Annotated in this window: 51 protein-coding genes, 1 tRNA gene and 2 pseudogenes (2 of these 54 cut by a window edge); 45 read left to right on the top strand and 9 right to left on the bottom strand. The window is 52.8% G+C overall.

Annotated elements, in window-relative coordinates:
* A protein-coding gene (gene alaC, locus ACT9TW_RS21720) for an alanine transaminase (protein WP_182061918.1) crosses the window boundary here: on the top strand, window positions 1–291 show its 3' end. Its footprint begins 933 nt before the window's first position; only the last 291 of its 1,224 coding nucleotides appear in the window; its start codon lies off the left edge, out of view; the stop codon is at window positions 289–291.
* Between the two features lie 68 nt (window positions 292–359).
* Here alaC and ypdK read toward each other — a convergent pair whose 3' ends face one another.
* From ypdK to ACT9TW_RS21705, 3 genes are all read right to left on the bottom strand, one after another.
* Window positions 360–431, bottom strand: coding sequence for a membrane protein YpdK (ypdK, locus tag ACT9TW_RS21715; protein WP_099458937.1), 72 nt, complete (start codon window positions 429–431; stop codon window positions 360–362).
* A 340-nt stretch (window positions 432–771) separates the two neighbouring features.
* Complete coding sequence (gene lpxP / locus ACT9TW_RS21710) at window positions 772–1,692, bottom strand: kdo(2)-lipid IV(A) palmitoleoyltransferase (RefSeq protein WP_182063443.1); 921 nt, start codon at window positions 1,690–1,692, stop codon at window positions 772–774.
* 308 nt (window positions 1,693–2,000) lie between these two features.
* Window positions 2,001–2,477, bottom strand: coding sequence for a WbuC family cupin fold metalloprotein (locus ACT9TW_RS21705; RefSeq protein WP_446493669.1), 477 nt, complete (start codon window positions 2,475–2,477; stop codon window positions 2,001–2,003).
* 165 nt (window positions 2,478–2,642) lie between these two features.
* On the opposite strand from ACT9TW_RS21705, the pseudogene ACT9TW_RS21700 reads away from it, so the two are divergent.
* The 28 genes and pseudogenes from ACT9TW_RS21700 to ACT9TW_RS21565 all read left to right on the top strand — a co-directional run bounded on the left by ACT9TW_RS21700 (window position 2,643) and on the right by ACT9TW_RS21565 (window position 35,459).
* Window positions 2,643–3,408, top strand: a pseudogene (locus ACT9TW_RS21700) (diguanylate cyclase).
* A 768-nt stretch (window positions 3,409–4,176) separates the two neighbouring features.
* The gene (tssB, locus tag ACT9TW_RS21695; RefSeq protein WP_446493668.1) at window positions 4,177–4,674 is read left to right on the top strand and encodes a type VI secretion system contractile sheath small subunit; all 498 of its coding nucleotides are present in this window, start codon (window positions 4,177–4,179) and stop codon (window positions 4,672–4,674) included.
* Window positions 4,675–4,708: 34 nt separating this feature from the next.
* Window positions 4,709–6,256 carry a type VI secretion system contractile sheath large subunit gene (gene tssC, locus ACT9TW_RS21690; protein WP_446493667.1) on the top strand — a complete coding sequence of 516 codons (1,548 nt, stop codon included), beginning with the start codon at window positions 4,709–4,711 and terminating at the stop codon, window positions 6,254–6,256.
* Between the two features lie 18 nt (window positions 6,257–6,274).
* A complete protein-coding gene (gene tssK / locus ACT9TW_RS21685) occupies window positions 6,275–7,612 on the top strand; it encodes a type VI secretion system baseplate subunit TssK (protein WP_446493666.1) in 1,338 nt (445 codons plus the stop codon).
* Window positions 7,609–8,262: a type VI secretion system protein TssL, short form gene (gene tssL, locus ACT9TW_RS21680; protein ID WP_446493665.1), complete on the top strand. Its 654-nt coding sequence runs from the start codon at window positions 7,609–7,611 to the stop codon at window positions 8,260–8,262. Before tssK ends, tssL begins: the two co-directional genes overlap by 4 nt.
* A 3-nt stretch (window positions 8,263–8,265) precedes the next feature.
* The gene (locus ACT9TW_RS21675; RefSeq protein ID WP_446493664.1) at window positions 8,266–9,990 is read left to right on the top strand and encodes an OmpA family protein; all 1,725 of its coding nucleotides are present in this window, start codon (window positions 8,266–8,268) and stop codon (window positions 9,988–9,990) included.
* A 4-nt stretch (window positions 9,991–9,994) separates the two neighbouring features.
* A complete protein-coding gene (gene hcp, locus ACT9TW_RS21670) occupies window positions 9,995–10,486 on the top strand; it encodes a type VI secretion system effector Hcp (protein WP_001007319.1) in 492 nt (163 codons plus the stop codon).
* 175 nt (window positions 10,487–10,661) lie between these two features.
* Entirely contained in the window at window positions 10,662–13,310 is a 2,649-nt protein-coding gene (gene tssH, locus ACT9TW_RS21665) for a type VI secretion system ATPase TssH (RefSeq protein ID WP_446493663.1), read from the top strand.
* Between the two features lie 14 nt (window positions 13,311–13,324).
* Window positions 13,325–13,894: a type IV secretion protein Rhs gene (locus ACT9TW_RS21660; protein WP_446493662.1), complete on the top strand. Its 570-nt coding sequence runs from the start codon at window positions 13,325–13,327 to the stop codon at window positions 13,892–13,894.
* On the top strand, window positions 13,888–14,352 hold the full coding sequence (locus ACT9TW_RS21655; RefSeq protein WP_315686330.1) for a putative T6SS immunity periplasmic lipoprotein: 465 nt from the start codon (window positions 13,888–13,890) through the stop codon (window positions 14,350–14,352). Before ACT9TW_RS21660 ends, ACT9TW_RS21655 begins: the two co-directional genes overlap by 7 nt.
* Before the next feature lie 17 nt (window positions 14,353–14,369).
* Window positions 14,370–14,579 (top strand): hypothetical protein, encoded by a 210-nt coding sequence (locus ACT9TW_RS21650; RefSeq protein WP_315686328.1) that lies wholly within the window; start codon window positions 14,370–14,372, stop codon window positions 14,577–14,579.
* Window positions 14,580–14,657: 78 nt separating this feature from the next.
* A pseudogene (locus ACT9TW_RS21645) lies at window positions 14,658–17,221 on the top strand (type VI secretion system Vgr family protein).
* A 12-nt stretch (window positions 17,222–17,233) separates the two neighbouring features.
* Window positions 17,234–19,480, top strand: coding sequence for an ATPase (locus ACT9TW_RS21640; protein WP_446493661.1), 2,247 nt, complete (start codon window positions 17,234–17,236; stop codon window positions 19,478–19,480).
* A 42-nt stretch (window positions 19,481–19,522) separates the two neighbouring features.
* The gene (locus tag ACT9TW_RS21635; protein ID WP_446493660.1) at window positions 19,523–20,419 is read left to right on the top strand and encodes a tetratricopeptide repeat protein; all 897 of its coding nucleotides are present in this window, start codon (window positions 19,523–19,525) and stop codon (window positions 20,417–20,419) included.
* Between the two features lie 3 nt (window positions 20,420–20,422).
* Complete coding sequence (locus ACT9TW_RS21630) at window positions 20,423–20,779, top strand: hypothetical protein (RefSeq protein ID WP_446493659.1); 357 nt, start codon at window positions 20,423–20,425, stop codon at window positions 20,777–20,779.
* Window positions 20,780–20,791: 12 nt separating this feature from the next.
* Window positions 20,792–21,748 carry a formylglycine-generating enzyme family protein gene (locus ACT9TW_RS21625; protein WP_446493658.1) on the top strand — a complete coding sequence of 319 codons (957 nt, stop codon included), beginning with the start codon at window positions 20,792–20,794 and terminating at the stop codon, window positions 21,746–21,748.
* A gap of 9 nt (window positions 21,749–21,757) precedes the next feature.
* A complete protein-coding gene (locus ACT9TW_RS21620; RefSeq protein ID WP_446493657.1) occupies window positions 21,758–21,943 on the top strand; it encodes a hypothetical protein in 186 nt (61 codons plus the stop codon).
* Between the two features lie 12 nt (window positions 21,944–21,955).
* The gene (locus ACT9TW_RS21615) at window positions 21,956–22,921 is read left to right on the top strand and encodes a formylglycine-generating enzyme family protein (protein WP_446493656.1); all 966 of its coding nucleotides are present in this window, start codon (window positions 21,956–21,958) and stop codon (window positions 22,919–22,921) included.
* Window positions 22,922–23,022: 101 nt separating this feature from the next.
* Window positions 23,023–23,328, top strand: a complete 306-nt coding sequence (locus ACT9TW_RS21610) for a hypothetical protein (RefSeq protein ID WP_446493655.1) — start codon at window positions 23,023–23,025, stop codon at window positions 23,326–23,328.
* A 233-nt stretch (window positions 23,329–23,561) separates the two neighbouring features.
* Complete coding sequence (locus ACT9TW_RS21605; protein WP_446493654.1) at window positions 23,562–23,819, top strand: PAAR domain-containing protein; 258 nt, start codon at window positions 23,562–23,564, stop codon at window positions 23,817–23,819.
* Window positions 23,820–23,821: 2 nt separating this feature from the next.
* Entirely contained in the window at window positions 23,822–25,003 is a 1,182-nt protein-coding gene (locus ACT9TW_RS21600; protein ID WP_446493653.1) for a hypothetical protein, read from the top strand.
* A gap of 20 nt (window positions 25,004–25,023) precedes the next feature.
* Entirely contained in the window at window positions 25,024–28,446 is a 3,423-nt protein-coding gene (locus ACT9TW_RS21595) for an ImcF-related family protein (protein ID WP_446493652.1), read from the top strand.
* The gene (tssA, locus tag ACT9TW_RS21590) at window positions 28,446–30,041 is read left to right on the top strand and encodes a type VI secretion system protein TssA (protein ID WP_446493651.1); all 1,596 of its coding nucleotides are present in this window, start codon (window positions 28,446–28,448) and stop codon (window positions 30,039–30,041) included. The genes ACT9TW_RS21595 and tssA overlap by 1 nt, the downstream gene beginning before the upstream one ends.
* A 20-nt stretch (window positions 30,042–30,061) precedes the next feature.
* On the top strand, window positions 30,062–31,825 hold the full coding sequence (gene tssF / locus ACT9TW_RS21585) for a type VI secretion system baseplate subunit TssF (RefSeq protein WP_446493650.1): 1,764 nt from the start codon (window positions 30,062–30,064) through the stop codon (window positions 31,823–31,825).
* Window positions 31,780–32,883, top strand: a complete 1,104-nt coding sequence (tssG, locus tag ACT9TW_RS21580) for a type VI secretion system baseplate subunit TssG (protein WP_446493649.1) — start codon at window positions 31,780–31,782, stop codon at window positions 32,881–32,883. Before tssF ends, tssG begins: the two co-directional genes overlap by 46 nt.
* A complete protein-coding gene (gene tssJ, locus ACT9TW_RS21575) occupies window positions 32,864–33,400 on the top strand; it encodes a type VI secretion system lipoprotein TssJ (RefSeq protein WP_446493648.1) in 537 nt (178 codons plus the stop codon). Before tssG ends, tssJ begins: the two co-directional genes overlap by 20 nt.
* A complete protein-coding gene (tssE, locus tag ACT9TW_RS21570; protein ID WP_446493647.1) occupies window positions 33,393–33,845 on the top strand; it encodes a type VI secretion system baseplate subunit TssE in 453 nt (150 codons plus the stop codon). Before tssJ ends, tssE begins: the two co-directional genes overlap by 8 nt.
* 240 nt (window positions 33,846–34,085) lie before the next feature.
* A complete protein-coding gene (locus ACT9TW_RS21565; protein ID WP_446493646.1) occupies window positions 34,086–35,459 on the top strand; it encodes a VasL domain-containing protein in 1,374 nt (457 codons plus the stop codon).
* 71 nt (window positions 35,460–35,530) lie between these two features.
* On the opposite strand, the gene ACT9TW_RS21560 is transcribed toward ACT9TW_RS21565, so the two are convergent.
* Window positions 35,531–35,605 (bottom strand) — tRNA-Arg (locus ACT9TW_RS21560).
* Between the two features lie 75 nt (window positions 35,606–35,680).
* On the bottom strand, window positions 35,681–36,610 hold the full coding sequence (locus tag ACT9TW_RS21555; protein ID WP_446493645.1) for a formate/nitrite transporter family protein: 930 nt from the start codon (window positions 36,608–36,610) through the stop codon (window positions 35,681–35,683).
* 314 nt (window positions 36,611–36,924) lie between these two features.
* Here ACT9TW_RS21555 and mlaA point away from each other — a divergent pair, with 314 nt between their 5' ends.
* Window positions 36,925–37,677, top strand: a complete 753-nt coding sequence (gene mlaA, locus ACT9TW_RS21550) for a phospholipid-binding lipoprotein MlaA (protein ID WP_182061913.1) — start codon at window positions 36,925–36,927, stop codon at window positions 37,675–37,677.
* A 44-nt stretch (window positions 37,678–37,721) separates the two neighbouring features.
* Here mlaA and fadL read toward each other — a convergent pair whose 3' ends face one another.
* Window positions 37,722–39,068 (bottom strand): long-chain fatty acid transporter FadL, encoded by a 1,347-nt coding sequence (gene fadL, locus ACT9TW_RS21545; RefSeq protein WP_182061912.1) that lies wholly within the window; start codon window positions 39,066–39,068, stop codon window positions 37,722–37,724.
* A gap of 371 nt (window positions 39,069–39,439) precedes the next feature.
* On the opposite strand from fadL, the gene ACT9TW_RS21540 reads away from it, so the two are divergent.
* The 4 genes from ACT9TW_RS21540 (at window position 39,440) to sixA (ending at window position 44,082) form a co-directional block, all read left to right on the top strand.
* On the top strand, window positions 39,440–39,724 hold the full coding sequence (locus ACT9TW_RS21540) for a YfcZ/YiiS family protein (protein WP_182061911.1): 285 nt from the start codon (window positions 39,440–39,442) through the stop codon (window positions 39,722–39,724).
* Window positions 39,725–39,929: 205 nt separating this feature from the next.
* Window positions 39,930–41,240 carry an acetyl-CoA C-acyltransferase FadI gene (gene fadI / locus ACT9TW_RS21535; RefSeq protein WP_446493644.1) on the top strand — a complete coding sequence of 437 codons (1,311 nt, stop codon included), beginning with the start codon at window positions 39,930–39,932 and terminating at the stop codon, window positions 41,238–41,240.
* On the top strand, window positions 41,240–43,387 hold the full coding sequence (gene fadJ / locus ACT9TW_RS21530) for a fatty acid oxidation complex subunit alpha FadJ (protein ID WP_446493643.1): 2,148 nt from the start codon (window positions 41,240–41,242) through the stop codon (window positions 43,385–43,387). Before fadI ends, fadJ begins: the two co-directional genes overlap by 1 nt.
* 209 nt (window positions 43,388–43,596) lie before the next feature.
* A complete protein-coding gene (gene sixA, locus ACT9TW_RS21525; protein ID WP_182061908.1) occupies window positions 43,597–44,082 on the top strand; it encodes a phosphohistidine phosphatase SixA in 486 nt (161 codons plus the stop codon).
* Window positions 44,083–44,119: 37 nt separating this feature from the next.
* Here the strand turns inward: sixA and smrB are convergent, their stop codons facing one another.
* Entirely contained in the window at window positions 44,120–44,671 is a 552-nt protein-coding gene (gene smrB, locus ACT9TW_RS21520; protein WP_182061907.1) for an endonuclease SmrB, read from the bottom strand.
* 145 nt (window positions 44,672–44,816) lie between these two features.
* Here smrB and prmB point away from each other — a divergent pair, with 145 nt between their 5' ends.
* From prmB to ACT9TW_RS21490, 6 genes are read left to right on the top strand one after another with little or no spacing between them, the layout of a single operon-like run.
* A complete protein-coding gene (prmB, locus tag ACT9TW_RS21515) occupies window positions 44,817–45,749 on the top strand; it encodes a 50S ribosomal protein L3 N(5)-glutamine methyltransferase (RefSeq protein ID WP_182061906.1) in 933 nt (310 codons plus the stop codon).
* Window positions 45,750–45,809: 60 nt separating this feature from the next.
* On the top strand, window positions 45,810–46,895 hold the full coding sequence (gene aroC / locus ACT9TW_RS21510) for a chorismate synthase (RefSeq protein WP_182061905.1): 1,086 nt from the start codon (window positions 45,810–45,812) through the stop codon (window positions 46,893–46,895).
* A gap of 2 nt (window positions 46,896–46,897) precedes the next feature.
* Window positions 46,898–47,722 (top strand): penicillin-insensitive murein endopeptidase, encoded by an 825-nt coding sequence (mepA, locus tag ACT9TW_RS21505; protein ID WP_182061904.1) that lies wholly within the window; start codon window positions 46,898–46,900, stop codon window positions 47,720–47,722.
* Window positions 47,722–48,531, top strand: coding sequence for a sulfite exporter TauE/SafE family protein (locus tag ACT9TW_RS21500; RefSeq protein ID WP_446493642.1), 810 nt, complete (start codon window positions 47,722–47,724; stop codon window positions 48,529–48,531). Before mepA ends, ACT9TW_RS21500 begins: the two co-directional genes overlap by 1 nt.
* The gene (locus ACT9TW_RS21495) at window positions 48,531–49,076 is read left to right on the top strand and encodes an elongation factor P hydroxylase (protein WP_182061902.1); all 546 of its coding nucleotides are present in this window, start codon (window positions 48,531–48,533) and stop codon (window positions 49,074–49,076) included. Before ACT9TW_RS21500 ends, ACT9TW_RS21495 begins: the two co-directional genes overlap by 1 nt.
* A 13-nt stretch (window positions 49,077–49,089) precedes the next feature.
* A complete protein-coding gene (locus tag ACT9TW_RS21490; protein WP_014071149.1) occupies window positions 49,090–49,365 on the top strand; it encodes a YfcL family protein in 276 nt (91 codons plus the stop codon).
* A gap of 45 nt (window positions 49,366–49,410) precedes the next feature.
* Here ACT9TW_RS21490 and mnmC read toward each other — a convergent pair whose 3' ends face one another.
* A complete protein-coding gene (mnmC, locus tag ACT9TW_RS21485) occupies window positions 49,411–51,411 on the bottom strand; it encodes a bifunctional tRNA (5-methylaminomethyl-2-thiouridine)(34)-methyltransferase MnmD/FAD-dependent 5-carboxymethylaminomethyl-2-thiouridine(34) oxidoreductase MnmC (RefSeq protein ID WP_446493641.1) in 2,001 nt (666 codons plus the stop codon).
* A gap of 158 nt (window positions 51,412–51,569) precedes the next feature.
* On the opposite strand from mnmC, the gene fabB reads away from it, so the two are divergent.
* Together fabB and ACT9TW_RS21475 are read left to right on the top strand one after the other, a co-directional pair.
* Complete coding sequence (gene fabB, locus ACT9TW_RS21480) at window positions 51,570–52,787, top strand: beta-ketoacyl-ACP synthase I (RefSeq protein ID WP_446493640.1); 1,218 nt, start codon at window positions 51,570–51,572, stop codon at window positions 52,785–52,787.
* Window positions 52,788–52,855: 68 nt separating this feature from the next.
* Window positions 52,856–54,034 carry an arabinose transporter gene (locus ACT9TW_RS21475; RefSeq protein WP_446493639.1) on the top strand — a complete coding sequence of 393 codons (1,179 nt, stop codon included), beginning with the start codon at window positions 52,856–52,858 and terminating at the stop codon, window positions 54,032–54,034.
* Between the two features lie 90 nt (window positions 54,035–54,124).
* On the opposite strand, the gene flk is transcribed toward ACT9TW_RS21475, so the two are convergent.
* Window positions 54,125–55,129, bottom strand: a complete 1,005-nt coding sequence (flk, locus tag ACT9TW_RS21470) for a flagella biosynthesis regulator Flk (protein WP_182061898.1) — start codon at window positions 55,127–55,129, stop codon at window positions 54,125–54,127.
* Between the two features lie 113 nt (window positions 55,130–55,242).
* Here flk and pdxB point away from each other — a divergent pair, with 113 nt between their 5' ends.
* The 3 genes from pdxB to truA form a co-directional block, all read left to right on the top strand.
* Entirely contained in the window at window positions 55,243–56,379 is a 1,137-nt protein-coding gene (gene pdxB, locus ACT9TW_RS21465; protein ID WP_182061897.1) for a 4-phosphoerythronate dehydrogenase PdxB, read from the top strand.
* Window positions 56,380–56,446: 67 nt separating this feature from the next.
* Window positions 56,447–57,460, top strand: a complete 1,014-nt coding sequence (locus ACT9TW_RS21460; protein ID WP_446493638.1) for an aspartate-semialdehyde dehydrogenase — start codon at window positions 56,447–56,449, stop codon at window positions 57,458–57,460.
* Window positions 57,460–57,671 carry the beginning of a tRNA pseudouridine(38-40) synthase TruA gene (gene truA / locus ACT9TW_RS21455; RefSeq protein ID WP_315686294.1) on the top strand. 601 nt of this gene lie beyond the right edge of the window, so the window shows 212 of its 813 coding nt (coding positions 1–212); it begins with the start codon at window positions 57,460–57,462; its stop codon lies off the right edge, out of view. Before ACT9TW_RS21460 ends, truA begins: the two co-directional genes overlap by 1 nt.

Here is a 57,671-nt window from a genome sequence, read left to right as displayed (position 1 = left end):
AAAGGCCTGCATGAGGCGGGGTGGATGGTAGAAATGCCGAAGGCATCAATGTATGTCTGGGCGAAGATCCCTGAGCCGTATGCGGCGATGGGATCGCTGGAGTTTGCTAAAAAGATGCTACACGACGCGAAAGTCTGTGTTTCCCCGGGCGTCGGCTTTGGTGATTATGGTGATACCCACGTGCGTTTTGCACTGATCGAAAACAGCGATCGTATTCGCCAGGCGGTGAGAGGGATTAAGAGCATGTTCCGTGCTGATGGGCTGCTGACATCGAAGGGCGGCAGCGAGTAAGCCGCGTTGTCATGACATAAAAAAACAGGAGCCAATGGCTCCTGTTTTTTTTGACTGCATTAACTTTGCTAGATCATGAGAGCAAAGGTTCCGGCCCAGACTAAAACAATCACCGAAATGCCCATAAAGAAATATTTCACGTTTCATCGCTCCGCGTATCTTATGGTACGCATTGAAAAACAGAGTCCACCTGATGTTAGAGAACTGAAATTGGGCTGCTCACAAAGCCGCTAACTTCAGCTCAGAATTCTGCGCCTTCCTGTTGCCAGACGGCGCTAATGTACGCCTAAATATGGGGGGTGACAAGAGGGGTTTTTTTAAATAATTTCCGACACTTACGAGTGTCGTGGAACGGCGACAGTTTGATTTCAACACGCAATAAATTCCCGTTGAGCGACGTAAGAAAAAAACAGTTACTCAGGGTAATTACAGGTGATTGAAAAGGTTAGTTTCTTAGCGAAACTAACCTTCAAAAAGGGCTTAGATATAGAGCGAAGATTCGCCAAGCGGGCGGGTTTTGAAGCGGCGGTGCATCCAGAGATATTGCTCAGGCGCACGCATGATCTCTTTTTCGATCACTTTGTTGATAAACACAGCGGCTTCGCATTCGTTTTCCGGGTAGTTAGCCATTTCCGGGGAAATGTGCAGACGATAGCCCGACTTATCCGCTTTTCTCACCATCGTCACGGTCAACATGGCGGAGCCTGACAAACGTGAAATCACGAACGTACCGTTGGTAGTCGCTACGTTTTTAACCGCAAAGAATGGTGCAAAGCTGCTGCCTTTGCGCCCGTAATCCTGATCGGGAGCAAACCAGACGGCTTCGCCTTTTTTCAGTGCGCCAACCATACCACGCAGGTTATTACGGCTGATCATCGCTTTGTTGGAACGCATACGTCCGCGAGTTTGTACCCACTCCATCAGCGGGTTGTTGTGCGGACGGTAGGTTGCCATCATCGGCTGGCAAAGACCCATTACGCGGCCACCCAACTCCAGTGACATAAAGTGCACACCAACCACCATTACGCCACGGTTCTGCGCCTGCGCGCGCTTCAGGTTTTCCAGACCTTCAACGTCAAACCATTTGCGGACACGCTCGTCGGGCCAGAACCAGGCCATACCCGTTTCGAGCAACGCCATACCAATGGATTTGAAGTTTTCGGAAATCAGTTTTTCGCGTTCGTGCGCATTGTACTGAGGGAAACACAGCTCAATATTTTTGCGGGCGATGGATTCACGGCGCTTAAGGAAGTGACGTGATGCGCTGCCCAGTTTCGAACCCAGTAAACGAAGTACCGGATAAGGAAGTTGAACCAACAGCCAGAGGACGCCAAGACCAAACCATGTAAACCAGTAACGCGGGTGTAAAAACGCGCGTTCGAATTTGGATTGAGACAAAATAGTGAAACCTATGTGAAGCCAGTAAAGGTAGCGCAGACATCGCGATACGTCGTGCCTATAAGACCATATATTGAGGTGATGGTTGCAGGCTTTACCGATCTTTACGGCGTCACCTGTCCACTGCCGATGTTGGCTGGCGGCGTAATGTAGCACCCTTATACGATATGTGCTATTGATCGTTTTTGATTAAAAAAGCGGCAAATCTGGACGTGCTTGATTTGACTGGGCAAGGGGCGCATTTTTTGTTCATAAAATAGCCCGCAGTAACATAACTTTCAGATTCATGCGGGCTATTTCTTGTTGCGGGATTATTGGTTAAACGCGTTCGCACCGGGCTGTACGTGCTTATACCATTCCATCAGTTCCGCCGTTCCGGCTTCGCCTTCTGCGGGGCCCCAGGCGGCGAAATCCTCAGCGGCAACCGGCTGATAGCCACCGTGTTTGACTTCAAAGATCACTCCGCCATTATCCAGCGACAGCACTGCGTGCCAGGTACCGGCTTCCATCTCCAGTGCCATGCACTCTTCGCCTAAAACCACGCGGCGCGTGACGTTTCCGTTGTCGTCAAAATTCAGCACCAGAAACCGCCCGCTGAGTGGAATCAGCAGCTCAAAGGTATGCGGGTGACGATGAGGACGCACGTAAGTGCCTGGCTCCATCGCAATGGCCAGACGCTGTACGGGGTCGCTCAGCTCCGGATGAAAATTGCGGTGGGCACGTAAGCGGATGGAGTTTGCAGCCGCTTCACTTTGTTGCTTCAAATCGCTGACGGTGATTTGTTTCATTTAAGTCGCCTGAGGTGAGTTCAGTAACAGAGTCTGGAAAGTGCTGAAGAGTGTAAGTGAAGGAGATATTGGTGGGGAAGGTATTCCTGTCTAATTATCAAAACATACCTGAGTGCTACTGCGATAGCGGATTTCGGTCACGACTTACCCTGAGAGGCCAGGAATATGGAAACTTATCTGCAAATAGTGAGGTATGAGTGGATCCAGCTTATTAATGACACTGACCCTCGGCTACATCAGCTTGCAACGGACATAGCCAGTGAACACGCGTTAATATTTAGCAGGGAGTTCTATAGCATTGTTCTGGCAGATCCTAACGTCGCTGAGTTTTTAATCACAGATCAAGTTGAAAAACAGCTGCGTGAAGCACTTAGCCTCTGGCTTATTGATGTCGGGCGGTCTGACTTCGGGCTATGGTTTAGCCACAAAGGACGCCATTACTTCAGAGGAATTGCTGAGGCGGGCCATATCTCCCGCCTGATCCAGAAGTTTGACCAGACATTTTATGAAATTCGCCAGCCGCGCCGGTACACTCCTGTCAACGCTGCTTATCGATGTTGATAAGTTCAAGCAAATCAATGGTACCTGGGGGCACAACACGGGGGATGAGATACAGCGCAAAGTGGTGGGTGCGTTTTACGTTAACGTCCGCACCTGCGATTACGTTTTTCGCTATGGCCGCGACGAATTCCTCATTGTGCTGACCGAGATAACCGAGGCCGATACGCTTTGTCGAGCGGATCCGCCGGCGCGTGGAGAAAATTAAGGTAAACGCACCACGGGCGAGACTATCCCGCTTTCTCTTTTCATTGGCGCGGCGATGTTCAACGGGCACCCTGATTACGAATGTCTGATTCAGGCGGCGGATGAAGCGCTGTATGGCGCGAAACGACGCGGGCGAAATTGTGTGGAGTCGTGGAAAGCGCCGTGATGGGTGGAAAGATGTTTGGATGATGAATCTATGGATCATGGACAGGCCAGGATTTATGCAATTGAGCAGCTTAAATCGCAGGGCTCGAGTAATGTTATGGCAAACTAGACAGATGCGCTGCGGATAAGAAAGTTATAGGTTATCGGATGCGGGAAAACGGATTGCATCGCGTGAAATATTGACTATTGGCAATTGCCTAACCTCGGACACTTCCAGCTTGAGCCTATTAGCTCTCCAGTATTTTAACGAGACATAACCCGACGATATTTCTTACGCTTTCTCCATCACTATTATTATGTCGCTTATATAAAGCAAGGTCATGGCTAACAGGCTTCCTGGACCGATACCCGTACATCTTCCTGTGGAATACGGTGTGAGGAAATTATCGTTGGCTTAACGATCATGAATTCAGTTTCCCGGACATTTCTTTTTATCTCATGCCGCTCTTAATCTATATCTTTGAAAATCCATTTGGCGTACCTAATTAATTTATATTGATTTAAATCAAATTAATGCGACTTCGTAATAAATTGCTCGGATTTTTTAACTTCACCGACATAAATAATTGCTAATGGCATTTCTGGTGGTTGCTTTTGCTAGCTTGTCAGCAATATTCACCATTCGTCACTAGCAGAAAATTCTTAAGTAATTTCTTATTTCGGACTAATGATCGGTTAATTTGATATTAATTCGATCATTATCCCGTTATCGAGTATAAAGAGCTGTAAAGTTCAACGTGTGAACAGCTATAAACCGAGGGATGATGAGATGGCTGACAGTTTCCAGAATGAAGTGCCAAAGGCACGTATTAACCTAAAACTTGATCTGCACACTGGCGGAGCAAGCAAGAAAGCCGAACTTCCTCTGAAATTACTTGTTGCGGGCGATTTCAGTAATAGTCAGGAGTCCGCTCCAATATCAGAGCGTAAAAAAGTTAATCTGAATAAAAATAACTTTGATGCTGTGCTTTCCGAATATTCCCCAAATGTAAATCTTACCGTTAAGAACACTCTTGCTGGCGACGGCAGCGAAGAAAGCGTCAATCTGATATTCCAGAGCATGAAGGATTTCTCCCCAGAACATGTCTCCCGGCAAATACCACAGTTAAAGGCCATGCTTTCCATGCGCAATTTGCTGCGTGATTTAAAAGCGAATCTGCTGGACAACCAGGCTTTCCGAAAAGAGCTGGAAAAAATTCTGCTGGATCCGGCATTAAGCGCAGAACTCAGGGCCGAACTGACAGCCCTCTCCCCGAAACAGCCATAACGGTCACGATGTTTTAACGGATTAATAAAGGAATATGCTGATGTCTGTAAAAAATGAGAATGCCGCTGGTGGCGAGAGTGTGGTGCTTGAACACCCTGTCTCGGGTGGTGTTTACGCGTCCCTGTTTGAAAAAATCAATCTGAAGCCGGTCTCTGAGCTGAGTGCGCTGGACATCTGGCAGGATGTGCAGGCGATGTCGGATGCGACTGCGGATGAACGTTTAACGGCCGGTATGCAGGTATTTCTTGAGTGCCTGACAAAATCGGGCTCAAAAGTTGAAAAACTCGATAAAAACCTGATTGACCATCATATCGCTGAGCTGGACTACCAGATTAGTCGCCAGCTTGATGCAGTCATGCACCATGAAGAGTTTCAGGCTGTAGAGAGTCTGTGGCGTGGTGTGAAGTCGCTGGTAGATAAAACTGATTTTCGTCAGAACGTGAAAATCGAATTACTTGATATGTCCAAAGAGGATTTGCGTCAGGATTTCGAAGACAGTCCGGAAATTGTCCAAAGTGGGCTGTATAAACAGACTTATATTGATGAGTACGATACCCCGGGCGGAGAACCTCTTGCTGCGCTGATTTCTGCATATGAGTTTGATGCATCAGCACAGGATGTCGCCCTACTGCGCAATATCTCTAAAGTTTCTGCTGCTGCGCATATGCCATTTATCGGTTCAGCGGGTCCAAAATTCTTCCACAAAGACTCAATGGAAGATGTTGCTGCCATCAAAGATATCGGAAACTACTTTGATCGCGCTGAATATATTAAGTGGAAATCTTTCCGCGAAACAGATGACTCGCGCTACATAGGCCTGGTGATGCCGCGCGTATTGGGTCGTCTGCCATATGGCCCGGACACTGTACCGGTACGCAGCTTCAATTATGTCGAAGAAGTGAAAGGACCCGATCACGATAAATACCTGTGGACTAACGCCTCGTTTGCGTTCGCTTCTAACATGGTTCGCAGCTTCATCAACAACGGCTGGTGTGTGCAAATCCGTGGCCCACAGGCTGGAGGTGCCGTCCAGGATCTGCCTATCCATCTTTATGACCTCGGTACTGGCAATCAGGTGAAGATCCCATCTGAAGTGATGATCCCTGAAACCCGCGAGTTTGAATTCGCCAACCTCGGTTTCATTCCGCTGTCCTACTACAAAAATCGCGATTACAGCTGCTTCTTCAGCGCTAACTCCACTCAGAAGCCGGCTATGTATGACACCGCCGATGCGACGGCAAACAGCCGCATCAACGCGCGTCTGCCTTACATCTTTCTGCTGTCGCGCATCGCGCATTACCTGAAGCTGATTCAGCGTGAAAACATCGGTACCACCAAGGACCGTCGTCTTTTGGAGTTGGAGCTGAACACCTGGGTTCGCAGTCTGGTGACTGAAATGACCGATCCGGGCGATGAGTTGCAGGCCTCTCACCCGCTTCGCGACGCGAAAGTGGTGGTGGAAGATATTGAGGACAACCCGGGCTTCTTCCGTGTGAAGCTGTACGCCGTGCCGCACTTCCAGGTGGAAGGGATGGATGTCAATCTGTCGTTGGTTTCCCAGATGCCGAAAGCCAAATCCTAAGGCGAGGGGAAATCAGGGATGAAAATTTACCGCCCACTTTGGGAGGATGGGGCCGCTCTGGCCCCGCAACAATTCCAGCAGCAGGCCCGCTGGAGTGAATACGTTGCCGAGATGGTCGCCCGGATGGGGGTTTCTCATCCCTGGGGCGTGGTTGCGGCAGAATTTGATGATGCTGCACTGGCGCTCGCGCGCCTGAATGCCATCCGTCTGGTCGTACGTTTCCAGGATGGCACGATTGTTGATACGGATCTGGCGGATAATATTCCGCCGGTCTGTGATTTGTCTGCCGCAAACGGCTCTGAGGCTGTTGAGGTGGTTGCCGCATTGCCGCTGCTGAGCGCCAGTGGTGGCAACCTCGATAACGGACAGGACAGTGAGCGCCCGCGTCGCTGGAAAGCTGAGCGTATGGTGGTGCAGGAACTGGCCGGCCATGAAAGCGGGGAACTCGCGATCCTGCGTCATGCGCTGACCCTGCGTCTGTCCAGCCAGGAAAACACGGCATACCTGACCTGTCCGGTAGCCCGTCTGGTGCGTAATGCGCAGGGGCAGTGGAGTCGGGACCCATCCTTTATCCCGCCAATGCTGTCCGTTGCTGCCAGTCCGTGGCTTGCCACCGAACTGGGTGACCTGCTGGTCCGTCTGCAGGCCAGTCGCCGTCGCCTGATGGCCATGCGCCGTGAAAGTAATGAGCGTATGGCCGACTTTGCGGTTGCGGATGTCTCCCTGTTCTGGTTGCTCAATGCCCTGAACAGCGCCGAGCCGGTGCTAACTGAACTGCTTCAGACGCCTGAGCGTCACCCGGATCTGCTGTACCGCGAACTGACCCGTCTGGCCGGCAGCCTGCTGACTTTCTCACTTGAGCACGACGCCGGCGATATTCCTGCATACCAGCACGATGCACCGGAACGGGTATTCCCGCCGCTGCTGGCACTGCTCGATAAGCTGCTGGAAGCGAGCCTGCCGTCACGGGTGGTGAGTATACACCTGGAGCACCAGGACCAGATCTGGAAAGGTGCCCTGCACGATGCGCGCCTGCGCGAAGGGGCAGACTTCTACCTTTCCGTACGCTCCTCCATGCCGAATCATGAGCTACAGAAGAAATTCCCGCAGTTGTGTAAAGCGGGCAGCTTTGAAGATGTGTCTGATGTGGTGAATGTGGCCCTGAGCGGGATGGTTATCAAGCCGCTGACCCATGTGCCGGCCGCTATCCCGTTACGTCTTGAGAACCAGTATTTCTCGCTGGATCTGAGTAGTGAGGCGGCGCGGGCGATGCTGGAAGCGGGAAGCTGCACCTTCTATACCCCGCGCTCACTGGGGGATGTGAGTCTTGAACTCTTTGCGGTGCTACGCACATGAATACATCAGAAATGAGTCAAATTGAGCGTATTTTCTACCCCGGCTGGCTGATGGTCAGCCAACTGCGGGGCGGACAGGAGGTCCGTGACGGGGAAGGGCTCTATCGTCGGGCCTGCCGTCTGGTGCAGGAGGCAAAAGGGGCGCTCACGGAGGCCGGTTACAGCGACATCAGCCGGGATCATATGGTGTATGCCCTGTGCGCACTGCTTGATGAGAGTGTGATGAACCGGGGAACCACCGATGATGGCTATCTGACCTGGCGGCGTGACCCGCTGCAGGCACACTTCTTTGGTACTCTCAATGCCGGTGAGGAGTTGTGGGAAAGGATCCGAGACCTGCTGAAAGAAACCGCCCCTGACGCCGCCGTCCTGACCTGTATGTATCGGACCCTGCAACTGGGGTTCGTGGGTCGGTATCGCGCCCAGGATGACGAGCGTCGGGAAGATATTGTTCACGCGCTTGCGGAACGGGTGCCTGCCTTTACGCTGGCACAGGACACTCCCATTGTTTCCCGGGCATCACGCTTGCACAGCGGCCGTCGCTGGTACTGGCTAAGCTGGGTTGTGGCCTCCGCCGCCCTGGTGGTGCTCTGGTTCTTCCTTTCGTGTTCGCTTACTGAACTGGTAAGCCAGACCGTCAGGCAGGGGTAAGCAATGCGGGATGCGTACCGAAGTCTGTTGACAGCCCTGGGTGCCGTACTGGCGCTGTGGCTCATTCTGGGATTCTGGCCATTGTCCACGGGCAGCCGTGTGGCACTCAGTCTGTTGGTTGTTCTGGTGTCCGGGGTGATGTTCTGGCGTCAGCGCCAGGCTTCTCAGGCACGGGCGACCGCTGTCCGGGAAATTGTGGATGAGAACCTGCCACCGGAAGATTTTCAGGGGGCGGTGATCCTCGTCTGTGGCGACAACACCCCGCTGTTTGTGTCCGGTTCCTGTCATCGGGAAACCCGGCAAGGCTGGTATCTGTGGGTGAAGGATGCGGAACAGCTGCAACTCCTGGCACAGCACCTGAGCCTGGTGCGCCCGGCTCTGGTGTCGCAAATCTCCGTCATGCTGGCGGTGGTACCTGAACAGCACACCTCCGGCGATGATTTTACCCAGAATCTTCGGGGTTGGCAGCGTGCTGTCGTCCAGTGCCGTGCGGCATTTGGCACTCTCCCCCCGCAGTGGACCGTGACCTGGGTATCTCCCCCCGTGGCCTGTGCTGAGGCAGAGCCGGTCTGGTTTACCACGGTCAGCCAGCGAAGCGGTATTCAGGTGTATCAGCCAGGTCAGGGTAATGTGTCACTGACGGAGTGGACCCGGGAGACCTGCTCAGACGGGCGTCTTTCGCGTCTGAGTCAGGGCCTGTGGCTGGACAGCCTGCTTGCCTGGCAGAGCAGTGCGGTGAATGACCTTCTGTCGGTACGACAGGGCGAACTGCCGGTGATGAAACCCTGCGTGCAGGGTATGTGTATGGTGCCGGTGAGCGGTATTGCGGGAAATCTCTGGCAACAGCACATCACTTCCGTGACTGCGCTGCCACCGGACGTCGTCGTGAGCACTGAGCCATTGCCGCTGCCTGAACTGTTGTTGCCGGCGTTACCGCGCAGACGCGGTGTCAGCAGCAGAATGGTGTTCTGGCGTTATGCCGGATTACTGGGCGGGATTTTCCTGGCCCTGGCTATGCTGGCGTCCTGGATGAACAACCAGCGTCTCATTCGCAATGTTGGCGATCACCTTGCGTTATATCACCAGCTGACGGGTAAGCCTGTTGCCCCGAAACTGCGTGCACAGCAGCGCCTCAGAGCCGATGGTGCATTGCTGGACGACTGGGCGCGTCGCGGGGAGCCACTGCGTTATCGCCTGGGTCTGTATCAGGGGCTGCGTCTGGTTCCACCTGTTGAGGCTGCCATCAGCGACTGGGCACCTCCGCCGCCCCCTCCACCGGTCATTAAGAAAATCATTCAGGGTCCGAAAACCATTCGCCTCGACAGCATGTCGCTGTTCGATTCGGGCAAATCGGCGCTGAAAGCCGGGTCCACCAAAATGCTGGTGAACTCACTGGTTGGCGTTAAGGCGAAGCCGGGCTGGCTGATTGTGGTCGCTGGTCACACCGATAACACCGGCAATGCGCAACTGAACCAGACGCTCTCTCAGAAACGTGCCGAAGCGGTGCGCGACTGGATGCGTGACACCGGTGACGTGCCGGAAAGCTGTTTTGCGGTGCAGGGTTATGGCGCAAGTCGCCCGATCGCAACTAACGACACCCCGGAGGGCCGTGCGCTCAACCGCCGTGTCGAAATCAGTCTGGTACCGCAGGCCAGTGCCTGCCAGATACCGGGCCACACCCAGGCGTCATCGCAGGATGATGGCGCATCACAACACAATGGAGAGTAATTCCATGGCAATTCCTGTTTATCTTTGGCTGAAAGACGACGGCGGCGCGGACATTAAAGGTTCTGTGGACGTTCAGGATCGTGAAGGCAGCATCGAAGTGGTGGCGCAGGAGCATAACCTGTACATCCCGACCGACAATAACACCGGCAAGCTGACCGGTACCCGTATCCACACCCCGTTCCTGTTCACCAAGGAAATCGACTCGTCCAGCCCGTACCTGTACAAGGCTGTGACCACCGGTCAGACCCTCAAGTCTGCGGAATTCAAGTGGTACAAGATCAACGACGCGGGCCAGGAGGTTGAATACTTCAACACCAAGCTCGAAAACGTAAAAGTGGTGAAGGTGAATCCAGTGATGCATGACATCAAGGATCCTTCTTTCGAGAAACATAACCATCTCGAGCAGATCGAGCTGCGTTACGAAAAAATTACCTGGACCTACAAAGACGGCAACATCATTCATTCCGATTCCTGGAACGAACGCGCCACCGCCTAAGTCACGAGCGGGCAGAGTTTCTCTGCCCGCTTTTTTGTCTTTGCTGAACGTCTGCCCGCGCGGGCTTTCAGCAAAGAACCCACAATCTGCCAGCCGACCGTATGCGCTTTGGTCTCCTTCACGGGAAACAGTGAGGGGCGGTAGCGTGTCCAGGAACCGACAAAGAGAGAACCTCATGGAAAATCCAGCCATCCTGCTGCGACGTCTGAACCCTTACTGTGCCCGTGCGATGGAAGGGGCGGCCTCGCTCTGTCAGACCCGCGCCCATGCGGAAATTCTGCCGGAGCACTGGCTGCTGAAACTGCTGGAGCAGGGCGAAGGTGACCTGACGGTGCTCGCTCGTCGCTACGAATGGGACATGGATGCTATCTGGCAGGATTTGCTGGGCTGGCTGGATAAACAGCCGCGCTCGGTACGCAGTCGCCCACAGTTATCCGCCGATATCCAGAAACTGATGCAGGAATCCTGGATGTTGGCCTCGCTGGCAGGAGAAGAGCACATTCGAAGTGTTCACCTACTGATGGCGCTGACGGAAAACCCACGACTTGCTCACTGCGACGGTCTGTGGCCACTGCTGACGCTCGGGATGAGTCAGCTTTCCCGACTACGCCCGCTGCTGGACGCACAGTCGGACGAACGCCCGGACATGCAGCAGGAAGCAGAACTGGCGCAGAGCCGCGGCGATGAGGTGGCGTTTGTGGGCCGTCCGGTTGGCGCAGAGTTGAAGGACGGTGAACTCAACCCAGCCCTGCAGAACGCGCTGGATAAATTCACCCTCGACGTCACCGCCAAAGCGAAAGAGGGCAAAATCGACCCGGTATTTGGTCGTGATACCGAAATTCGTCAGATGGTGGATATCCTCTCGCGTCGTCGCAAGAACAACCCGATTCTGGTGGGCGAACCCGGTGTCGGCAAAACGGCACTGGTCGAAGGCCTGGCACTGCGTATTGCCGAAGGCAACGTACCCGAATCTCTTAAGCCAGTGGTATTGCGTACCCTCGACCTGGGCCTGTTGCAGGCGGGCGCAGGCGTGAAAGGGGAATTCGAACAGCGTCTGAAAAATGTGATTGATGCGGTGCAGCAGTCGCCGGTGCCGATTTTGCTGTTTATCGACGAAGCGCACACCATCATCGGCGCGGGTAACCAGGCGGGCGGGGCCGATGCGGCCAACCTGCTGAAACCGGCGCTGGCGCGCGGCGAACTGCGCACCATCGCCGCCACCACCTGGTCCGAATACAAACAATATTTTGAACGCGATGCCGCGCTGGAGCGCCGCTTCCAGATGGTGAAAGTCGACGAGCCGGACGACGACACCGCCTGCCTGATACTGCGTGGCCTCAAATCCCGCTACGCCGAACACCATAACGTGCATATCACCGATGACGCGGTTCGCGCTGCCGTCACGCTGTCCCGTCGCTACCTGACGGACCGTCAGCTGCCGGACAAGGCCGTTGACCTGCTCGACACCGCCGCGGCCCGCGTGCGCATGAGCCTCGACACGGTGCCTGAGCAAATTGTGCGCCTGAAAGCACAGCTGACCGCGCTGGAGCTGGAAGAGCAGGCGCTGCTGGAAGATATCGCCGCCGGCAGTAACCGCCATGGTGACCGCCTGGCTGCCATTGAGCAACAGCGGACTGAACTGGAAGCACGTATTGAGGAGCAGGAAGCGCGTTTCAGCCACGAAAAGGCACTGGCACAGCAGCTGATGGCCAGCCGCCAGGATATCAGTCAGCAGGCTGAAATTTCCGACCTGCAACAGCAGCTCGAACAGGCGCAGCAGGGCGACGTGCTGGTTCAGGTGGATGTCGATACCCGGACCGTCGCCAACGTGATTGCCGACTGGACCGGCGTGCCGCTCTCTTCCCTGATGAAAGACGAGCAGACCGAACTGCTGACCCTGGAAAACGAAATCGGCAAACGCGTGGTCGGTCAGGATATTTCCCTTGAGGCTATCGCTCAGCGCCTGCGCGCGGCGAAGACCGGACTGACGTCAGAGAACGGTCCACAGGGTGTGTTCCTGCTGGTAGGTCCGAGCGGCGTCGGTAAGACCGAAACCGCGCTGGCGCTGGCCGATGTGATGTATGGCGGTGAAAAATCGCTGATTACCATTAACCTGTCCGAATACCAGGAGCCGCACACCGTTTCCCAACTGAAAGGTTCACCTCCGGGTTACGTCGGTTATGGCCAGGGCGGTATCCTCACCGAAGCGGTGCGCAAGCGTCCGTACAGCGTGGTGCTGCTCGATGAAGTGGAAAAGGCGCACCGCGACGTGATGAACCTGTTCTACCAGGTGTTCGACCGTGGCTTTATGCGCGACGGAGAGGGGCGTGAAATCGACTTCCGTAACACCGTTATTCTGATGACCTCGAACCTCGGTAGTGACCACCTGATGCAACTGCTCGATGAACAGCCGGAGGCCACCGAAGGCGACCTGCACGAGCTGCTGCGCCCGATATTGCGCGACCACTTCCAGCCGGCGCTGCTGGCCCGCTTCCAGACCGTGATTTACCGCCCGCTGGCAGAAGCAGCCATGCGTACCATCGCGGAAATGAAGCTGTCACAGGTCAGCAAGCGTCTGAACCGTCACTACGGTTTGACCACGCAGATTGATGAGAGCCTGTATGACGCTATCACTTCTGCCTGCCTGCTGCCGGATACCGGTGCGCGTAACGTTGACAGTCTGCTCAATCAGCAGATTCTACCGGTGCTGAGTCAGCAGCTTTTAACGTACATGGTGGCGAAACAGAAACCGACTTTACTGACGCTGGGGTGGAGTGATGAAGAAGGGATTGGGCTTGAATTTTCAGGCGCGACTGAACGCTAATCCGGAGGCAGGGAATGACCATTCATGATGCCAGCAAGAAGAAAAAGAAGGACGACAAGAAGCAGGACGATGATTCCGTCAGAAAACTGACCACCGGGGAAGTAGCCTTAGCCAGAACGGTATTTGGCAACCGGATCGATTACGAGAAGGTTAAAATTCATCATGGCAGTTATCTGCCATTTGGATTGCAGAACGAGAATGTGGCAATGACACCTAATGGTGAACTGTATTTTCGTACCACGTTATACAGAGCGGATTTTTCTCAGACGCTGGATGACCTTCAGCACCTCTTCATTCATGAGATGAGCCATGTCTGGCAACGTGCCAGGGGAATGAACGTCATCGGTAGAGGTCTGGTGAGTTGGTGGGTCAGCTACCGCTACACCCTTGATGGTCGTCTGTTAAGCGATTATCCAATGGAACAGCAGGCGCAGATAATTGCCGATAATTTCACCTTGCAGGCGCATGGTTATAAAGCATGGATTACATTACGAAGATCAAATGACGTCACTCTGGATGGTGATATTTCAGAAAGTGCTATCCGGCAACATTATAAAGAGGCGTTAAGAGGGTTTCCATGGTGATTAAAAGATATAGCTCTCTTTCTTTTAGGGGATTAACCTTGTCCTTCATTTTTCTGCTGACGGGGTGCCCTGGTCAGGGGGATCGGCTTCAGCTTGATGAAACGACGCAGGTTAATTTAATTGGGGCTAATGTTTGCTTCCATATTGCGAATGCACAGGATTATCAACCCGCAATCATTTCGATTAATCCAAGAGGTACGCCGCCTAAGAATCAAGCATTTGTTGATAATCCGCCACTTTTAATAAAATCAGGCCAACTATGTATACCCCCATCACTTTATAAATTCGAAAACAATAAGAAATACATCGTTGACTTTGTCCTGGTGTCTGTCGGAAAAGTCGATGAACCAAGGAAATTTGTTGTTGGTGTCGGGTTGAGTCAAGGCCAGGTATATAATTTTCCACTGACAGATCTAGAAATATTAAGGCCTTATGGCTCAATTGAAGTTTCTGAATAGTGTCCCGGTATAAAGTCATGAACGTTTTTATCTTTTTAACTTTAGTGGTGGCGGGAGTGCTGTTTCTTCCGGATACGTGTTTTTACACATTCGTAAAGCGCTTTATCTCCATTAGTGGCGACGGCGAATACGGCATGAACAATTTTGAAATGACAGTGTTGCTGGTTAAAACCCTTGCCTGCGCTCTTGGGGCTGGCGCTGCAATCACTCTTTTTCGTACTCGCTGAGTACCCCTGATTGAACCTGTTACTTGCCCGTCGGCAAGAAAGTCATGGACTGCAGGTTATCCCATGGAGTCAATAATCATGAGTCTGACAGATACGCTTAAGAACACCCTGTCTGCGCTAACTGAAGGCGGACTTAACCGCTACCGTCTGGATATTCCGTCCTGCACAGCTTCACTGGACGTGGAAGAGTTTAACGGTAAGGAGTTCATGAGTGAGCTCTACTACTACGAAGTTATCTTTACCAGCAGCGATCAGAATATCAGTTCGGCGCAACTGTTGACCAAACCTGCCACGCTGACCATGGAAACCGGGCCATTGATGGGGCTAACCGGGCAGAAAGTGGTACATGGTGTGGTGACGCATTTTAAGCTTATCAGTGGCTCACGTGACCAGGCGACGTACCAGATTATTATTGAGCCGTTCCTGTCTTTGCTGCGCAAGCAATTCCGCACCCACCGGTTTTTTGTCAATAAATCGGTACCGGAAATCGTCGCCGAAGTACTTCAGGAGCATGGACTGAAAGGCTGGGAGTATGAGTTCACTCTCAAAGCCGACTATCCAAAGCGCGAACAGATCAACCAGTACAAGGAAAGTGACCTCGCGTTCATTGAGCGTCTGCTGGCCGAAGTGGGGATTTTCTACTTCTTCACTCTGCAACCTGACACCCAGACCGAAGTGGTACATTTCGCAGACAAGCAGAGCGCATGGACGTTCGGTAAGTCTCTGCCGCTCAGCAGCCCATCGGGAATGAGTGATAATGCAGCGGATTCGGTCTGGGGGGTTAACGTCCGCCAGAACGTGGTTGAGCGTAATGTTACCGCCAGTGATTACAATCACCGTGAAGCCCAGAATGTCCTGGCCTCTGTACCGGCGGATATGACCCGCGGCGACGGTGACGGTATTACCTACGGTGAGGTTTATCACTACCTGCCGCGTCATCTTGAACGTGGCGATAAAATCACACCTTCAGCGGAAACCGGCAACTTCTGGGCACACCTTCAGCGGAAACCGGCAACTTCTGGGCACGCCTTGAGCATGAGCGTTTTCTGTCAGGACAAACGACTATAAGCGGCTGCGCTAATGATGCGCTGCTTTCTCCGGCCCAGGTGCTGACCATCAGTGAGCATGTGGTACCACCGACACTGCCATCAGAAACGGACAACGGTATTATCATTACCCGCACGGGCTATATAGCGAGTCGCAAAGATGCCTTGATCGTAATGTGGGAGGGGATGCCGTACTACGAGAACCGCTGCTGGCGTCCTTCCGCCAAAAAGCGCCCGGTGGTCAGCGGTACTATGACGGCCCGAGTGACCAGCGCCAAAGATAACGATATCTATGCCTGGCAGGATGCATCCGGCATGTACCGGGTGAAGTTTGATGCCGACCGTGATGACAAAAAGCAGGGCATGGAAAGCATGCCAGTGCGTTTTGCTAAGCCTTACGGTGGTGACAAGTACGGCTTCCACTTCCCGCTGATCCAGGGCACTGAAGTTGCCATTGCCTTCCATGAGGGCGATCCGGATCGTCCGTATATCGCCCATGCCATGCACGACTCCCGCCACGTGGACCACGTCACTGAGGCCAACAGCACGCGTAACGTGGTCAGGACCGCGGGCCTGAACAAGCTGCGGATGGAGGACAAGCGCGGCGAAGAGCACGTCAAGCTCAGTACGGAGTATGGCGGCAAGACCCAACTCAATTTAGGACACAACGTCAATGTTTCCAGGGCCCTTCGTGGCGAGGGAGCGGAGCTGCGCACCGACCGACATGTCGCCATTCGTGGCGGTGCGGGGGTACTTATCAGCGCGGATAATCAACCAAAAGCTCAAGGCGAAATGCTTGATGTGAGTGCGGCAGTCGCCCAGTTACAAAGCGCATTGCAGTTGGTTACTGCGCTTGCCCAAAGCGCCGGCACATCTGGGGCCCTGGACGCCGATATGGAGTCACAGCAGCAACTGGCTCAGACGCTGAATCAACTCAAAGAGGCCGGTTTGCTGATGACTGCTCCTGCTGGCATTGCGGCCACGACCCCGCAGAATATTCAGTTGTCGGCAGGTCATTCACTTACCGCCACCGCCGGTGAAAATGTCGATATGACAATTTTCAAACGGTTGACGGTTGCCGCTGGCGAAGCGATAAGTCTGTTTGCGCAAAAGATGGGAATGAAAATATTTGCCGCAAGAGGCATGGTCGATATTCAGGCTCAGACCGATGAGATGCGTTTGCAGTCCAGTAAAGCGATGACCATAAACAGTGTGGATGGGGAGATTGTACTGAATGCGGCCAATGGGATCACCTTGACAAGCAAAGGTGGGGCTTACCTTAAAATTAAAGACGGTATGGTAGAAATTGGAGCTCCTGGCAAAATAGACCTGAAAAGCACAAATATTCTGTGGGGAGGAAGTGCTTCACTGGAGCAGGCACTTTCTCCGCCATCAGTGAGCGATCAGGAATATCATAACTCTATGAACGGTTGTTTCAGGGTGCTGGATAAGTCCACGAAACAGCCTAAGCCTTATGTGCCTTATCGCATCGAAACTGCTGATGGAAAAATTATCAGGGGTGTAACGAACGAAAATGGCATAACGCAATCGCATTATGGACTCGATCCAGACTCATTTAATCTGTTTTTTGAGTAAAGGGACTGAAAATTGAACGGACAAAATATACCTGTCGCGAAAAATACGCTGAGTAAGCAAGATGGCAATTCAGTGGATGCATACCACGCCTCTGCCACTGTTTATTTCCGACCGGACACTGAAGAGCTGATAATCCTTGCTGAAGAAGCTTGTGATGATTTTGATCGCCACTGGGGGGAGTTACTGACAGCAGTGAATGATGTGCATGAGGCTGGTAAAAACTACTCTTCAGCTGTTGAAAATTACGGTAATGCATTCAGTACCCCTTCCGAAAATGCTGCAGAATTTGAGCTTGAGAACAGTGCAACAACGCAGCAAAAAATTCTGGATGAGAAAAAAGCGGCTCTGCGGGAGAAACTGGGAGACTTCACTCCTGCAGGCTATGAATCTGTTGTCGAATTGATACCTGTTATCACAAAGAATAAACACGGGCGGCGCTCAGGTTCTGGCAGTAAGTATGTGTACGTAAAAAAGGGATACTACGATCAGTTGGGGGCCGGACAGAAACATACCGTATCACTCAAGGCAAAAGACAAAGCTTCTGCTGCCGAAAGCTTTTTTGTTTATGATAAAAATGGTAACCGAAAAGGTATTGATACCAAAAAACTTAAAGAACAACTCACGAAAGCCGAACTCCCCAAACCTGATACCAGCGTTGAGTTATTCAGTCTGGATAAAGAAGATATCGGAGAAATCGATAAAACGCTGACGGACTGGGCGGATTGCTGGAATAACAGCCTGATTGTTGACGGGAAAGAAATTGGTAACCACATTGACGTTTCTGCCGGTGCACAATTCATGCGCTTTTCTGCCAATGCTGGTGCCAGCGGAGAATGGGATGCCAAAGATGGAAAGTTATCGATAAAAGGAGAGGCTTCCGCTGTTCTTGTTATTGCACAAGGTTCCGCCAGTGCAACCTATTACCTTCCTGACCGCGTGGGCTGGCCGCTGGCGTACACACCTGAAGGTGCTGATATTCTGAATATGGGAATGCTTCGCCTTTATTTAGAATCCGAACTTATTGGTTTTGTCGGTGCTTCAGCGCAGATAGAAAGTCAGTTACAGGTCACCACCATCGGTGCAAAGCAAATTCTGATGGGAAAACGAGATCCAGATAATACACTTCCCCGTTTTAATGAGCGTCGTGTTTCCGGGAGGACATTCCACCAGAAGATGGAGGAAGGCGATGAAGGTATAACCAGTAGCGCTGAACTGTTTGGGGGGGCGAAAGCAGAAGCTGGTCTGAAGGGCGGTGTTCAGTGGTTACAGCCTGTTGCCGCGACAGCGTACCAGGGAAAACTGGGAGAGGAGGCAAAAGCTGCCGCTGAATACGTTGATTTTTGTTCCATAGGCTCCAGCATTACCGGTATGGCAGGCCTGGGGGGAGGGGCAACCTTCTATTGTACATTCCTGAACGGTAAGTTTTGCTTTAAAATCGCCGCCAGCCTGTGTTGTGGTCTCGGGGCCAGAGGGGCGTTTTTGTGCGAGGTGGGTTACGAAAAGCTGGCCGATTTCGGTGCCTGGCTGGCCTATCAGCTATATGGGCTGGATTATCATTTCTTTGAAATGATTGATGAATATGCATTTAACGCGTATAACAAAATATGTGTCATGCTTCTCTCAGATATGAAAGAAAAGGTTATTCAAGCGCTTGATAAAGCTGGTACAGCGGTCACCACTATTAGCGGTATATTTGATACATTCCAGAAAGACACGACGGATGGAATCAATGCATCTTCAAAGCGAAACCAACTTGCAAAAGAATTAAACACCAGACCTGAAAAACTATTGAATTTCACACCCGAAGCGAAGGGGAACCTATTGTATTTGCTTACCCGCCACGATTTCTGGGATCACATGGATCTTGACAATCGCGGTGATGGTATCATTCCAGATATTTATCACGACCGCAAGAAAGCCATTATCAATATATTATCCAGTGTCCAGACAAGACGTGAATGGATAAAAGTGATGACCCACAGTTCGAAGGATGGAATGGATCTGGCGTTGTCGCATCCGATGAGCGAGGACGCACTGGTAGTCTGGCAGGAATCTGAGCTTCGGACATTTTTACAGGAAGGCATGAACCGTGATGATGATCTGGACATCATTAAGTCCCGTGTTCGTGATCAGGTCGCGTGGGGCTATGCTCTGGCAATGAACAATACCTACAATTATAAACTGGCGCAGGGCACTAACCCGTTATATCCCCGGATGGGAGAGTTTGGTCCATTATCTAATAATCAATCACTTACCTGATTAATTATATATAAAAGATAATTATATCTCTTGGAGTAAAAAATGAAAATCAATGCAAAAAAAACATTAACTATTGTGTTAGCCTTATTCATGCTTGTGTTTTTTTTCGGCTGGAAACAGTCCAATAAAGAAAATGGTTATATCCAGCGCATCACCACTCAAGCCGAGAAAGGAAATGCTAAATCACAACTATTATTGGGTAAAATATATTTATCAGGTGAAATTGTTAGTCCGGATTACAAGAAGGCTGAGTATTGGCTGATAAAATCTGCTGACCTAGGAAATAATGAAGCAATTAATCAATTGGGAATTCTTGCTTACGTAATGGCAAATAGAGCCTCTCACTCACCTAATGATATTGCATCCTTAAATGAAAAGATAGAAAGTTATAGAAAACCGTTATCAGTTATGGATTCATTACAAGAGAGATTAAAAGGAGGTGACATGAACACTCTTTATTTCATAGGGTCAATGTATTATTCCGGGCAAGGAGCGAAAAGGAATTACACTCTCGCCAGAGAATATTTTGAACGGTCATCTTCTGCTCAAGTGAATTCTTCGCTTATGGCCGAAATTGATTTGGGAGATATTTATCGGGATGGTCATGGTGTTGCTGTTGATAAAGTAATTGCTGCAAAGTGGTATCAAAAAGCGTGTGGCAATAATGCAGGTACTCCATCTACACCTTGCCTTCGTTTAGGCGAATTGATATTTGAAGGAGAGGGAGGGGTAAATAAAAATTATCAGATGGCGGAAAAATTACTTAATGTTCCCCTTCAAAAATTGAAAATGGTTGATGGAGATGCAATAAAACATCAAAAAATGCTACTAACTATATATAAAAATGGTGGGTATGGCATTGATAAAGATGAAATGAAAGCTAAAGCCGTCATAAAAAACATTTGTTTTCTGAAGAGAGAAAATAATTGTATGAATTAATGCATGCTCAAAACATTTCAACACGTATATATCCTGTCCAGCATTCAGACAAAAAGTGAATGGATCAAAGTGATGACGCACTGCTCTAGTGATGGAGAAGACTTGATATTGTCACCCCCTATGAGTGAAGAAGCCATATTAACATGCAAGGAATCTGAGCTTCAGACATTTTTACAGGAAGGCCTGAACCGTGATGATGATCTGGACATCATTAAGTTCCGCATTCTTGATCAGGTCGCGTGGGGCTATGCTCTGGCAATGAACAATACCTACGATTATAAACTGGCGCAGGGCATTAACCCGTTATATCCCCTGATGGGTGAATTTGGTCCACTCTCTGATAATCAGGCTCTTGTCTGAGGAATGATATCTATGAATAAGTTACTTATCATAATAATTTCTGTGTTGTTGTTAACTGCTTGTGATAAACCGGAATCATCGAAAGATGATAAAAGTGTTAGCCAGTCAGAATTAAATGATTTTATTAAAAATATAGAATCAAACCTGGTTTATGTAGACGGCGGTGATTTTAAAATGGGGGACTTTGGTGAGCAAATAGATCCTGATTCTGATAGCAAGCCTTTGCACTCAATTGAATTGAGTAGATTTTTAATAAGTAAGTTTAAAATCACAAATAAAGAGTATGATTTTTATCTAACCAGTAATAACTTAAAGAGACGGGCGGTCAAAAAAAGTTTACAAAAATGGTACGATGACTTAAATGTAACACCAAATACGCCCGCACATATAGATTGGTATGAAGCGGAAAGTTATTGCAATTGGTTAGGTGAAATTACCAAAAAACCATTTTCCTTACCTACCGAAGCTCAATGGGAATATGCTGCAAGAAGCCGTGGGAAATTTATTAGTGTAGCGACAAATACAGGAAAAGCGGAGATTGAACATGGTATCGGAGGAAAGGATAAAGGTATAAATATAGCTACTGGTTTTGACAGGGAATCGTACTCAAAGAAAGTAAAAACTATTCTTCGCTCCGCGTCAAATTTGCCAGGTGATAATTTCCCTCCGAACCCGCTAGGAGTATATGATATGTCTGCGAATGGTTATGAATGGGTCAAAGACTGGTACGATCCAGATTATTACAAAAATTCCCCATCAAAGAATCCCCAAGGGCCTACTCATCCGACCTATAAATATAAAGACGATGGGTACCAAAAAGTTGTTCGCTCCTCTGATCGCTATAACGGAATTGTCGGTTCTGTTGTGGACAGATCTTTCAGACATCCAAGAATTACAGAAGATGATTACTTTCTGGGGGATATGACTGCAAGGTGTGTTGTTAATGCTCCGATTATCGTCAATAACTAAGGTCTTTTTTTGGAAGGACTCAACCGTGATGATGATCTGGACATCATTAAGTCCCGCATTCGTGATCAGGTCGCGTTGGGCTATGCTCTTGCAATGAACAATACCTACGATTATAAACTGGCGCAGGGCACTAACCCGTTATATCCCCGGATGGGAGAATTTGGTCTACTGTCTGATAATCAGGCTCTGGCCTGAGGAATGATATCTATGAATAAGTTACTTATCATAATAATGACTGTGTTGTTGTTAACTGCTTGTGATAAACCGGAATCATCTAACAATGATAAAAAGATTAGTCAGTCTGAATTAAATGATTTTATTAAAAATATAAAAGCAAACCTGGTTTATATCGAAGGCGGTGATTTTGAAATGGGGGACTTTGGCGAGAAGTTATATGGTGCTCAGATTGATCCTTATCCGGACAGCAAACCCCTGCATATGGTGGAACTGACCAGTTACTCAATGAGCAAGTTCAAAATCAGCAACCGGGATTATCATCTGTTTCTGGATTACCATCACCGGCCTGTAAGAGATGTTCGCGATTCACTAAAGGATAAATGGGCAGAATATAACAGCACCCCCGATACGCCCGCCAGAATTGACTGGTATGAGGCGGCGGATTATTGTGCCTGGCTTGGGAAAATGACGGGCCTTCCATTCTCCTTGCCAACCGAAGCGCAGTGGGAGTACGCCGCCAGAAGTCGCGGACAATTTATAGTTTTACCTACCAATACAGGTAAAGCTGAAATTGAATTTCACGGCGGAGGAAAAGAACGTGGTATTAACATAAGTACCAGTTATGATCGAAAATTGTTTGCGAGAAAAAATGGTACGCATCTAGAAGAATTATCAAGTGTGCCAGGAGATATTTATCCCCCTAACTCTATAGGGATCTATGACATGGCCGGAAACGGTTTCGAATGGGTCAACGACTGGTATGATCCTGATTATTATAATAACTCACCTTACAAAGACCCTCAGGGACCTGAAAAACCTGAATTCAAACATGATGGAAAGGGGTATCAGAAAGTAATGAGATCTTTAAACAGCTATAACGGAATAACGGGTTCTACAGTAGGACGAACCTTTCGTTCTCCTCGTGTACCGAAAGACAGTATCCCATCCAGTCAAACGGCACGTTGTGTGGTAAATTCTGCGGAGATAAATAAATAATTTTCGTTTTATTTTTTAACACATTTGATGGTGGTTGTTTTTTATTAATATGTTATCAATAATTGTTTTGGATATTTAAATTAGTTATGACAGGATGTCATATGAATTGTGAACGACCGATTCCTCTCTCGCAATTAAAATCTCGGCTTATGGAATTGAATCAGGATAGCGACATTCCGTTTTCTGTAATTGAGCAAGGAGATAAACTAATTGCTTCATGGAAGATTGTGGATGCGAAATGGATCGAGTTATTCGGAGTTGGTGGCCTGAAGAAGCAATACGAACTGACACTGCTCTTTAATGAAGCAAAGAATCGAGTGAGTTACAGAGAAAAATCAATCGATATTGAAACTGAGCTAAGCACAGAGAGAGTGGGTTTTAAAAAAAGTTCAATGGGGTGGTCGTAAAGAATTTAATTTTGGAAAATCCTGGAGGATAAAAACGGATGGCACTATTGGAGAGCAGTATTATTATAAGTTTAGTACGTCAGATATAAAGAACCCTGTATTTGGTATTATCAATAACTCAGGTTGGGAGCTTGAAAATATGGTGGATAAATATGGTTCCCCTTTTCTTTTACTTATCTTTATAGCGATGGTGTTACTTGTGGCTATGTGTTATCTGGATTAAAGGAATGATTATGCAGGGTGTAATTCGCATTAATGATAAAACGACCCACGGCGGCACTGTAATTGAAGGAAGCTCCGGTGTGATATTTATGGGGTTAGAGGTCGCTTGTCTGATGGATAAAGTAACCTGCCCTGAGCATGGTCAAACATTTATTGCAGAGGGTGATGAAGGTTCAAAAATTAATGGCAAACCAATTGCACTGCATGGCCACCACTGTGGTTGCGGCTGCACATTGATTTCTTCATTACCTCATGCCGGAAAACGCTAATCATGCCAGTTGATCTCAAACAGATCCCTAAGGCAGAGCCATTACCTGTTCCACCTGACAGATCTCGTTGGTTTCTCGTGATTGCTCTGATTGTGATTGTGGGAGCAGTGCTGGTACTTTCGCTTTGGCCAAAGGGATTGACCACACATTCCACTTGGTTCTGGTTCTGTACGCTTCTCATACCGTTCTCTGCGGGGCTGGCTGCCTATATTGCCAGGTTACGGCACTATGAGAACGAACGCGATCGCGTAATGTGGTGGAACCATTTACATCAAACGCAGCATGACGAACAGGTTTCACTGGGTCGACAAGCCCTTGGCGTACTCGGGATAAGTTACACCACACCCGTTGCCAGCAACAAACTCGCTGCTGCGCTTTTACAGGGAGCGAATGCGCTTCAGTCGCACTATTCTCAAGCCCTTCAGTCTGTAGTGACTTCGGCTTCGCTCTCTCCGGTATTAATAAGCTCTAATGAAGTAGAACATCAGTCACGGCTCGAAGCTGTTTTAGGTAGTGTCATCAGGCAGTTACACACCGAACTTACACAATTTACCGGGAAGCTCGTCGTTCGCCTTAATCATGATGGTGTGCTGAATGATGAGCAGATTATCACTGCCTGGCGAAGCATTATTCCTGATTCATATGCTGTTAGTGAGATTAACGTCAGTACTGAAAGTGATGGATTAATGTGGATTGATGAATGGCTCGACAGGCAGGATGACACGCTGTTCCTTTCCATTGAGGTTAATTTATTTCTGCTGGCCCGCGACCGACAGGCTGAATCTGTATCCGCCCTGTTATTGGCTTCTCCCGCTTGGCTGGAACGACAACATATCAAGCCGAAAATGTGGATACATCGTCCGGTTGTTGTAAAGGATGCTAGTGATGCAGTTGCGGATGTGGCGAATTGGGGAGAAGTAACCACAGAATTACCCTGGTATTTGTGGCGTGCGCAGGTGAAAAGCGATGCGCTGGCTGCCGTTCTTCAGGTGATGGATAAGTCAGGGTATTTACCTGCAAAAAAAGGAGAGCAGATTCTGGATGATGCTTTTGGCAGGCCAGCGACTGCAGTGGGCAATATCACTCTGATTTGTGCTTGTGAAAGTGCCGTTAGTTCGGGATTGACTCAGTGGCTGCTCGTTGGTGCTCGAACAACTCAGATGACAGTTGTTCGTCCTGCATAATGCTTTCAAAGGATAGTGATGTGAAAAAGAAAAAACGTCTCAGTGCCTGGTTACTCGTCCTGCTGATTGCGGTTGTAGCTGGCGGGCTTATCTGGACTGAGAATCCCCTTGTTCATCTGCGTACTTCCGAGAAAAAGCTGGCGGTTTCGTTGGCAGTTGCCGGTCTATGTTTATTCATTTTGCTCTGTGATGATTTATTTGTCCGCTTGTGGCAATGGTTTATATCTCTGAGCTTTATTCAGCAGTTGCGAGAATTAGCGGGGAAAAATCATCGACAGGAAAATACATCGCGTGCTGACCTGGACAAATGTAGCGAAACGGTCAAAATCATCCGCCTCGCCATGCGTAACCTCTACGGCCGTTGCTGGGGACGTAAAACACGCATCCTGCTGATAACCGGTACCGCCGCTGAAGTGGAGCAACTGACTCCAGGTCTTACGGTTCAGCTCTGGCAGGAAGACCGCGGCACACTGTTGCTGTGGGGCGGTGACCTCAATACGCCGGCAGACAGTGCCTGGCTGACCGCGCTGCGCAAACTGCGCCGCCGTCCGTTGGATGGCCTGGTGTGGGTGACCTCGGCCTTTGACCAACTCTCAGCGCCAGGGCTGGAGCAGCCGCTGCCGGTACCGTCAGAAAGCACCATGGACTCCCTGTCTCATGCCATTAGCGCGCGTATGGAAACGCTTGGCTGGCAGCTTCCGCTGTATGTCTGGTCCTTGCATCCACGCGCCGGTAAGCCGGAAGGGCGCATTACGCAAGCTACCGGCTGTCTATTGCCTGCCGGTTGTCGTACCGAAGGGCTGGCAGAGCAACTCTCCGTCCTGACGCCAGATTTGACTTCACAGGGTTTGCAGCAGACCTGCGGTGAAGTGAAACATAACTTCCTGCTGACGTTGGCCGACCAGCTCATTCGTGAGCCGGAAAGCGTGACCGCGCCGCTGGCGGTGATGCTTAATCCGTACCGCCCGCTACCGCTGGCTGGTGTGGTGTTCAGTCAGCCCTCTGCCGGTGCCGAACGTGCCGTAACGCACCACTGGGGCATGGATAAACGCTGGGATGTTTTGCCTGAGTCTGTCCGCACGCTTCCTGCCGGACTGCGTCCGCGCAAACCGGGCATTCCATGGCGCAAACTGTTTGCGTCGGTTGTGGCCCTGGCGATGGTGGGCTGGGCTGCATGGATGAGCATCGCGTATGTCACCAACCGCAGCCAGATTGATGGGGCTAATGCCCAGGCCGCACTTGCCGCCCGACAGAATCAGCCGCTGGAACAGCGCCTGCACGCGCTGTCTGAACTCCAGAAAACCCTTGCCCGTCTGAAGTACCGCGCTGATCACGGTGTGCCCTGGTATGAGCAGGCCGGGCTGAGCCAGAACAATGCGTTGCTGGCGGCACTCTGGCCGCGCTATCAGGACAGCGCCCAGCCTCTGCTGCGCGATGCGGCAGCGGACCATCTGCAGACTCAGCTCAGTGCCTTCAATGCGTTGCCGCCGGGCAGCCCGCTGCGTGAGCAGATGGCAAAAACTACTTATGACCAGCTCAAACTCTGGCTGATGCTGGCCCGTCCGGAACATATGGACGTGGCCTGGTTCAGCCCGGCGCTGCTGCACAACTGGCCAAAACGTGACGACGTGAAAGACGCCGTCTGGCAGGGCGTGGCGCCGTCACTGCTGACGTTCTATGGCGCGCAGCTGGTCACACATCCTGAGTGGAAACTGCGAGCCGATGAAAACATGGTCAGTCAGGCGCGCTCCCTGCTGGTCCGCCTGATGGGCGTGCGTAACAGTGAATCGACGCAGTACCAGAAGATGCTCTCGCAGGTGGCGCACCTGTATGTCGATATGCGTCTTGAAGATATGACCGGGGAAACCGATGCATCCCGCCTGTTTAGCACCACCGAAATTGTGCCAGGTATGTTTACCCGTCAGGCCTGGGAGCAGGCCGTGCAGCCCGCTATCGATAAGGTGGTGAAAGCACGCCGGGACGAGCTCGACTGGGTGCTGACCGACAGCAAGCGTCAGGTAAATAAACAGGACGAGACCTCGCCGGAGGCGCTGAAAAAGCGCCTTACGGAGCGTTACTTTGCTGACTTTGGCGGCGCCTGGCTGACATTTCTCAACAGCATGCGCTGGAACCAGGCCGCCACACTGTCGGATTCCATTGACCAGTTGACCCTGATGGCCGATGTGCGTCAGTCACCTCTGGTGGCGCTAATGAACACCCTGAACGTGCAGGGGCGAACCGGGCAGACTGGCGAGGCGATTTCAGACTCCCTGGTGAAATCAGCCAAAAAACTGCTCGGTGATGACAACAAGGATGCCATTGACCAGAGTGCCGGCGTTCACGGTCCGCTGGATGCAACCTTTGGTCCGGTTCTGGCACTGATGGACAAGAATCGTACCGGTGCGCAGGAGCAAAGTCTGCAGTCATACCTTACCCGTGTAACGCAGGTGCGCCTGCGTCTGCAGCAGGTGACTAATGCTGCCGACCCGCAGGCGATGACCCAGACCATTGCCCAGACGGTGTTCCAGGGCAAAGCGGTTGACCTGACGGAAACCCGCGACTACGGCAGCCTGATTGCCGCCGGTCTGGGGCAGGAGTGGAGCGGCTTTGGCCGTACGGTCTTTGTGAACCCGATGGAACAGGCCTGGCAGCAGGTACTGACCCCGGCGGCCGACAGCCTCAATGCTCAGTGGCAGCAGGCGGTGGTTGCCGAGTGGAACAGTGCCTTTGGTGGCCGTTATCCGTTCAATAATTCCAGCAGTGATGTTTCCCTGCCGCTGCTGGCCAAATATCTTAACGCAGATTCCGGGCGTATCGCGCAGTTCCTGCAAACCCGCCTCAAAGGCGTACTGCATAAAGAGGGCAATCACTGGGTGCCAGACAGCATCAACTCGCAGGGCCTCGCGTTTAACCCGGCGTTTCTCAATGCCATCAACACTTTGAGTCATATCTCGGATGTGGCCTTCACCGAAGGCAATGCTGGCATGAACTTCGAGCTGCGTCCGGGCACTGCTGATGGCGTGATGCAGACAGACATGATTATCGATAGCCAAAAACTGACCTATGTGAACCAACTCCCTGCGTGGAAACGCTTTAGCTGGCCTGCGGATACTGAAGCTCCGGGTGCAAATCTGAGCTGGATTAGCACGCAGGCGGGTACGCGCCAGTACGCCGATATTCCCGGTGCCTGGGGCTGGATCCGGCTGCTCGATAAGGCCGCCGTCAGTGCCTACCCAGGCGTGGGAAGCAGCTACAGCCTGAGCTGGAAGGCGCAGGACGGCCGCACACTTAATTACACCCTGCGTACCGAATCTGGCGAGGGTCCTCTGGCGCTGCTGAAACTGCGTAATTTACGTCTGCCGGAAACCATCTTCAGCACCACCGGTATCTCACCGTCGGACCAGGTCGCCAGTGCGAACAGTGATGCAGAGGAGGTCTACTGATGAGCACGCTCAATGCCTTACTCAGTGCCTGCCAGACAGAACAGGAACCATTACTTGTAGCAACCCGTGAGCGTGTGGCGCAGTGGGACAGCTGGCTCCAGCCGCTGTCCGGGCAATCGCCCGCTGGCGAAGACCCAGGCTATGACGATGACTTCCAGCAGATGCGCGAGGAAGTCAACAAACTTTCCGGCGCGGATACTGAACTCATCTGCCGGCTGGCAGAGAAGCTGCTGACCACGACCGCCAAAGATATCCGTGCGGCGACCTACTACTGCTGGGCGAAGCTGCACGGCGAAGGTGAGCAGGGGCTGGCCGAAGGACTCGAGTTGCTGGCCGGTCTGCTGGAGCGCTTTGGCACACAGCTGCATCCACAGCGTGACCGCAGCCGTAAGGCTGCACTGGAATGGCTGGCAGGAGCGCGTATGACTGACTCGCTTTCTCTGTACCCGGAAGTGGTCAGGATCGATGCGATGCGAACCACTGGTGCGCTGCTGCTGATATCACAGCTTATTGAGAATGAGCCGGATGAAACCCGTCCCGAACTCAATGCGCTGTACAGTGCGCTGGAAAGTCGTCTGCAGAAAGCGGGAGGTGTGGATGCGGTGGTACCGCAGAACGCCAGTTCAGGTGAAACACCTCTTCCGGCGAGTCACAGCGATGCGCCGTTAATCGGGCGAATTACTTCGGGTCAGGATTTGCTGGCTCAGGCCCGCACCCTCACCGAATACCTGCGCGAGCAGCCAGATGGTTGGCTGTCAGCACACCATCTGATGAAGAGCCTGCGTCACGACACCCTGCGGGCCATCCCGGCCCCGGATGCTCAGGGGCGTACACGCATCGAGCCGCCAAGGGCGGATCAACGCGCGTTACTCAAACGTCTCTACCTGCAGCAGAACTGGGCTGAAATGCTGGAGACGGCGGATAGCACCTTTTCCCGTGGTGCCAATCATCTGTGGCTGGATTTGCAATGGTATATCCATCAGGCGCTGACAAAGTCCGGACAGATCACGTTAGCCGATATTATTGCCGCTGACCTGAAAGGACTACTAATCCGTCTTTCTGGGCTCGAGACGCTGGCGTTCAGCGACGGTACGCCGTTTGCGGATGAAGTGACGCTGAACTGGATCCAGCAGAGCGTGCTGGATAGTACAGGCGAGTGGGGCAATGACACGTCTTCTGCACAGTTGTCCGATGGCAACAATGACATTTTGGCGCTGGAGCCTGAAGCCGTGGCACTGGCCGACAGTGAGGGTCCAGATGCGGCGCTGGGCTGGTTACAGACCCGGCCGGGTATGACCACCGATCGTCAGAAGTGGCTGTTGCGTCTGTTGATGGGGCGCATTGCTGAGCAGTACGGTAAAAATGAACTGGCCGTGCACCTGTTTGCTGAACTGGGTGAGCGTGCCGATACGGTGACGCTTACAGACTGGGAGCCGGAACTCTTGTTTGAAGTCCATGCTCGCCACCTCAAACTCCTCAGATTGAAAGCCGGTCGTAGTGAGGCCGATAAAGCCCGCCTGACGCCAGTAATGGACCAGTTACTGGCTGGATTGATTGCCGTTGACCCCGCCCGTGCCGCCGTACTCTGCGGTTAGAGCCACAGGAAAATGAATAAATGGAAGATTTGACCCTGCGTTATTACGACGCGGAAATGCGCTACCTCCGTGAAGCCGCCAAAGAATTCGCCCAGACCCACCCGGATCGGGCTGCGATGCTGGATCTGGATAAGGCCGGTACACCCGATCCCTATGTCGAACGCCTGTTTGAAGGCTTTGCTTTCTCTATGGGGCGGCTACGCGAAAAGATAGACGACGACCTGCCTGAGTTCACCGAAGGGCTGGTCAGCATGCTCTGGCCCCATTATCTGCGTACCATTCCGTCACTCTCGGTGGTAGCGTTCACGCCTGCGCTTCAGGCCGTTAAAATGGCTGAAGTGATGCCTGTGGGTCTGGAAGTGTACTCCCGCCCGGTGGGGCCGAAAAACACGGTCTGCCGTTACCGCACAACCCGCGATGTGATGCTCAACCCGCTGAATATTTCAGGGGTAACCATGACCACGGAGCCTGACGGGCGCTCGCTGCTGCGGATGCGTTTTGCCTGCAGCACCCAGACGGACTGGTCCCATGCTGACCTCAGTCACCTGAGTCTCTATCTCGGCGCGGATGCGCCCGTCAGCAGCCAACTGCATCTGATGCTGACCAGGCGGCAGTCGGCACTGTATATGCGACTGCCCGGGCAGACTGACCGTATTCGCCTCGACGGGTACTTCTCGCCGGGTGGATTTGCGGAAGAAGACGGGCTGTGGCCGAAGGGCGATACCGCCTTCAGTGGTTACCAGTTGCTGCTGGAGTACTTCACCTTCCGCGACAAGTTTATGTTTGTCCACCTCAACGGCCTGGACGGCATTACGCCGCCTGCCGGGGCAGAGTACTTCGACATTGAAGTGGTGTTCAGTACACCGTGGCCATCAGACCTGCCGGTCACCGATGATGCCGTTCGCCTCCATTGCGTACCGGTGATTAACCTGTTCACCCTGGAAGCTGACCCGCTCACCATTACGGGGCTTGAAAGCGAGTACCTGCTGCACCCTAAGCGACTGCAGGACGGGCACACCGAAATTTACGCCGTTGATTCTGTCACCGGCTCAAACCGGACTAATGACGCAGAATATGTACCTTTTAGCAGTTTTCGCCATAAAGGCGGGATGATGCGCCGCCATGCGCCACCCCGTTACTACCACACTCGCGTTAAGCGTGGTGTTACCGGGTTGTATGACACCTGGCTTATCCTGGGCGGCCACCAGTGGGAAGATGACCGGCTCTTCGACCGTGAAGCTGTGTCGCTGCAAATTACGGGTACCAACGGCCAACTGCCGCGCAGGGCACTGCAAAGTACCTTGCTCGACCGCTGTGAGCAGGTGGTAGATACGCAACTCTCGGTGCGCAACCTCTGTAAACCCACGCTACCAGTCTATCCACCTGCGGAAGACCGTTTCCACTGGCGGGTGCTAAGCCATTTGGGGTCAGGGTTTCTGAACATGATGAGCACCGCCGAAGTGCTGCGTGGGACGCTTGCGCTATATAACTGGCAAGAGGATGAATTGAATGCTCGCCGCCTGGAGGCGATTCAGCATGTGAAACACCATCGCTTGCAGCGGTTCGAGCAGGGCTTCCTGCTGCGCGGTCTCGATATTGAAGTGACCCTGGACAGCAACGGGTTTACGGGGGAAGGCGATATTCACTTGTTCGGCGAAATGCTCAATCGCTTCTTCGCGCTCTATGCCGACATGAACCAGTTCAACCAACTTACCCTCATCATTCAGCCAGAAGGAAAATGCATCAGGTGGAAAGAGAACCACAGTCCGCGCCTGCCCGGCTGATAGCGCAGCTGGGCAATCAGCTGCCATACATTAACTTTTATCGCTTCTGCCAGTTACTGGAGCAGAGCCAGCCGGATAAACCGGCAACGGGCAGCACCTGGCAGGTTCGAGAGGAGCCGGTGCGTTTCCGGCCACATCCAGGGATGGGTTTCCCGGTATCCGAAATCAAAGGGGTGGAGCTTGCGGAGCATTCACACCTACCGCCAACGGTTCGGATCACCTTTATGGGGCTTTACGGCGTGGAGTCGCCACTGCCAACGCACTATATCGATGACATTACACAGCGCCGCGAAGGGTGCGAAGCCACCACCGATTTTCTCGATATCTTCAACCATAGGCTGATTGCCCAGTACTATCGTATCTGGCGTAAATACTCATATCCGGCGACTTTTGAAGACGGAGGTAAGGATAAAACCTCGCAGTATCTGCTGGGGCTGGCAGGACTCGGAATAGATGGTTGTACGGACACTATCGCAGCACCGGCTTCACGCTTTCTGGCGCTGCTGCCGGTGATGTTGCTGCCAGGACGCACTGCCGAAGGCATGACATCCCTGGTCCGCCTGCTTGCACCTAATACGCAGGCAAAAATCTGGAACCATGACAAACGCCGTGTTCCGCTGAAGAAGCCCCTGACCATGAGTGTCAGCCATCCTGTCACCCTGACAAATCGCCCGGTGATGGGGAACTATGCCACTGATGTGAACAGTCAGGTGCTGATGCGTCTTACCACCTCAAATCTGTCTGAAGTACAGGGCTGGCTCCCAGGCGGGGTGCTGCATACGGATTTAATGGCACTCTTGCACGTGTATCTTGGCTCGCGCCTTGATGTTCGCCTGCAGCTGTGTGTCGACCGCAGCCTGCTTCCCGACGCGACGATGAATGCTAAGCCCAAAGCAGGTGCGGTGCAGTTGGGGCGAACCGCTGTGATGCGACCGCTGAGTGTGGCAAACACCACCTCATACACCAAAACAATAACCATCAATCTTGGCCGCTATGAGCGTGTACAGGAAAATATTCACCGTAGGGAGACCGATGAAGATGGCGATTACCGCTGGTAAATTTCCCCATGTTGCACTGGCCGCAGGTATTGCACTGATACTGGCAGGCTGTGGGCTGACCCAGAGCGTCACAGACGGCACCGTCGCCGTCACCAAATCGATATTTTATAAGCAAGTGAAAACCCTGCATCTCGACATTCGTGCCCGTGAAGCAGTGAACCACAATGCCAGTGGGGTAGCGCTGTCCACCGTTGTGCGTATTTACCAGTTCAAGGACCGCAAAACCTTCGACAGTACAGACTATCCATCATTGTTTAAGGCAGACAGCCAGGCTATTCAGGCTGATCTGGTGGCGGAAAAAGACATCCGCCTGCAGCCCGGCGGGGCGGTGATGGTCGATATGCCGATGGAGGAGAACGTGCAGTATGTTGCTGTGGCCGGCATGTTTATATCGCCGGATCAGGTGAATAACACCTGGCGGATAGTGCTGAGCCGTGACGACCTCGATCCGGATAAAGCCCGCGTCATCGAAGCGAAAAACAACCAGCTGACCCTGAGGGTGCTGAAAAATGAATGAATCATCCCGTCCGTCGTTGTATGAGACTCTCTTCGGCAACTTTACCGGTGGGTTGGATTTGCATCAGGTCAGTGAAGAAAATCAAGTCATCCTCTCTGTACTCGACAACATGCAGCGCATTCTTAACTGTCGCGCCGGCACACTGGCGCACCTGCCGGACTACGGTCTGCCTGATATGACTAAAATACTCCAGGGGATGCCGGGTACAGCGCATGAGCTGATGGGGACATTATCCGCCGTACTACTCAGATATGAGCCACGCCTGAAAAAGATAACCGTTGTCCTGCTGGAACAGAAAGTTCCTGGCGAGTTGCAATATGCCATCGACGCTGAACTCAAAGGTATTGGTCAGGTGCGCTACGGCACTGAGTTTATGCCTGAAGGTCGGGTTCTGTTGAGACATCTCAAGCAACAACAATATCTTGACACAACAACCCGTATATAAGTCATGGAACACCATGCCTGTAAAATTACAGACCCTTAAAAATTGCGGTCCAGACAACCTGCTTCGTTTTCACCTGGAGGTTAGCATCGGATTGAAATTGCAGGATTTGTCCTGCGAATGGTGCAGCAGCAGGAGCGGATGGACGAGTGGCTTACGGAGGCCAGATTGAAGATGCAGAAAGCGAAGCAGCATAAACGATAGTCTCCCATAGCTTCAGACACGTCAGATGGATACCTGGTCATGAATGACATCCCCACACGTAAAATCAAAACCGGTGGTGACCCGCGCACGCTACCGGATTATGTAGCCCTGCGCGATGAACTGAGTAAGCTGAACCATCCGGCACGCCCGGATGTTAACTGGGGTCATGTGGAAAAACTCTGCCTCTCACTGTTTGAACAGAATGGAGTAGAGCTACAGACAGCGGCCTGGTATACGTTGGCTCGTACACAACTGGCCGGATTATTCGGTCTCAATGAAGGTATGGCGATAGTGGAGGCTCTGATAAGCCATCAGTGGGACGCGCTTTGGCCGCAGCCTGTCCATGCCCGAATGGAAATCCTCAGTAGTCTGAGTCAGCGTTTGCAGCAACTAATGCGTATGTTTCCATTGAATTTTAGTAACCTCAGCCAGCTTTATCAGGCAGAGCAATTGCTTACCTGTCTGGGGGCGGTATTGCAGCGTCTGGAGCTTAAGCATCTGAGCCAGCTCGATACGCTGCGTACCCTGATGCACAACAATGCTATCAGGCTGGAAAACAGTGATGGCACTCTCAGCTCCGGGATGAGCGTTAAGTCTGATGTCGTATTGCCTGCCACAATGATGAATAGTGCCACACCAACAGCGAGTGGTACCTCATCTGAAGAGAATAGTGCCACAGTGAAGTGGGTGTATGTTGCACAGATGGAACACCAGTCAAATGTGGACGTACTGGCGGCTATGCCCACTCCGGCTAATAAGTGGAAATCTTTCGCATCCGGGATGTGTACCATGCTGGTGATAAGCACAGCAGCGATATCGGTTTGGCAGCATCTTCACCGCCCTGACTCGCTACACACTCAGTTTGCAGCATCTCTGGCTCCTTTACCTGTCACTCTCGAGCCTGAACAGCTGGATGTGTTGCGCCAGCAATCTCCGTCATCACACACAGTGATAACACAAACACAGCAGCAGCTTGACCGGCTGGATAAATTGCCTCCTGACTGGAATATAGTTTTGAGTCGACAACTCCTGGAGCAGGCTCAGGCGTTGTGGCCAGAACAAGCTAAACCTCTGGCACAGCAGTGGCTACGACAGATGAATGCTGCAAGTATCCCCACAGAAAATCTGAATGGCTGGTATGAGGGAATGACAACGTTACGAAAACTGAGCGACAGGCTTAACGGGCTTGATGAGCAGAAAGGGAAATACATGACTGTCAGCGAGCTGAAGTCAGTTGTTTTTTACGCCATGCAATCTTTTAATAAATCCTTACCGGCTGAAGAACAATTACGGGTATTGTCAGAAAATCCTGCTGGGGCACCTTTACCTGTGGCTGCCAGGACTCAACTGGAGATGCACCTCAAACAATTAACCGCTCGCTATGCTGAAATAAAGCAGAATGCATCTGAATAATAATGTGACCCTGAATTGGCGATATTGGGAAGACTAATGCTGATTTTGGTAGATGTCAGATGAGGTCTATATGGTGTCCCCTGCAGGAATCGAACCTGCAACTAGCCCTTAGGAGGGGCTCGTTATATCCATTTAACTAAGGGGACGAAGCGGCACGAGTATAGCCTTATTTACACTTTGCGTTAAGCTCATCGCCGCCTGACTGCTCAAAGAGTCGCCATTCAGTCCATTTTTTTTGCCGATTTTTCATTATCTTCCCGAGCCTTAAGCTCGGCTTTGCGCTTGTTGGACATGTCATTGCGGATTTGCGCGTGGCTCAGCAGGGCAAAAATAAACGTCCCGCCGCAGATATTGCCTGCCAGCGTCGGGAGGGCGAAAGGCCATAAAAAATGGCTCCAGTGCAGCGTGCCGCTAAAGACCAGATAAAGAACTTCGACGCTGCCCACTACAATGTGCGTGGTGTCTGCGAGCGCGATAAGCCAGGTCATCAGGATAATCACCACAATTTTCGCACTGCCCGCTGAGGGAAACATCCAGACCATCGTGGCGATAATCCAGCCGGAGATAATCGCATTAGCAAACATCTCGGCAGGGGTGTTTTTCATCACATCCATACCGATTTTCACAAATGCGTCCCGGGTGGCTTCATCAAAAATTGGCATGTACTCAAAGGCCCAGGCTGCGACACCCGTGCCGATAAGATTTCCGAGTAACACCACGCTCCACAAGCGCATCAGTAGGATGGCATTCCCGGAAGTAGGGCTATGCATCACCGGGAGCACAGCCGTAACGGTGTTCTCCGTAAACAGTTGCTGGCGGGCCATAATGACGATAACAAAGCCGAACGTGTACCCGAGGTTTTCCAGTAAAAAACCGCCGGGCACATCCACCAGATGGACATGAAAAATCCCCTTCGCCAGCAGCGATGCGCCCATCGATAAACCTGCGGCAATAGCTGACCACAGTAGGGCCATGGCATCCCGCTCGAGCTCTTTTTCCCCGTCCTGGCGAATATGTTCGTGGATGGCCATCGCCCGGGAAGGCAGACGGTCTTCATCGACCTCTATCTTCTCACCGCGGCGTTTTTCCTCGCTCTCGACTTCATGATCACCACTGTGCTCACCGATTTTTTCTTCGCCAATTTCTTTCATAACCGCTCCGGACAAGGGGCTGTCAGTTAAGGGTAGCGATTTTTTATGGATTACCTGTGGGGATGCTCTTAAATTTCTGACAATGGCAACAAAGGTGATACATCTCTTTCAAAGCCAATATAAAATTGCCAGCGAAACGAAATCAAAAAGCCAGGCTATGCTGAGATCAGAGTGACGGTGATTACTGCCCGTAATTGTGTGCGTGGACATCGGTAAGCGTGCTGTTACAATCACTTGCACGTTTACAGACGGGGCGTCAGACGCTCCGTTACGGATGGCAATCAACGATAGCCATACTGAACAGGGAGATATTTATGAAACTTCGGCTGTCGGCGCTTGCGCTGGGCACTACGTTGCTCGTGGGCTGTGCAAGCTCGGGTGAGCAAACTGGGCGCTCTGATCCTTTAGAAGGGTTTAACCGCACCATGTACAACTTCAACTACAACGTGCTGGATCCCTATGTGGTTCGCCCGGTGGCGGTTGCATGGCGCGATTATGTTCCACAGCCTGCACGTAACGGGTTGAGCAACTTCACCAGTAACCTGGAAGAGCCTGCGGTGATGGTGAACTACTTCCTGCAAGGCGATCCTTACCAGGGCATGGTGCACTTCACCCGCTTCTTCCTGAACACCCTGTTGGGTATGGGCGGCTTTATTGATGTTGCAGGTATGGCGAACCAGAAACTGCAACGTGAACAACCACACCGTTTTGGTAGTACCCTGGGCAGTTACGGCGTGGGTTATGGTCCGTATATGCAGTTGCCATTCTACGGCAGCTTTACTGTCCGTGATGATGGCGGCGATATGGTCGATACGCTGTATCCGGTGCTATCGTGGCTGACGTGGCCACTATCAATTGGGAAATGGACGGTTGAAGGTATTGAAACCCGTGCCCAGTTGCTGGATTCCGACGGTCTGCTGCGCCAGTCTTCCGATCCGTACATCATGGTTCGTGAAGCGTACTTCCAGAATCACGACTTTATTGCCAATGGTGGCAAGCTGAAGCCGGAAGAGAATCCAAACGCGAAGGCAATCGAAAACGAATTAAAAGATATCGATTCGCAGTAAATAAAAAAGGTGAGCAATGCTCACCTTTTTTGATCTCTGTGCGATTAGAACTTGTAGTTGAAGTTCGTACCGAACAGCCAGGCTTTGCCTTCTGAGTGGAAGGTATAAGCCGCCGCGCCTTCACCTTCGGTGAAGTTCACTTTCTGGCCGTGCATATAAGATGCGCCAACGTCGATTGAGGCGTCATCGTTAAATGCGTAAGTCGCACCGGCGCTCAGCCACAGACGGTCCTGATCCGGGATGGAGATAGAACGCTTGTCGGCCGGAACCGGGCTATCATCAAATGCGATACCGGTACGGAAAGTCCAGTTCTTATCGTAGTAATAGGTTGTACCCAGTGCGATACGATACGCATCTTTGAAGCTTTCATCTTTATAGAACAGCGTCTGGCCGTTATCACCGGTGGCTTTCAGTTCCTGGAACTGGCTCCAGCTGGTGTAAGTCAGGCTATAGTGGATAGCCCACTGTGGTGCTACACGGTTATAACCGGAGATTTCCCACATTTCTGGCAGATGCAACGACAAAGAACCGTTCTCGGTTCGCCCGCCGGTACCAGCAGGAAGGCCAGTCATACCCATATTACCCAGAATGGTGCTCAGGTTCGGGTTGATGGAGCTTTTGTAGTCGCCGTCGAAGTCGATTTTCACTTCAGAACGGTAGGTCAGACCCCAGCGGTTGTTTTTATCCAGTTCATACAGGATACCCGCGTTCCAGCCGAAGCCCCATTCGTCACCTTTCAGGTGCGCGATCTGGTCGTCCGGGGAGCTGATCCCATCCAGATAAGAAGGGGGAACCTTGCCATTGAGCTGCCCTGCCAGAAGTGGGCCCAGAGAGCCGGCATAACGCTCGATCTTCGCTTTTGCATAAACGGCGTCAACGCCTAAGCCGAAGCTCCAGTTACTATCCAGGCGATAGGCACCGCTCAGGTTCAGGTTAACGGTTTGCAGGTCGGTTTTACCGCCATAAATACCGGCACCGTAGTTTTCACCAAATTCAGTTGCCAGACCATAGTTTGAGGTCACGGATGCACCCCAACCAAACTGCTCGTTGATTGGCATAACATAGTGCATGTTAGGAACCCACGCGCTTGGCGCGATGTTGTCCTGGTTAGCACTTTGGCCGGTTAAGGCTGAATTACCGGTGACGTTAACATCAGGATCGATATAAACCGCACCGATAGAGAAGGCAGGACGATCAAACATCGTGATAAGCGCAGGGTTACGACTCACGTTACCTGCATCATCAGCTATTGCACCTTCCCCGGAGTACGCGCGGCCAAGGCCAGAGGAAGAAAATTCGTTAAGCTGAAAGCCCGCTGACCAGGCGGACGTTGAGACGATTGCCACTGCAACTGCTAACGCAGTCTTTTTGAACAGGGTTTTCTGGCTCATGACCATAACCTCATTGAGTTATTTTTATTCAAAAATTGTTACATACCGTAACAGGAGCGCGAAGTGTAGGGTCTGTGTTAAAACATACAAATCAGACCAGTGGCGTGAGTATAGGTCTGACCAGATGTGATGTTGCAAGTTTGTTTATTAAGTTTTTCCAATATGTTTCTTGAAACGAGATCTGCTTGGCAAAAATGTGACCATCGCATCTCATCCGAAAGGGTGATTTTTGTTTTAGATCATTTTTAAGCGTGATATTGGTCACTTATCCCATTTTGCGCCATTAACGGCTGGAGCACCTGGTCATCGGGGCGTAAAATATCGGCAACGTGTTTATCTCGCGCCCGGCGCGAATACAGAGGAAAGCTACTATGAGTAAATGCAGTGCTGATGAAACCCCGGTTTGCTGCTGTATGGATGTTGGTACCATCATGGACAACACCGATTGCACCGCGTCCTACAGCCGTGTGTTCGCTAACCGTGCCGACGCTGACGAAACCCTGGCAGCGCTGACTAAGCGTGCGCGTGATGTTGAGTCCGAACCGTGCGACATCAAATCGACCTTCAAAGAGGTTGAAGGCGGCGTGCAGCTGGATATCGATTTTGTATTCGCCTGTGAAGCAGAAACCCTGATCTTCCAGTTGGGTCTGCGCTAATCTCTGCGGTCTGATGCGTCCTCCCACAAGAGAGGGCGTAATAACTCGCACCATGCCTCTGCTTTGCAGGGGCATTTTCTTTTTCCTCTCTGTGTTTTAGCTCGCACTTTTTCGTTTCCCCGATTGGCTGAATGTAAAAAAATGGTTAAGACTGTTATCAGGTCAGACCACTTTGCGTTGAGCATGAATTTTACAGGGGAGTGTTATGAGTCAGGCATTACCGCTTATCACCCGACAAGGTGACCGCATCGCCATTGTCAGCGGGTTGCGCACGCCGTTTGCGCGTCAGGCAACGGCGTTTCACGGCATCCCGGCGGTCGATCTGGGAAAAATGGTGGTGGGAGAGATGCTGGCTCGCAGCGAAATACCACCTGAGGTCATTGAACAGCTGGTTTTCGGCCAGGTCGTGCAAATGCCGGAAGCGCCCAACATTGCGCGTGAAATTGTTCTGGGTACAGGCATGAACGTGCATACCGATGCTTATAGCGTCAGCCGCGCGTGTGCCACCAGTTTTCAGGCGGTTGCCAACGTGGCGGAAAGCCTGATGACCGGTACAATCCGCGCGGGAATTGCCGGCGGTGCCGACTCCTCTTCCGTACTGCCAATCGGGGTTAGTAAAAAGCTGGCCCGCATTCTGGTGGACGTCAATAAAGCCCGTACCACCGGGCAGCGACTCAAACTCTTCTCACGCCTGCGTTTACGCGACCTGATGCCTGTACCGCCCGCCGTGGCAGAGTATTCGACCGGTCTGCGCATGGGCGATACCGCCGAGCAGATGGCGAAAACCTATGGCATCACGCGTGAACAGCAGGATGCGTTGGCACACCGTTCGCACCAGCTCGCCGCAAAAGCCTGGTCTGAAGGCAAACTGGCCGACGAGGTGATGACCGCCTATGTTCCCCCTTACCGTGAACCGCTTGTGGAAGATAACAATATTCGTGGCACGTCGACGCTGGCGGATTATGCAAAACTACGCCCGGCATTTGATCGCAAACATGGCACCGTTACCGCCGCCAACAGTACGCCACTGACGGACGGCGCCGCCGCTGTGATCCTGATGACCGAATCCCGCGCCAGAGAGCTGGGCATAAAACCGCTGGGTTATCTGCGCAGCTACGCGTTTACGGCTATTGATGTCTGGCAGGATATGCTGTTAGGCCCTGCCTGGTCTACGCCACTGGCACTGGAGCGCGCCGGGTTAACGCTGGCTGATTTGACGCTCATTGATATGCACGAAGCCTTTGCCGCACAAACACTGGCAAACGTGCAGCTTCTGGCAAGCGACAGATTCGCACGTGAAGTTCTGGGGCGGGCAAACGCCACCGGTGAAGTGGACGAAAGCAAATTTAACGTATTGGGTGGCTCTATCGCTTACGGCCATCCTTTCGCGGCCACGGGCGCGCGAATGATAACCCAAACATTACATGAACTGCGTCGCCGCGGCGGCGGATTTGGGCTGGTCACCGCCTGTGCGGCGGGTGGGCTGGGTGCGGCAATGGTTGTGGAGGCTGAATAATGGACATGACATCGGCATTTACGCTGAATGTTCGCCCCGATAACGTCGCTGTTGTCACTATTGATGTTCCTGGCGAAAAGATGAATACCCTGAAGGCCGAGTTTGGTGTTCAGGTGCGGGCGATGTTAAAGCAGATCCGCGAAAATAAAGACCTTCGTGGGCTGGTCTTTATTTCGGCCAAATCAGATAACTTTATTGCCGGGGCGGATATCAACATGATCGCCCGTGCAAAAAGCGCCCAGGAGGCGGAAGACCTGGCGCGGCAGGGGCAGCAGGTGATGGCTGAGATCCACGCGTTGCCTGTTCCGGTGATTGCGGCTATTCACGGAGCGTGTCTCGGTGGCGGGCTGGAACTTGCCCTGGCCTGTCACAGCCGGATATGTACCGACGATGCGAAAACCGTTTTAGGCTTACCCGAAGTACAACTTGGACTGCTACCAGGATCGGGTGGCACGCAGCGTTTACCGCGACTTGTTGGCGTCAGTACGGCGCTGGAGATGATCTTAACCGGTAAACAACTTCGTGCGCGTCAGGCGTTGAGGTCGGGTCTGGTGGATGAGGTTGTGCCGCATTCGATATTGCTGGAAGCCGCAGTTGAGCGGGCGTTGAAAGGGCGCCAGGCCAAACGGCATCTGCCGGTACGCGAGCGTATCCTGGCGGGGCCACTTGGACGCGCGCTGCTTTTCAGTATGGTCGGTAAAAAAACAGAGCAAAAAGCGAAGGGCAATTACCCGGCAACCACACGCATTCTGGAGGTGATTGAAACCGGTCTGGCGCACGGCAGCAGCAGTGGATATGCCGCTGAGGCAAAGGCCTTTGGTGAACTGGCTATGACGCCGCAGTCTCAGTCGTTGCGTAGCATCTTCTTTGCCAGCACCGATGTTAAAAAAGATCCGGGCAGTGACGCAGAACCTGCATCTTTGCGCGCTGTGGGAATACTGGGTGGCGGGCTGATGGGCGGCGGTATTGCCTTTGTGACCGCCAGCAAGGGCAAATTGCCCGTGCGTATTAAAGACATCAATCCGAAAGGGATTAATCATGCGCTGCAATACAGCTGGCAGTTGCTTGATCAAAAGGTCAAACGGCGCCATATAAAGGCAAGTGAGCGAGACAAAACGCTGGCGCTGGTTTCGGGTGCGACTGACTATAGCGGTTTTGCCCATCGTGACCTTGTTATTGAAGCGGTATTTGAAGATTTAGCGCTGAAGCAAAAGATGGTGGCGGATGTCGAGCAGCATTGCGCACCCCATACCATCTTTGCCTCTAACACCTCATCGTTACCGATTGGTGATATTGCGATGCACGCGGCGCGTCCTGAACAGGTGATTGGCCTGCATTTCTTTAGCCCGGTCGAAAAAATGCCGCTGGTGGAAGTCATTCCACACGCCACGACCAGCCCGCAGACCATCGCAACCGTAGTGAAGCTTGCCAAAATGCAGGGCAAGACCCCGGTTGTGGTGGCCGATAAAGCCGGTTTTTACGTTAACCGTATTCTTGCGCCTTATATAAATGAGGCGATGCGGCTACTGACGGAAGGGGAGAAGATCGAACATGTAGACGAGGCACTGGTGAAGTTTGGTTTCCCGGTTGGCCCAATCCAACTTTTGGATGAGGTAGGAATAGATACCGGCACTAAAATTATACCAGTGCTGGAGGCCGCATATGGAGATCGTTTTAGCCCGCCTGCAAACATTGTTTCAGCAATATTGAAGGACGATCGCAAAGGCAGAAAAAATGAACGCGGTTTCTATCTTTACGTGCAGAAAGGGCGTAAAAGCAAGAAACAGGTCGACCCTTCGGTTTATGGGCTTATTTCAGCAACCGGGCAGGGAAAACTGTCGGCGGTTCAGTGTGCTGAACGCTGTGTGATGATGATGCTTAACGAAGCAGCGCGCTGCTTTGGCGAGCAGGTAATCAAAAGCGCACGCGATGGTGACATAGGTGCTGTTTTTGGTATCGGTTTCCCGCCGTTCCTTGGCGGCCCGTTCCGTTACATGGATACACTGGGAGCGGGTGAAGTGGTTGCCACTCTGCAACGTCTTGCCACGCAATTTGGTCCGCGGTTTACGCCCTGTGACGAATTATTGCAAATGGCGGAACGCGGCCAAACTTTTTGGTCTGCAAGGGAAACTGGCCTCGTAAGTTGAGGTCAAAGAAGGGTAAATCCTGAGTTGAGCGAACCTGTTTTGGCGAATTTGTAAACAAAGATTGACTATACTTACGCCATTGAGGTAAAAAACAGCGTTTCATTCACCGAATGGATCAGGCACAATGCCCGGCCACCAGGTTTTCTACCTCTATGGCATCATCCCAGGTAGTCAGCGCTGGTGATTCTGGTTAACAAAAGCGGTGCAATATGCAAGTTTTTATCATGCGTCACGGCGACGCGGCACTCGATGCCGCCAGTGACTCAGTACGTCCTTTGACCCTTTGTGGCTGCGACGAATCCCGTCAAATGGCTACCTGGCTTGAAGGTCAAAAAGTGGACATCGAACGTGTTCTGGTGAGTCCGTTCCTGCGTGCAGAACAGACCCTTGAAGTGGTGGGTGAGTGTATGATCCTGCCTTCCGACGTCGATGTTCTCCCAGAACTCACGCCGTGCGGCGATGTTGGCCTTGTGAGCGCGTATCTTCAGGCGCTGTGCAATGAGGGAGTCTCCTCTGCACTGGTCATTTCCCACCTGCCACTGGTTGGCTATCTGGTATCTGAACTGTGCCCGGGCGAAACGCCACCGATGTTTACGACTTCTGCCATTGCTAACGTCACACTCGACGAAACGGGCAAAGGGGTCTTTAACTGGCAAATGAGTCCGTGCAATCTGAAGATGGCGAAAGCTATTTGACCTGACTTGCATTCTGGCGGGGCCACCCGCCAGTCTGTCAGGGCAGTTCTGGTGGCTGCCACTCTTCCACTTCAATCAACACCAGTAATGCGGCATCTCCGCCGTACTCTTTTGGTGCCTGATGAAATGCCATCACGTGCGGGTGTTGGGCAAGCCATAACGGCGTTTGCTGCTTCAGGATATGTTTACCGTGGCCGTGCATCACGCAGGCACAAAAAACGTGTTCCCGACGGCACGCGGCAATTAATGCCCCCAGCTCTTGCTTCGCCTGCATCTGGGTTAACCCGTGCAGATCGAGAAACAGTTCCGGCGAATAATCTCCCCGACGTAATTTTTTCAGCTCAAAGTGGCTGACGTCTTCACGTACATACTTCACTGCGCCCTGGGTATTGAGCAGCGGCTGGAATTCATCCGAAAAATAGTGGCTGTTATCAGCCTGTTCCTGCAATAAACGTTTAACCGGTACTTCAGTGATTTTCTTACGAATCGGGCGTTGGACAATGGTGTCCTGCTTGATTTGACGCGTTCCGGTCATGAGCTGACGGAAGAGCGACTGATCCTCCTGGCTGAGCGTTGTTTTCTTTTTCATTAGCCTGTCTCATCTCTTATTTCCAATAGTGTACCTGACTAAACGCATTTTTTAACCTCAAGCAGTAAGCGTCATTGCTGATTTATCGCCGTCTTCATGGCAAACTAGCCGCCGAAAATTATGCGAGCGTGCCCTGGAGGAAAGAGTGGATAAAATATTTGTCGATGAAGCAGTAAACGAGCTGCATACCATACAGGACATGTTGCGCTGGTCGGTTAGCCGCTTCAGCGCCGCGAATATCTGGTACGGTCATGGTACCGATAACCCGTGGGATGAGGCTGTTCAGCTGGTGCTGCCGTCACTCTATCTGCCGCTGGATATCCCTGAAGACATGCGCAGTGCGCGCCTGACCTCCAGCGAAAAACATCGCATCGTTGAGCGCGTGATCCGTCGCGTTAACGAACGTATTCCTGTTGCCTATCTGACCAACAAAGCCTGGTTCTGTGGCCACGAATTCTATGTTGATGAACGTGTTCTGGTACCGCGCTCGCCGATCGGTGAGCTGATCAACAACCACTTCGATGGCCTGATTAATCACCAGCCGCAGCATATTCTGGACATGTGTACCGGCAGCGGTTGTATCGCTATTGCCTGTGCTTATGCCTTCCCGGAAGCGGAAGTGGATGCCGTGGATATCTCCACCGATGCGCTGGCCGTGACTGAACACAACATTGAAGAGCATGGGCTTATCCATCACGTTACGCCGATCCGCTCCGATCTGTTCCGCGATCTGCCTGTGCTCCAGTACGATCTGATCGTGACTAACCCGCCGTATGTAGATGCGGAAGACATGTCCGATCTGCCAAATGAGTATCGCCATGAGCCGGAACTGGGTCTGGCATCAGGCTCTGACGGCCTGAAGCTGACACGTCGCATTCTGGCCTGCGCGCCGGATTATCTGACCGACGATGGCGTTCTGATTTGTGAAGTCGGCAACAGCATGGTACATCTGATAGAGCAGTACCCGGATGTGCCGTTCACCTGGCTCGAGTTCGACAACGGCGGTGATGGCGTCTTTATGTTGACCAAAGCGCAGCTTCTCGACGCGCGTGAACACTTCAGCATTTACAAAGATTAATCCAGCGGGCTTCGGCCCGTTTCACAACGCTCAAACACAAATAACGACAGCGGAGCCGTGATGGCAGGAAACAGTATTGGACAATTATTCCGCGTGACCACCTTTGGTGAGTCGCACGGGCTGGCACTGGGTTGTATCGTTGATGGCGTCCCGCCAGGCATCGAGCTGACCGAAGCTGATTTACAGCACGACCTCGACCGTCGTCGCCCTGGCACCTCTCGCTACACCACGCAGCGTCGCGAGCCGGACCAGGTCAAAATTCTCTCTGGCGTGTTCGAAGGCCGTACCACCGGTACCAGCATTGGCTTGCTGATTGAAAACACCGATCAGCGTTCGCAGGACTACGGTGCCATCAAAGACGTCTTCCGTCCGGGTCATGCTGACTATACCTACGAGCAAAAATACGGTTTTCGTGATTATCGCGGTGGCGGTCGTTCTTCCGCGCGTGAAACTGCCATGCGTGTAGCCGCAGGCGCGATCGCGAAAAAATACCTGGCGCAAAAATTTGGCATCGTTATCCGCGGTTGTCTGACCCAGATGGGCGACATTCCGCTGGCGATTAAAGACTGGGACCAGGTTGAACAAAACCCGTTCTTCTGCGCCGATGCCGATAAGCTGGAGGCTTTGGACGAACTGATGCGTGGCCTGAAGAAAGAGGGCGACTCCATCGGTGCCAAAGTGACCGTTGTGGCAGATGGTGTTCCCGCAGGCTGGGGCGAGCCGGTCTTTGACCGTCTTGACGCTGATATTGCCCACGCGATGATGAGCATCAATGCGGTGAAAGGTGTTGAGATTGGCGACGGTTTTGGCGTGATTCAGCTTCGTGGTAGCCAGAACCGTGACGAAATTACCAAAGACGGTTTCCAGAGCAACCACGCGGGCGGTATTCTTGGCGGGATCAGCAGCGGGCAACAGATTGTCGCTAACATCGCACTGAAACCAACCTCCAGCATTACCGTACCGGGTCATACGATTAACCGCTCTGGTGAAGAAGTCGAGATGATCACGAAAGGCCGTCATGATCCGTGCGTGGGGATCCGCGCAGTGCCGATTGCTGAAGCGATGCTGGCGATTGTGCTGATGGATCACTTCCTGCGCCAGCGCGCGCAGAATGCGGATGTGACGACCACCATTCCACGCTGGTAAACATGAAAAAAACCGCAATTGCTCTGCTGGCGTTACTCGCCAGTGGAGCCAGTCTGGCTGCTACACCGTGGCAAAAAATCAGCCATCCGGTAGCGGGGAGTGCGCAGTCTATTGGTGCATTTTCGAACGGCTGTATCGTTGGCGCACAAGAGTTGCCGCTGCAATCAGACACCTATCAGGTGATGCGCACTGACCAGCGCCGCTATTTTGGTCACCCGGACCTGGTGCTGTTTATTCAGCGTCTGGGCAACCAGGTGCACAATCTGGGGCTGGGGACCATGCTCATCGGCGATATGGGAATGCCTGCCGGTGGGCGTTTCAACAGTGGACACGCCAGCCACCAGACCGGACTGGATGTCGATATCTTCTTGCAACTGCCGAAAGCGCGCTGGAGTTCCTCACAACTACTGAAACCGCAGGCGCTGGATCTGGTCGCGGGCGACGGTAAAAACGTTGTGCCCTCACTTTGGTCGCAGGATGTCTCCAGCATGATCAAGCTGGCGGCGAAAGATAACGACGTCACGCGGATTTTTGTGAACCCGGCCATTAAACAGCAGCTCTGCCAGGATGCCGGCACCGATCGCGACTGGCTGCGCAAAGTGCGCCCGTGGTTCCAGCATCGTGCGCATATGCACGTTCGTCTGCGTTGCCCGGCAAACAGTCTTGAATGCGAAGATCAGCCGTTACCGCCGCCAGGCGATGGCTGTGGCGCGGAACTGCAAAGCTGGTTTGAACCTGCAAAACCTGGAACCTCTAAGCCTGAGAAGAAGACACCGCCTCCGTTGCCGCCTTCCTGCCAGGCGCTACTGGATGAGCATGTACTCTAATGGATAATTTCGTCGATCTTTTTATGGTGTCACCCACGCTGCTGGTGGTGCTGTTTTTTGTCGCTATGTTAGCCGGATTTATTGATGCGCTGGCGGGTGGGGGCGGTTTGCTGACTGTTCCGGCCCTGCTGGCCGCTGGCATGAACCCTGCACAGGCCCTGGCAACCAATAAGCTTCAGGCTTGTGGCGGGTCTCTGTCCGCATCGCTCTATTTTATCCGCCGTAAGGTGGTTAATCTTGCCGATCAGAAACTGAATATCCTGATGACCTTTATCGGCTCTACGTCTGGCGCACTGCTTGTTCAGCATGTGCAGTCCGACATTTTGCGTCAGATCCTGCCCATCCTGGTTATCTGTATTGGCCTGTACTTTTTACTGATGCCACGGCTTGGCGAAGAAGACAGACAGCGTCGCCTGCATGGTTTGCCGTTTGCACTGATCGCGGGTGGTTGCGTCGGTTTTTACGATGGCTTCTTCGGGCCAGGTGCAGGTTCATTTTATGCCTTAGCGTTTGTGACGCTGGCCGGGTTTAACCTCGCCAAATCGACTGCTCATGCCAAAGTACTCAATGCGACCTCCAACGTAGGCGGCTTGCTGTTGTTCATCATTGGCGGAAAAGTTATCTGGGCGACCGGGTTTGTGATGATGGCGGGGCAATTTTTGGGTGCGCGAGCAGGCTCGCGTCTGGTGTTAAGCAAAGGGCAGAAACTGATCCGTCCGATGATTGTTGTGGTGTCGGCGGTGATGAGTTCCAAGCTTCTTTATGATAGCCATGGACAGGAGATCCTCCACTGGTTGGGGATGAACTAATGGACAGTAAGCATAATTACGAACAGCTGATTGAGATCTTTGATGGCTGTTTTGCCGCTGATTTTAATACACGTCTGATTAAAGGCGACGACGAACCGATCTATCTTCCTGCTGATGCAGAGATCCCGTACAACCGAATTGTGTTTGCGCACGGCTTTTATGCCAGCGGGATGCATGAGATCTCTCACTGGTGTATTGCGGGAAAAGCGCGTCGTGAGCTGGTGGACTTCGGCTACTGGTACTGCCCGGACGGACGCGACGCCGCGACCCAGGGGCAGTTTGAAGACGTAGAAGTGAAACCGCAGGCGCTGGAATGGTTGCTGTGCGTAGCGGCAGGATTTCCGTTTAATGTCAGCTGTGACAACCTCGAAGGTGACTTCGAGCCGGACCGCATTGTCTTCCAGCGCCGTGTGCATGCGCAGGTGATGGAATATCTTGAAAAAGGGATCCCGGCACGTCCGGCGACTCTCATCAGGGCTTTACAGAATTATTACCACACGCCGGAGATGACGGCGGATTGCTTCCCGTGGCCGGAAGATCTTTAACTGAGGAAATAAGATGATCGCAGAATTTGAATCACGCATTCTGGCGTTAATTGATGACATGGTGGAACACGCCAGTGATGATGAGCTGTTCGCCAGCGGTTATCTGCGTGGTCACCTGACGCTGGCGGTTGCCGAGCTGGAAGCAGGGGACGATCACTCTGCTGAAGCCGTGCATCAGGAAGTGACTCGCAGCCTTGAGAAAGCCATTCAGGCGGGTGAACTCTCCCCGCGCGACCAGACGCTAGTGTTGGGTATGTGGGACACGTTGTTCCAGCAGGCCAAACGTTAAGTCGTGGATCCCCTCTCCCTGTGGGAGAGGGCACCAGACCGCACCTTACTTAACCATCTTTCCCTTCAGCAGTTTTCTCACCCACAAGCGATTTGGATTGAGCCCCGCCAGCGTAACCCTGTCCAGCGGAATCGGCTCATCGCTCATCTGCGCGGCCAGTACTTCTGCCAGCAGCGGCGCAGAACACAGCCCGCGAGATCCCAGGCCGCCCAGCATAAACAGCTCTGGATATACCGGCGCATTGGCTGCCGATGCCTTGTTTTCAGCAAGATCCTGATAGGTTTCAAGCGTTGCTTCAAAGTCCGGCACATTGCCCACCATTGGCAGATGATCGCGGGTAGCGCAGCGCACGCCGCAGCGCGCTTCTCCGGCGCTGATGTCCACCTCTTTCGCCCAGCCAGCCTGCGGGAAGCAGTCAATCAGGCGCTGACGATTTTGGTGCTGGTCTTCTTCGCTGTAATGCATCTCCGTCGCGCCACGATGGTAGCTGGCACCGATGCAGTGATGCCCGTTAGACGGGTTTTGCGGTGTCAGATAGCCGTCATAGCACAGTACCTGGCGCAGTTTGCTCAGTTCAGGCGCTGCGGGAATATGGCTGACCTGACCGCCGACCGGATAGAGCGGCAGGTTTTTCGTCTGGCTAAACTGGTTGATGTGGTGCCCGTTCGCCAGCACCACGCTGGCATGTTGCGCGTGCTCACCCTGGGTAAAGTGCAGGGACCATTGCTCGTCGTCCCGGCTCAATGACGCAATCTCACGGGAGTAGTGCACCGTCAATCCGCGTGACTGGGCAAGGCTGATTGCCGCAGTGGTCAGTTCTGCCGGGCATAGCCAGCCGCCATGCGGATACTGAATGCCATCGCAGCCAGTTTCGAGGCCGGTGCTTTCCAGGACCTGTTGCGCCGTTACCGGGCGGGCTATCTCGGGTGGTAATTCCAGAGAGAGCATTTGCATGATTTTTTGCTGGCTCTTTTCATCCCATCCGAGTTGCGTGACGCCGCACCAGTCATGATCGAATGACACCGGCAGGTTGTCGTACAGGCGGCGGGCAAAGGTGAATGCCGCCGGGAAGAACTGGCTCAGCGCTGGATCGTGTGCGCTCAACAGCGGGTAGAGCGCGCCCTGACGATTACCCGATGCGCCTGTTGCCGGGGCGTCGTCAGCGCAGTAAAGCGTCACTTTCCAGCCCCGATGCAAAAGCGCGAGAGAGAGCAGGGCGCTGGCAATGCCCCCGCCAATAATTGCAGTCTCACGGGATGTGCTGGCGCAACGGGCAAACCAGGGGGCCTGAGCGTGTTGCTCCAGAGTTTGCTCCATCACGCCCGTCAGCATTTCACGTTTGCGGCCAAATCCTTTGGTTTTCTGCATGGTAAAGCCTGCTTCCTGTAACCCGCGGCGGACAAAACCTGCTGAGGTGAAGGTAGCAAGCGTTGCACCTGGGCGTGCCAGTCGCGCCATTGCCATAAACAGATGCTGGCTCCACATATCCGGGTTTTTGGCGGGAGCGAAACCATCCAGGAACCAGGCGTCCACTTTCTGATTATGTGTATCGTCGAGCTTATCGGTCAGGTCGTTGATATCGCCAAGCCATAAATCCAGCGTCACGCGCCCGCCGTCAAGCCACAGGCGATGGCAGCCGCCAACGGCCGGTGGCCACTGCGCCTGAAGCTGCCCGGCCCAGTGGGCAAGTTCTGGCCAGCGCTGATGCGCGAGCGCCAGATCGTGCGCGGTCAGCGGAAATTTTTCGAAACTGATGAAATGTAATCTTTGTAGCGTATCCTCAGGATGCGTCGCGTGAAACTGGTCAAACGCCTGCCAGAGGGTGAGGAAATTAAGCCCGGTACCAAAACCACTTTCCGCTACCACAAACTGGCTGCGCGGATGCGAAGGGAAGCGATCGGGAAGCTGGTTTCCGCCCAGGAAAACATACCGGGTTTCCTCGAGTCCATTATCATTAGAAAAATAGACATCATCAAAATCTCGGGAAACAGGTGTACCCTCAGCGTTGAATTCGAGGTTGGCGGGTTGTATGGCATTTTGTTTCACGTAAGTTACTCGTCTGGCAGGCAGTGGCACGATCTTAACGATGTGAGCCCATCGGCGCAAATTTCCGCAGAAATTGGCTGATCGGACTTGTTCGGCGTACAAGTGTACGCTATTGTGCGACTCGAAACTTAATATAGTGCGACTTACAGAGGTATTGAATGAAACGTGCAGTGATTACTGGCCTGGGCATCGTTTCCAGCATCGGTAATAACCAGCAGGAAGTCCTGGCATCTCTGCGTGAAGGACGCTCCGGGATCACTTTCTCTGAAGAGTTTAAAGATTCGGGAATGCGTAGCCACGTATGGGGTAACGTCAAACTGGACACCACCGGTTTGATCGACCGTAAAGTGGTTCGTTTCATGAACGATGCCTCTATTTACGCCTATCTTTCTATGAAGGAAGCCATTGCTGACGCCGGTCTGAGCGAAGAAGTTTACCAGAACAACCCGCGTGTTGGTCTGATTGCAGGCTCCGGTGGTTCTTCTAAAGCCCAGGTATTTGGTGCTGACGCGATGCGTAGCCCGCGCGGCCTGAAAGCTGTGGGTCCTTACGTTGTGACCAAAGCAATGGGTTCAGCGGTTTCCGCGTGCCTGGCAACGCCGTTCAAAATCCACGGCGTGAACTACTCCATCAGCTCCGCTTGTGCGACTTCCGCGCACTGTATCGGTAATGCGGTTGAGCAGATCCAGTTGGGCAAACAGGACATCGTATTTGCTGGCGGCGGCGAAGAGCTGGGCTGGGAAATGGCCTGTGAGTTCGATGCGATGGGCGCACTGTCCACCAAATACAACGAAACGCCAGACAAAGCTTCCCGTACCTATGATGCGAACCGTGACGGTTTCGTTATCGCTGGCGGTGGCGGTATGGTTGTGGTTGAAGAGCTGGAACACGCTCTGGCTCGTGGTGCTCACATCTATGCTGAAATCGTGGGTTACGGCGCAACGTCTGACGGTGCCGACATGGTTGCACCATCTGGCGAAGGCGCAGTGCGCTGCATGAAGATGGCAATGCATGGCGTTGATACCCCAATCGACTACCTGAACTCCCACGGTACTTCTACTCCGGTAGGCGACGTGAAAGAGCTGGGTGCGATCCGTGAAGTGTTTGGCGACAACGGCCCGGCAATCTCTGCAACCAAAGCGATGACCGGTCACTCTCTGGGTGCGGCTGGCGTGCAGGAAGCCATCTACTCTGTGCTGATGCTGGAAAACGGCTTTATCGCCCCAAGCATCAACGTGGAAGAGCTGGATGAGCAGGCTGCTGGCCTGAACATCGTAACCAAACCAACTGAAGCGACACTGACTACCGTAATGTCCAACAGCTTTGGTTTCGGCGGCACAAACGCCACCCTGGTTATGCGTAAGCTGAAAGCATAAGTTTTTGAATGTATAGTAGAAGGGAGCCTGATGGCTCCCTTTTTTTATGCCTGAACATGGAGTTATGCATGACGGCCGTTACCTCAGCAAAAAATGCCTCCTCCGGGAACGTGTCTCTGTTTCGCATCGCCTTTGCAGTATTCCTGACCTACATGACCGTTGGCCTGCCGCTACCGGTGATCCCGCTGTTCGTTCATCAGGAACTGGGCTATGGCAACACCATGGTCGGCATTGCCGTCGGTATCCAGTTTTTAGCCACGGTATTAACGCGTGGTTATGCCGGACGTCTGGCCGATCAGCACGGGGCTAAACGTTCTGCGCTACAGGGCATGTTCGCCTGCGGGCTGGCAGGTGGTGCCTGGCTAGTGGCGGCACTCCTGCCTGTGGAGCCCATGTACAAATTTGCGCTGTTGATTGTGGGGCGTCTGATTCTGGGGTTTGGTGAAAGCCAGCTCCTGACCGGCACCCTGACCTGGGGAATGGGGCTGGTTGGCCCGGCGCGTTCGGGTAAAGTGATGTCCTGGAACGGGATGGCCATTTATGGCGCACTGGCTGCGGGGGCACCATTAGGGCTGCTGATCAACAGTCAGTTTGGTTTTGCAGCGCTGGCGGGTACGACCATGGTGCTGCCACTGCTGGCGTGGGGGTTCAACGGTTCGGTGCGTAAAGTGCCTGCTCATAAAGGTGAACGTCCGTCCCTGTGGAGTGTGGTCGGGAAAATCTGGCAACCCGGGCTAGGATTAGCCTTGCAGGGCGTCGGCTTTGCAGTGATTGGCACGTTTGTCTCGCTTTACTTTATGAGCCGTGGCTGGGCGATGGCCGGTTTTACCCTGACGGCCTTTGGTGGTGCCTTTGTGCTGATGCGCGTACTGTTCGGCTGGATGCCGGATCGCTTCGGTGGGGTGAAAGTGGCGGTGGTATCGCTGGTGATTGAGGCCATCGGTCTGGTCATGCTCTGGCAGGCACCTGTGGCGTCTGTTGCTCTGCTTGGCGCGGCTTTGACCGGCTGCGGTTGCTCGCTTATTTTCCCGGCGCTCGGCGTCGAGGTGGTTAAACGTGTTCAGCCGCAGGTCAGAGGGACTGCTCTTGGCGGTTATGCCGCGTTTCAGGATATCTCCTACGGGGTGACCGGACCACTGGCGGGAGTGCTTGCCACATCCTTTGGTTATCCGTCCGTCTTCCTGGCAGGTGCGGTATCCGCGGTTGTTGGGATCGTGGTGACACTGGTGGCGTTTCGCAGGTCTTGAGCCATTGTTGCCGGGTGGCAGCTGCGCCTTACCCGGCCTACGGTTCGAGTCGTTGTAGGCCCGCTAAACGAAGCGCCACCGGGCAAAACATCACGCAACCAGCCAGAAAATCGCCAGTGCCACCAACAGCGCAATAAACATCAACCCAGGGCGGGCAGACAAGGTTCTGAACGTCTCCACTACCGGCGCAAACAGCGGGCTGTAGATCGGCTGAATGTTGCGCGCTTCAGGTATACCGCCTTCGCGTTCTGCGCGGCGGACAAAGATCTGATTCAGCAAATCCTGCACCTGCGGCGTGGTTAGTATCGTTTGCGGCGTTGCCTGCCAGGTCTGTTGGGCGTAATCCTGAACAGCCTCAAACTCATGCGGCTCAAGCGGTTGTTTTAGTGCTGCCTGTAACGTATGCAGGGTCGGGGCGCTCTGGGTGCTGAGTGTCTGGCGCGCCTGGAGCCACGTAACCAGATGGGTAAACTGTTTTGCCGGGATCATCTCTCCGGCTTTCACACCAGAAAGTTCCAGCATCGATTGCCAGATTAGCTTCGTCGGTTCGCCCGTCGCGGCCGCCAGTTTTGTCACCATTTGCTTAAGCGTATTGTGCTCTGCGGGCAGTAGCGGGCGTTCGGTCGCCGGGCGCTGCTGCGGCTGAGGGATAGCAAGCTGATTGGTTTGCAAAAGCGTCAGCACGGTCTTTAACTGTTCTGGTGTGAGCTGGCTGAGCGCGGTCTGGCCGTACTGCTGGCGAATGAAATCGCTCGCCGCCTGGCGGTTATTGCCCTGGCCCAACAGCTCAGTCAACTGCGCAATAATCTGGCGAGTATTGTGGTTAAGTTGTGCCGAATTCAGGCGCTGATTCAGGTTTTGCTCTGCAGCAGGGAAGTGACGCGACTGGAGCTGCGCGTCGTTTCTTATTCCTAAATCATGCTTCACCCCGGCCCATACCTCTGCGTTTTGCTGCGAAGTGAGGGCTATCAGGCGTGTTATCAGGCGCTCCAGCACGGTACGCTGTTGCGTGGATAGCGGTTGTTCACCTGCGACATTGGGGGTTACGGGGCCTTCACCGGGAGGGCGCGGCGGCGTACCTGAAATGGGCTGCATCGTCAAAAATCCTTAAAGTCAAAACTCTGCCTAAACCAGGGTTTCGTGTATGCCTGGCGGCAAGATTATGGCACACTTGGCAGGTTTTCTTCCTCTCAAACAGGTACTCAGACGTGAAAATCCTCGTTGATGAAAATATGCCTTACGCCCGTGAGCTGTTTAGCCGCCTGGGTGAGGTTAAGGCTGTCCCGGGTCGCCCAATTCCAGTCAACGAGCTGGATGATGCTGACGCGCTGATGGTGCGTTCGGTGACCAAAGTAAATGAGTCGTTACTTTCCGGCAAAGCAGTGAAATTTGTCGGGACGGCAACTGCAGGGACCGATCATGTGGATGACCAATGGCTCAGCCAGGCGGGGATTGGTTTCTCTGCCGCACCGGGCTGCAATGCCATTGCTGTAGTGGAATATGTTTTCTCCTCACTCCTGATGCTGGCCGAGCGCGATGGTTTTGCTCTGAAAGACCGCACGGTGGGAATTGTGGGGGTGGGCAACGTCGGCGGACGTCTGCAAAAGCGCCTTGAAGCGCTGGGCATCCGTACGCTGCTGTGCGACCCGCCGCGTAAAGATAAGGGTGATGAGGGGGATTTCCGCACGCTAGACGAGCTGGTCGCGCAGTGCGATGTCATCACCTTCCATACGCCTCTCTTCAAAGATGGCCCGTATAAATCGCTGCATCTGGTTGATGAAACCCTTATCCGCCGTCTGAAGCCTGGCACTATTCTGATAAATGCCTGCCGTGGCCCGGTTGTTGACAATGCGGCGCTGCTGAAATGCCTGAAAGAAGGGCAGGAACTGAGCGTCGTACTGGACGTGTGGGAGCCTGAACCGGAACTTAATGTTGAGCTGCTCAACAGGGTCGATGTGGCCACCGCGCATATTGCAGGCTATACCCTTGAAGGCAAAGCGCGTGGTACCACGCAGGTCTTTGAAGCCTATAGCGCCTTTATTGGCAAACCGCAGCAGGTCGCGCTGGATATGTTGCTGCCTGCACCGGAATTTGGTCGCATCACGCTGCATGGCCCGCTTGATGAGGCTACGCTGAAAAGACTGGTGCATTTGGTGTATGATGTGCGCCGCGATGACGCGCTGCTGCGAAAAGTCGCAGGTATTCCGGGTGAATTTGACAAGCTGCGCAAGAACTATCTTGAGCGTCGTGAATGGTCTTCCCTGTACGTAATGTGCGACGACGCAGCGGCGGCGACGCTGCTGCATCGACTGGGTTTTAACGCCACACATAACCCGGCGCGTTAATGTCTTCTTAATGCTCCCTGTCGGATACTCCGGCAGGGACGCTTTTTTATTTCTGGAGTAAACCACCATGTCTGAAGGCTGGAACATTGCCATTTTAGGTGCCACTGGCGCCGTGGGCGAAGCCCTGCTTGAAACCCTTGCTGAGCGTCAGTTCCCGGTGGGAGAGATTTACGCCCTGGCGCGTACCGACAGCGCAGGCGAACATCTGCGTTTTGCCGGTAAATCCGTCATGGTTCAGGATGCGGCCGAATTCGACTGGACGCAGGCGCAGCTGGCGTTTTTCGCAGCTGGCGTTGAAGCCACCGCGTCTTACATTGAAGACGCCACCAACTCCGGTTGCCTGGTGATTGATCTGAGCGGCCTGTTCTCAATGGAGCCTGATGTTCCGCTGGTTGTGCCTGATGTGAACCCGTTTGTTCTGGCTGACTACCGTAACCGCAATATCATTGCGGTTCCAGGTAGCCTGACCAGCCAGCTGCTTACCGCGCTGAAACCGCTGATCGACGATGGCGGCCTGTCACGTATCACCGTGACCAGCCTGCTGTCCGCGTCCGCGAACGGCAAAAAGGCCGTCGATGCGCTGGCGGGGCAGAGTGCGAAGCTGCTGAACGGCATCCCGATTGACGAAGACGATTTCTTTGGTCGTCAGCTGGCTTTCAACATGCTGCCATTGCTGCCAGACCGCGAAGGCTCAGTGCGCGAAGAACGCCGTATCGTTGATGAAACCCGCAAAATTATGCAGGACGATGGCCTGATGATCTCCGCAAACGTGGTGCAGTCACCTGTTTTCTATGGCCATGCGCAGATGGTGAGTTTTGAAGCACTGCGCCCGCTGGCGGCGGAAGAAGCGCGCGATGCGTTTGGTCGTGGTGACGATATCGCGCTGTCTGAAGAGAGCGAATTCCCGACCCAGGTTGGCGATGCCACCGGTAGCGCACACCTTTCCGTTGGCTGTGTGCGTAACGACTACGGGATGCCGGAGCAAGTTCAGTTCTGGTCCGTTGCCGATAACGTGCGCTTTGGCGGCGCGCTGATGGCGGTAAAAATTGCTGAAAAACTGGTGCAGGAGTACCTGTACTAATGTCGGAAGTGGAACAAAAGCCAGTTCATAAAATTGCCCTCGGTATCGAATACGATGGCAGTAAATACTATGGCTGGCAGCGTCAGAATGAAGTGCGCAGCGTCCAGGAAAAGCTGGAGAAAGCGCTCTCTCAGGTGGCGAATGAGCCGATCAACGTCCTGTGCGCTGGCCGCACGGATGCCGGTGTCCACGGCACCGGGCAGGTGGTTCA

The organism is Enterobacter sp. C4G1 (assembly GCF_052886895.1).
The sequence above is the reverse complement of the archived record's forward strand: the minus strand, read 5'-3'. Positions and strand labels throughout refer to the sequence as shown.

Excerpts from the sequence above, each read along its gene's own strand:
- flk (WP_182061898.1), bottom strand. The coding sequence starts at position 55,129 with ATGCAGCCCATTTCAGGTACGCCGCCGCGCCCTCCCGGTGAAGGCCCC.
- ACT9TW_RS21540 (WP_182061911.1), top strand. The coding sequence starts at position 39,440 with ATGAGTAAATGCAGTGCTGATGAAACCCCGGTTTGCTGCTGTATGGAT.
- fadI (WP_446493644.1), top strand. The coding sequence starts at position 39,930 with ATGAGTCAGGCATTACCGCTTATCACCCGACAAGGTGACCGCATCGCC.
- ACT9TW_RS21490 (WP_014071149.1), top strand. The coding sequence starts at position 49,090 with ATGATCGCAGAATTTGAATCACGCATTCTGGCGTTAATTGATGACATG.
- tssF (WP_446493650.1), top strand. The coding sequence starts at position 30,062 with ATGGAAGATTTGACCCTGCGTTATTACGACGCGGAAATGCGCTACCTC.
- tssE (WP_446493647.1), top strand. The coding sequence starts at position 33,393 with ATGAATGAATCATCCCGTCCGTCGTTGTATGAGACTCTCTTCGGCAAC.
- hcp (WP_001007319.1), top strand. The coding sequence starts at position 9,995 with ATGGCAATTCCTGTTTATCTTTGGCTGAAAGACGACGGCGGCGCGGAC.
- tssL (WP_446493665.1), top strand. The coding sequence starts at position 7,609 with ATGAATACATCAGAAATGAGTCAAATTGAGCGTATTTTCTACCCCGGC.
- ACT9TW_RS21675 (WP_446493664.1), top strand. The coding sequence starts at position 8,266 with ATGCGGGATGCGTACCGAAGTCTGTTGACAGCCCTGGGTGCCGTACTG.
- ACT9TW_RS21625 (WP_446493658.1), top strand. The coding sequence starts at position 20,792 with ATGAATAAGTTACTTATCATAATAATTTCTGTGTTGTTGTTAACTGCT.
- tssA (WP_446493651.1), top strand. The coding sequence starts at position 28,446 with ATGAGCACGCTCAATGCCTTACTCAGTGCCTGCCAGACAGAACAGGAA.
- ACT9TW_RS21600 (WP_446493653.1), top strand. The coding sequence starts at position 23,822 with ATGCCAGTTGATCTCAAACAGATCCCTAAGGCAGAGCCATTACCTGTT.
- ACT9TW_RS21655 (WP_315686330.1), top strand. The coding sequence starts at position 13,888 with ATGGTGATTAAAAGATATAGCTCTCTTTCTTTTAGGGGATTAACCTTG.
- ACT9TW_RS21705 (WP_446493669.1), bottom strand. The coding sequence starts at position 2,477 with ATGAAACAAATCACCGTCAGCGATTTGAAGCAACAAAGTGAAGCGGCT.
- fadL (WP_182061912.1), bottom strand. The coding sequence starts at position 39,068 with ATGAGCCAGAAAACCCTGTTCAAAAAGACTGCGTTAGCAGTTGCAGTG.
- tssB (WP_446493668.1), top strand. The coding sequence starts at position 4,177 with ATGGCTGACAGTTTCCAGAATGAAGTGCCAAAGGCACGTATTAACCTA.
- ACT9TW_RS21460 (WP_446493638.1), top strand. The coding sequence starts at position 56,447 with ATGTCTGAAGGCTGGAACATTGCCATTTTAGGTGCCACTGGCGCCGTG.
- aroC (WP_182061905.1), top strand. The coding sequence starts at position 45,810 with ATGGCAGGAAACAGTATTGGACAATTATTCCGCGTGACCACCTTTGGT.
- tssJ (WP_446493648.1), top strand. The coding sequence starts at position 32,864 with ATGGCGATTACCGCTGGTAAATTTCCCCATGTTGCACTGGCCGCAGGT.
- smrB (WP_182061907.1), bottom strand. The coding sequence starts at position 44,671 with ATGAAAAAGAAAACAACGCTCAGCCAGGAGGATCAGTCGCTCTTCCGT.
- ACT9TW_RS21660 (WP_446493662.1), top strand. The coding sequence starts at position 13,325 with ATGACCATTCATGATGCCAGCAAGAAGAAAAAGAAGGACGACAAGAAG.
- ACT9TW_RS21555 (WP_446493645.1), bottom strand. The coding sequence starts at position 36,610 with ATGAAAGAAATTGGCGAAGAAAAAATCGGTGAGCACAGTGGTGATCAT.
- ACT9TW_RS21635 (WP_446493660.1), top strand. The coding sequence starts at position 19,523 with ATGAAAATCAATGCAAAAAAAACATTAACTATTGTGTTAGCCTTATTC.
- ACT9TW_RS21610 (WP_446493655.1), top strand. The coding sequence starts at position 23,023 with ATGAATTGTGAACGACCGATTCCTCTCTCGCAATTAAAATCTCGGCTT.
- sixA (WP_182061908.1), top strand. The coding sequence starts at position 43,597 with ATGCAAGTTTTTATCATGCGTCACGGCGACGCGGCACTCGATGCCGCC.
- fadJ (WP_446493643.1), top strand. The coding sequence starts at position 41,240 with ATGGACATGACATCGGCATTTACGCTGAATGTTCGCCCCGATAACGTC.
- ACT9TW_RS21630 (WP_446493659.1), top strand. The coding sequence starts at position 20,423 with ATGCTCAAAACATTTCAACACGTATATATCCTGTCCAGCATTCAGACA.
- ACT9TW_RS21605 (WP_446493654.1), top strand. The coding sequence starts at position 23,562 with ATGCAGGGTGTAATTCGCATTAATGATAAAACGACCCACGGCGGCACT.
- tssG (WP_446493649.1), top strand. The coding sequence starts at position 31,780 with ATGCATCAGGTGGAAAGAGAACCACAGTCCGCGCCTGCCCGGCTGATA.
- mepA (WP_182061904.1), top strand. The coding sequence starts at position 46,898 with ATGAAAAAAACCGCAATTGCTCTGCTGGCGTTACTCGCCAGTGGAGCC.
- tssK (WP_446493666.1), top strand. The coding sequence starts at position 6,275 with ATGAAAATTTACCGCCCACTTTGGGAGGATGGGGCCGCTCTGGCCCCG.
- ACT9TW_RS21500 (WP_446493642.1), top strand. The coding sequence starts at position 47,722 with ATGGATAATTTCGTCGATCTTTTTATGGTGTCACCCACGCTGCTGGTG.
- ACT9TW_RS21615 (WP_446493656.1), top strand. The coding sequence starts at position 21,956 with ATGAATAAGTTACTTATCATAATAATGACTGTGTTGTTGTTAACTGCT.
- mlaA (WP_182061913.1), top strand. The coding sequence starts at position 36,925 with ATGAAACTTCGGCTGTCGGCGCTTGCGCTGGGCACTACGTTGCTCGTG.
- fabB (WP_446493640.1), top strand. The coding sequence starts at position 51,570 with ATGAAACGTGCAGTGATTACTGGCCTGGGCATCGTTTCCAGCATCGGT.
- ACT9TW_RS21650 (WP_315686328.1), top strand. The coding sequence starts at position 14,370 with ATGAACGTTTTTATCTTTTTAACTTTAGTGGTGGCGGGAGTGCTGTTT.
- tssC (WP_446493667.1), top strand. The coding sequence starts at position 4,709 with ATGCTGATGTCTGTAAAAAATGAGAATGCCGCTGGTGGCGAGAGTGTG.
- ACT9TW_RS21475 (WP_446493639.1), top strand. The coding sequence starts at position 52,856 with ATGACGGCCGTTACCTCAGCAAAAAATGCCTCCTCCGGGAACGTGTCT.
- ACT9TW_RS21565 (WP_446493646.1), top strand. The coding sequence starts at position 34,086 with ATGAATGACATCCCCACACGTAAAATCAAAACCGGTGGTGACCCGCGC.
- tssH (WP_446493663.1), top strand. The coding sequence starts at position 10,662 with ATGGAAAATCCAGCCATCCTGCTGCGACGTCTGAACCCTTACTGTGCC.
- ACT9TW_RS21495 (WP_182061902.1), top strand. The coding sequence starts at position 48,531 with ATGGACAGTAAGCATAATTACGAACAGCTGATTGAGATCTTTGATGGC.